This window comes from Pseudomonas sp. IT-P171 (assembly GCF_949767765.1).
GTDB lineage: Bacteria > Pseudomonadota > Gammaproteobacteria > Pseudomonadales > Pseudomonadaceae > Aquipseudomonas > Aquipseudomonas fluorescens_B.
Map to the genome: position 1 here is coordinate 114,675 of NZ_CATKQN010000008.1, position 42,986 is coordinate 157,660.

The 42,986-nt window shown below is 58.3% G+C and carries 39 protein-coding genes, 3 tRNA genes and 1 other RNA gene (1 of these 43 only partly in view); 13 read left to right on the top strand and 30 right to left on the bottom strand.

Annotation, left to right across the window (positions count from 1 at the left end):
• On the top strand, positions 1–62 hold the 3' portion of the coding sequence (nadC, locus tag ACM6I5_RS07015) for a carboxylating nicotinate-nucleotide diphosphorylase (protein WP_052909685.1). Its footprint begins 787 nt before the window's first position; only the last 62 of its 849 coding nucleotides appear in the window; the start codon falls outside the window, past its left edge; the stop codon is at positions 60–62.
• Positions 63–113: 51 nt separating this feature from the next.
• On the opposite strand, the gene ACM6I5_RS07020 is transcribed toward nadC, so the two are convergent.
• The 17 genes from ACM6I5_RS07020 to rlmE form a co-directional block, all read right to left on the bottom strand.
• The gene (locus ACM6I5_RS07020; RefSeq protein ID WP_031318375.1) at positions 114–419 is read right to left on the bottom strand and encodes a DUF6388 family protein; all 306 of its coding nucleotides are present in this window, start codon (positions 417–419) and stop codon (positions 114–116) included.
• A gap of 134 nt (positions 420–553) precedes the next feature.
• Positions 554–629, bottom strand: a tRNA-Thr gene (locus ACM6I5_RS07025).
• Positions 630–768: 139 nt separating this feature from the next.
• Entirely contained in the window at positions 769–2,874 is a 2,106-nt protein-coding gene (gene pnp, locus ACM6I5_RS07030) for a polyribonucleotide nucleotidyltransferase (RefSeq protein ID WP_414883459.1), read from the bottom strand.
• A 195-nt stretch (positions 2,875–3,069) separates the two neighbouring features.
• Positions 3,070–3,339: a 30S ribosomal protein S15 gene (rpsO, locus tag ACM6I5_RS07035; RefSeq protein ID WP_003176135.1), complete on the bottom strand. Its 270-nt coding sequence runs from the start codon at positions 3,337–3,339 to the stop codon at positions 3,070–3,072.
• Positions 3,340–3,457: 118 nt separating this feature from the next.
• Complete coding sequence (gene truB, locus ACM6I5_RS07040) at positions 3,458–4,375, bottom strand: tRNA pseudouridine(55) synthase TruB (RefSeq protein ID WP_017336477.1); 918 nt, start codon at positions 4,373–4,375, stop codon at positions 3,458–3,460.
• 3 nt (positions 4,376–4,378) lie between these two features.
• The gene (gene rbfA / locus ACM6I5_RS07045; protein WP_017336476.1) at positions 4,379–4,780 is read right to left on the bottom strand and encodes a 30S ribosome-binding factor RbfA; all 402 of its coding nucleotides are present in this window, start codon (positions 4,778–4,780) and stop codon (positions 4,379–4,381) included.
• Between the two features lie 159 nt (positions 4,781–4,939).
• Positions 4,940–7,468, bottom strand: coding sequence for a translation initiation factor IF-2 (gene infB / locus ACM6I5_RS07050; protein WP_017336475.1), 2,529 nt, complete (start codon positions 7,466–7,468; stop codon positions 4,940–4,942).
• Positions 7,469–7,495: 27 nt separating this feature from the next.
• On the bottom strand, positions 7,496–8,977 hold the full coding sequence (nusA, locus tag ACM6I5_RS07055) for a transcription termination factor NusA (RefSeq protein ID WP_007900474.1): 1,482 nt from the start codon (positions 8,975–8,977) through the stop codon (positions 7,496–7,498).
• A 47-nt stretch (positions 8,978–9,024) separates the two neighbouring features.
• On the bottom strand, positions 9,025–9,483 hold the full coding sequence (rimP, locus tag ACM6I5_RS07060) for a ribosome maturation factor RimP (RefSeq protein ID WP_010463487.1): 459 nt from the start codon (positions 9,481–9,483) through the stop codon (positions 9,025–9,027).
• 138 nt (positions 9,484–9,621) lie between these two features.
• A tRNA-Met gene (locus ACM6I5_RS07065) sits at positions 9,622–9,698 on the bottom strand.
• Positions 9,699–9,794: 96 nt separating this feature from the next.
• Positions 9,795–9,880, bottom strand: a tRNA-Leu gene (locus ACM6I5_RS07070).
• 22 nt (positions 9,881–9,902) lie between these two features.
• Entirely contained in the window at positions 9,903–10,286 is a 384-nt protein-coding gene (secG, locus tag ACM6I5_RS07075; RefSeq protein WP_017336473.1) for a preprotein translocase subunit SecG, read from the bottom strand.
• 4 nt (positions 10,287–10,290) lie between these two features.
• Positions 10,291–11,046, bottom strand: a complete 756-nt coding sequence (gene tpiA, locus ACM6I5_RS07080) for a triose-phosphate isomerase (RefSeq protein ID WP_017336472.1) — start codon at positions 11,044–11,046, stop codon at positions 10,291–10,293.
• Between the two features lie 66 nt (positions 11,047–11,112).
• The gene (gene glmM / locus ACM6I5_RS07085; RefSeq protein WP_017336471.1) at positions 11,113–12,450 is read right to left on the bottom strand and encodes a phosphoglucosamine mutase; all 1,338 of its coding nucleotides are present in this window, start codon (positions 12,448–12,450) and stop codon (positions 11,113–11,115) included.
• Positions 12,451–12,466: 16 nt separating this feature from the next.
• Positions 12,467–13,318 carry a dihydropteroate synthase gene (gene folP, locus ACM6I5_RS07090; protein ID WP_017336470.1) on the bottom strand — a complete coding sequence of 284 codons (852 nt, stop codon included), beginning with the start codon at positions 13,316–13,318 and terminating at the stop codon, positions 12,467–12,469.
• An 8-nt stretch (positions 13,319–13,326) separates the two neighbouring features.
• Entirely contained in the window at positions 13,327–15,237 is a 1,911-nt protein-coding gene (ftsH, locus tag ACM6I5_RS07095) for an ATP-dependent zinc metalloprotease FtsH (protein WP_017336469.1), read from the bottom strand.
• A gap of 202 nt (positions 15,238–15,439) precedes the next feature.
• A complete protein-coding gene (gene rlmE / locus ACM6I5_RS07100) occupies positions 15,440–16,069 on the bottom strand; it encodes a 23S rRNA (uridine(2552)-2'-O)-methyltransferase RlmE (RefSeq protein WP_007900501.1) in 630 nt (209 codons plus the stop codon).
• 101 nt (positions 16,070–16,170) lie between these two features.
• Between rlmE and ACM6I5_RS07105 the strand changes: the two genes are divergently transcribed.
• Positions 16,171–16,479 carry a YhbY family RNA-binding protein gene (locus tag ACM6I5_RS07105; RefSeq protein ID WP_017336468.1) on the top strand — a complete coding sequence of 103 codons (309 nt, stop codon included), beginning with the start codon at positions 16,171–16,173 and terminating at the stop codon, positions 16,477–16,479.
• Positions 16,480–16,488: 9 nt separating this feature from the next.
• Here ACM6I5_RS07105 and ACM6I5_RS07110 read toward each other — a convergent pair whose 3' ends face one another.
• From ACM6I5_RS07110 to grpE, 8 genes are all read right to left on the bottom strand, one after another.
• The gene (locus ACM6I5_RS07110; protein WP_414883460.1) at positions 16,489–16,893 is read right to left on the bottom strand and encodes an MFS transporter; all 405 of its coding nucleotides are present in this window, start codon (positions 16,891–16,893) and stop codon (positions 16,489–16,491) included.
• Positions 16,894–16,921: 28 nt separating this feature from the next.
• Entirely contained in the window at positions 16,922–17,398 is a 477-nt protein-coding gene (greA, locus tag ACM6I5_RS07115) for a transcription elongation factor GreA (protein WP_010463507.1), read from the bottom strand.
• Positions 17,395–20,616 carry a carbamoyl-phosphate synthase large subunit gene (gene carB / locus ACM6I5_RS07120; protein WP_017336466.1) on the bottom strand — a complete coding sequence of 1,074 codons (3,222 nt, stop codon included), beginning with the start codon at positions 20,614–20,616 and terminating at the stop codon, positions 17,395–17,397. Before carB ends, greA begins: the two co-directional genes overlap by 4 nt.
• A 117-nt stretch (positions 20,617–20,733) precedes the next feature.
• Positions 20,734–21,870, bottom strand: coding sequence for a glutamine-hydrolyzing carbamoyl-phosphate synthase small subunit (gene carA, locus ACM6I5_RS07125; RefSeq protein ID WP_017336465.1), 1,137 nt, complete (start codon positions 21,868–21,870; stop codon positions 20,734–20,736).
• Between the two features lie 259 nt (positions 21,871–22,129).
• A complete protein-coding gene (gene dapB, locus ACM6I5_RS07130; protein WP_017336464.1) occupies positions 22,130–22,936 on the bottom strand; it encodes a 4-hydroxy-tetrahydrodipicolinate reductase in 807 nt (268 codons plus the stop codon).
• Positions 22,937–22,945: 9 nt separating this feature from the next.
• Positions 22,946–24,070, bottom strand: a complete 1,125-nt coding sequence (gene dnaJ / locus ACM6I5_RS07135) for a molecular chaperone DnaJ (protein ID WP_017336463.1) — start codon at positions 24,068–24,070, stop codon at positions 22,946–22,948.
• A gap of 298 nt (positions 24,071–24,368) precedes the next feature.
• Entirely contained in the window at positions 24,369–26,285 is a 1,917-nt protein-coding gene (gene dnaK / locus ACM6I5_RS07140; protein ID WP_017336462.1) for a molecular chaperone DnaK, read from the bottom strand.
• A 102-nt stretch (positions 26,286–26,387) separates the two neighbouring features.
• The gene (grpE, locus tag ACM6I5_RS07145; protein ID WP_017336461.1) at positions 26,388–26,954 is read right to left on the bottom strand and encodes a nucleotide exchange factor GrpE; all 567 of its coding nucleotides are present in this window, start codon (positions 26,952–26,954) and stop codon (positions 26,388–26,390) included.
• A gap of 241 nt (positions 26,955–27,195) precedes the next feature.
• Between grpE and recN the strand changes: the two genes are divergently transcribed.
• Entirely contained in the window at positions 27,196–28,869 is a 1,674-nt protein-coding gene (gene recN, locus ACM6I5_RS07150; protein WP_017336460.1) for a DNA repair protein RecN, read from the top strand.
• 75 nt (positions 28,870–28,944) lie between these two features.
• Here the strand turns inward: recN and fur are convergent, their stop codons facing one another.
• Entirely contained in the window at positions 28,945–29,349 is a 405-nt protein-coding gene (gene fur, locus ACM6I5_RS07155) for a ferric iron uptake transcriptional regulator (RefSeq protein ID WP_003197684.1), read from the bottom strand.
• Between the two features lie 97 nt (positions 29,350–29,446).
• On the opposite strand from fur, the gene ACM6I5_RS07160 reads away from it, so the two are divergent.
• Positions 29,447–29,974 (top strand): outer membrane protein assembly factor BamE, encoded by a 528-nt coding sequence (locus tag ACM6I5_RS07160; RefSeq protein ID WP_017336459.1) that lies wholly within the window; start codon positions 29,447–29,449, stop codon positions 29,972–29,974.
• 60 nt (positions 29,975–30,034) lie between these two features.
• Here ACM6I5_RS07160 and ACM6I5_RS07165 read toward each other — a convergent pair whose 3' ends face one another.
• From ACM6I5_RS07165 to ACM6I5_RS07175, 3 genes are read right to left on the bottom strand one after another with little or no spacing between them, the layout of a single operon-like run.
• Positions 30,035–30,349 (bottom strand): RnfH family protein, encoded by a 315-nt coding sequence (locus tag ACM6I5_RS07165; protein WP_414883462.1) that lies wholly within the window; start codon positions 30,347–30,349, stop codon positions 30,035–30,037.
• Positions 30,342–30,776, bottom strand: coding sequence for a type II toxin-antitoxin system RatA family toxin (locus ACM6I5_RS07170; RefSeq protein ID WP_017336457.1), 435 nt, complete (start codon positions 30,774–30,776; stop codon positions 30,342–30,344). The genes ACM6I5_RS07165 and ACM6I5_RS07170 overlap by 8 nt, the downstream gene beginning before the upstream one ends.
• Before the next feature lie 7 nt (positions 30,777–30,783).
• On the bottom strand, positions 30,784–32,187 hold the full coding sequence (locus ACM6I5_RS07175; RefSeq protein WP_017336456.1) for a sodium-dependent transporter: 1,404 nt from the start codon (positions 32,185–32,187) through the stop codon (positions 30,784–30,786).
• A gap of 118 nt (positions 32,188–32,305) precedes the next feature.
• On the opposite strand from ACM6I5_RS07175, the gene smpB reads away from it, so the two are divergent.
• The gene (smpB, locus tag ACM6I5_RS07180; protein WP_008029800.1) at positions 32,306–32,788 is read left to right on the top strand and encodes an SsrA-binding protein SmpB; all 483 of its coding nucleotides are present in this window, start codon (positions 32,306–32,308) and stop codon (positions 32,786–32,788) included.
• Positions 32,789–32,938: 150 nt separating this feature from the next.
• Here smpB and ACM6I5_RS07185 read toward each other — a convergent pair whose 3' ends face one another.
• Positions 32,939–33,706 carry a GntR family transcriptional regulator gene (locus ACM6I5_RS07185; RefSeq protein WP_017336455.1) on the bottom strand — a complete coding sequence of 256 codons (768 nt, stop codon included), beginning with the start codon at positions 33,704–33,706 and terminating at the stop codon, positions 32,939–32,941.
• Between the two features lie 261 nt (positions 33,707–33,967).
• On the opposite strand from ACM6I5_RS07185, the gene ACM6I5_RS07190 reads away from it, so the two are divergent.
• From ACM6I5_RS07190 to ssrA, 8 genes are all read left to right on the top strand, one after another.
• A complete protein-coding gene (locus tag ACM6I5_RS07190) occupies positions 33,968–35,662 on the top strand; it encodes a lactate permease LctP family transporter (protein WP_017336454.1) in 1,695 nt (564 codons plus the stop codon).
• 151 nt (positions 35,663–35,813) lie between these two features.
• Positions 35,814–36,638 carry a (Fe-S)-binding protein gene (locus tag ACM6I5_RS07195; protein WP_017336453.1) on the top strand — a complete coding sequence of 275 codons (825 nt, stop codon included), beginning with the start codon at positions 35,814–35,816 and terminating at the stop codon, positions 36,636–36,638.
• The gene (locus ACM6I5_RS07200) at positions 36,635–38,092 is read left to right on the top strand and encodes a LutB/LldF family L-lactate oxidation iron-sulfur protein (RefSeq protein ID WP_017336452.1); all 1,458 of its coding nucleotides are present in this window, start codon (positions 36,635–36,637) and stop codon (positions 38,090–38,092) included. Before ACM6I5_RS07195 ends, ACM6I5_RS07200 begins: the two co-directional genes overlap by 4 nt.
• Complete coding sequence (locus ACM6I5_RS07205; RefSeq protein WP_414883464.1) at positions 38,089–38,760, top strand: LutC/YkgG family protein; 672 nt, start codon at positions 38,089–38,091, stop codon at positions 38,758–38,760. Before ACM6I5_RS07200 ends, ACM6I5_RS07205 begins: the two co-directional genes overlap by 4 nt.
• Positions 38,757–41,567: an FAD-binding and (Fe-S)-binding domain-containing protein gene (locus ACM6I5_RS07210; RefSeq protein ID WP_414883465.1), complete on the top strand. Its 2,811-nt coding sequence runs from the start codon at positions 38,757–38,759 to the stop codon at positions 41,565–41,567. Before ACM6I5_RS07205 ends, ACM6I5_RS07210 begins: the two co-directional genes overlap by 4 nt.
• 130 nt (positions 41,568–41,697) lie before the next feature.
• Entirely contained in the window at positions 41,698–41,973 is a 276-nt protein-coding gene (locus tag ACM6I5_RS07215) for a hypothetical protein (RefSeq protein ID WP_414879334.1), read from the top strand.
• Between the two features lie 245 nt (positions 41,974–42,218).
• Entirely contained in the window at positions 42,219–42,497 is a 279-nt protein-coding gene (locus ACM6I5_RS07220) for a hypothetical protein (protein ID WP_414879333.1), read from the top strand.
• A gap of 93 nt (positions 42,498–42,590) precedes the next feature.
• Positions 42,591–42,984: a transfer-messenger RNA gene (gene ssrA / locus ACM6I5_RS07225) on the top strand.
• The last annotated feature ends 2 nt before the right edge of the window (positions 42,985–42,986 follow it).

The window sequence follows — 42,986 nt, forward strand, 5'->3', positions numbered from 1 at the left end:
CGATTGGTGCGATGACCAAGGACGTGAAGGCTGTCGATCTGTCGATGCGTTTGAGCCTCTGATCACGCCTGGTTGAATGAAAAACGCCAGCCTCATTGAGGCTGGCGTTTTTGTCAGACCACCAGATTGTTCATCTCGCAGTACTCTTCCCACTCGACGCCCAATACCTCGGCCGCCTCTTTGTGCAGCGCCAGGCGCGACGCCTCGAACTCTTCCGGGCTCGAGGTGTACTTGAGCGTCAGTTCCCACGGCTGCAAGCCCTGGGCTTCCGCCTCATCCTCGAACGCCCACTGGATCTGGTCTTTCTGATCGTCGGCGGGCAGGTCCTTGATCTCATCGGAGAGCTGGGGCGAATCAAGCAAGTACTTCTTCAGTGCTTCTTCGTGCCTGGCTTCCTGGGTCAATTCTTTAACGGTCATGTCGTTCTCGCTGATCGGGGGAATGGAAGATGGATCTGGATCATCAAGGATCTCTCTGACGCAAAAAACCGTGTGAAGCCCGGCTTGTCTGGCCTTCAGAACCATTCGTGGATCATTTGAAAACAAAGTGTCGCTGGTGCCCGAGACAGGAATTGAACCTGCGACCTTCGCGTTACGAGTGCGCTGCTCTACCAACTGAGCTACACGGGCGGTGGGCTAAACCTAGCACTGACTTTAGGGTCAGGCAACTTCCCAAATTGCCTCAATTTCATGCGGACAAAAAAATGCCCCGCCGTTTTCACGGCGGGGCATTTTTTATAACGTTGAAGCGGTCAGGCGTGGGGAGTGATTAAACGCCCGAAGCCTTGGCTGCTGCGACGTCTTTGATGGACAGCTTGATACGGCCGCGGTTGTCCACGTCCAGTACCAGTACTTCCACTTCCTGGCCTTCTTTCAGGATGTCAGTCACTTTCTCGACGCGAGCATCGCTCAGCATCGAGATGTGAACCAGACCGTCCTTGCCTGGCAGGATGTTGACGAATGCGCCGAAGTCGACGATACGCTCAACCTTACCGACGTAGATCTTGCCGATTTCAGCTTCTGCGGTGATGCCCAGAACGCGCTGACGTGCTGCTTCAGCCGCTTCCTTGGTTTCGCCGAAGATCTTGATCGAGCCGTCGTCTTCGATGTCGATCGAAGCCTTGGTCTCTTCACAGATCGCACGAATGGTCGCGCCGCCTTTACCGATGACATCACGGATTTTGTCGGTGTCGATTTTCATCGCGATCATGGTCGGAGCGTTTTCCGACAGCTCGTTACGCGACTGGCCAATGATCTGGTTCATCTGACCGAGGATGTTCAGGCGCGCTTCCAGGGCTTGGCCCAGAGCGATTTCCATGATTTCTTCGGTGATGCCTTTGATCTTGATGTCCATCTGCAGCGCGGTCACACCTTTGGCGGTACCGGCTACTTTGAAGTCCATGTCGCCCAGGTGGTCTTCGTCACCCAGGATGTCGGTCAGGACGGCGAACTTCTCGCCTTCTTTAACCAGACCCATGGCGATACCCGCAACCGGTGCCTTCATCGGAACACCGGCGTCCATCAGGGCCAGGGAAGCGCCGCAGACCGAAGCCATGGAGCTCGAACCGTTGGACTCGGTGATTTCCGACACCACACGGATGGTGTACGGGAACACGTCGGCAGCAGGCAGCATGGCCTGAACCGAACGGCGGGCCAGACGGCCGTGGCCGATTTCGCGACGACCGGCGCCACCCATGCGACCACACTCGCCTACCGAGAACGGAGGGAAGTTGTAGTGCAGCATGAAAGGGTCTTTTTTCTCGCCTTCCAGGGTGTCCAGCAGCTGTGCGTCACGGGCGGTGCCCAGTGTTGCAACAACCAGAGCCTGGGTTTCGCCACGGGTGAACAGTGCCGAACCGTGGGTCTTTGGCAGAACACCGACTTCAATGTTCAAAGGACGTACGGTCTTGGTGTCGCGGCCGTCGATACGTGGCTTGCCGTTAACGATGTTTTCGCGAACGGTGCGGTATTCGATTTCACCGAAAGCAGCTTTGACTTCAGCGGAAGTCGGCTGACCTTCTTCACCGGACAGCTTGGCAACCACCTGGTCTTTCAGCTCGCCCAGACGTGCATAACGGTCGGCTTTGACAGTGATGGTGTAAGCCTGGGAGATCGCTTCGCCGAACTCGGCACGGATCGCGCCCAGCAGCGCAGTGGCTTCTGGCTGTGGAGCCCAGGTCCAGGTCGGCTTCGCAGCTTCGGCAGCCAGTTCCTTGACAGCGTTGATCACAACCTGGAACTCGTCGTGAGCAAACAGTACCGCGCCCAGCATCTGGTCTTCGGTCAGCTCTTTGGCTTCCGATTCAACCATCAGAACGGCTTCCGAAGTACCGGCAACGACCATGTCCAGGCTCGATGCTTTCAGTTGTTCGTAAGTCGGGTTCAGCAGGTAGCCGGTGCTTTCGTGGAACGCAACGCGGGCAGCGCCGATCGGGCCATCGAAAGGAATGCCGGAGATAGCCAGCGCAGCCGAGGTACCGATCATCGCAGCGATGTCCGGATCGGTCTTCTTGCTGGTGGAAACGACGGTGCAGACAACCTGCACTTCGTTCATGAAGCCTTCCGGGAACAGCGGACGGATCGGACGGTCGATCAGTCGGGAAGTCAGGGTTTCTTTCTCGGAAGGACGGCCTTCGCGCTTGAAGAAACCGCCAGGGATCTTACCGGCAGCGTAAGTCTTTTCCTGGTAGTGAACGGACAGAGGGAAGAAGCCCTTGCCTGGATCGGCTTGCTTGGCACCGACTACAGTCACCAACACGCTGACGTCGTCGTCAACGGTGACCAATACTGCGCCGGAGGCCTGACGGGCGATACGGCCAGTCTCGAGGGTAACGGTCGACTGACCGAACTGGAATTTTTTGATTACCGGGTTCACGGTGTCCTACCTTCTTTTGTGGCTCTTGGGGAACTTGTCTTCTTGCGAAATTCTTGGGCAATGTCGGGAATCGGCCCAACGCCTGTCCAGGGTAAAACGTGTATCCAGATAAAACTTGAGGCTGGGAGCCTGCCCTACGCCAGCGGGAAACCCACTGACGTACGACAGACAACCAACCTCTAGCGCAATCGCTTATTAGCGACGCAGACCCAGGCGACCGATCAGAGCCTGGTAACGGCCCAGATCCTTGCCTTTCAGGTAGTCCAGCAGCTTACGGCGCTGGTTTACCATGCGGATCAGACCACGACGGGAGTGGTGATCTTTACCGTTGGCCTTGAAGTGACCTTGCAGTTTGTTGATGTTGTGGGTCAGCAGTGCAACTTGCACTTCTGGCGAACCAGTGTCACCAACAGCTTGCTGGTAGTCAGCTACGATTTGAGCTTTTTCTTGAACGTCGAGAGCCATGTGGCAATCCTTTTATCAGGAAACTGTTTCAGAAAAACAGCTTCAACAGGCCAGGGACAAATCCCTGTATCTAAAAATGAGGAAGTGACCGTGCCTGTTAACAGCCACCCTCGTCCGGTCATTCTGACCGAATCAGTCGACGCGGCGCGATGCGCCCGTCTTCGCTCACTTCACCGATACCGATGAAGCGACCGTTGTGATCCTGTACCCGTACCATGCCGAACTTCGGTGCATCCGGGGCTCGTACCGGTTGGCCGTTGAGCCAGTAGAACGAGCTATGCTCCGAGAATTGCAACAGAGGCCAATCCAGCAGGCCACTGTCCGATGGCATCAGGAAGCGGTCGACCGCTTCGTTGCCGCCTTCGGCATGTACCGCTTCCAGCTCTTCAAGCGTGACTGTCTGCGCCAGTGTGAAAGGCCCGGCCTGGGTACGTCGCAGTTCTGCAACGTAAGCGCCACAACCGAGTTGCTCACCAATATCCTCCACCAGGGTGCGGATATAGGTGCCTTTGCTGCAATCCACCGCAAGCCGCGCAGTATCACCTTCAAAGGCCAGCAATTCCAAGCGCGCAATAGTAACAGAACGCGGTTCGCGCTCCACTACTTCGCCTGCACGTGCCAGCTTGTACAGCGGCTGGCCATCACGCTTGAGCGCCGAGTACATCGGCGGTATCTGACTGATTTGACCACGAAATTTCGGCAGTACCGCTTCGACATCGGATCGACCAACGGTCACCGGACGCTCCTGCAAAACTTCACCTTCGGCATCTGCCGTGGTGGTGGTCTTGCCCAGTTGCGCCAGGGTTTCGTAACCCTTGTCGGAATCGAGCAGGTACTGCGAGAACTTGGTGGCCTCACCGAAGCACAACGGCAACACGCCGGTGGCCAGCGGATCGAGACTGCCGGTGTGCCCGGCCTTCTCGGCGTTCAGCAACCAGCGGACCTTCTGCAACGCCGCGTTGGAGGTGAACCCCAGCGGTTTGTCGAGCAGGATGATGCCGCTGACGTTACGACGGATACGTTTGACCTGAGCCACCGATTACTCCTTGGTGTCTTCGGCGTCTGCCGCAACCGGGTGCTGATTGTCTTCAGCCACCGCACGCTCGATCAGGGCCGACAGGTGCGCGCCACGCACGACGCTTTCGTCGTAGTGGAAGTGCAGCTGCGGAACGCTGCGCAACTTCATTTCGCGGGCCAGCTGCATGCGCAGGAAACCGGCGGCGGAGTTGAGCACCTTGATGCTTTGCGCGATGTCTTCGGCGTTGTCCTGGCCCATCACGGTGATGAAAATCTTGGCGTGACCGACGTCACGGCTGACTTCAACAGCGGTAATGGTGACCAGGCCGACGCGCGGGTCTTTGACTTCACGACGGATCAGCTGTGCCAGCTCACGCTGCATCTGATCGCCGATACGTTGGGTACGGCTGTATTCTTTTGCCATGTCTTGTTACCTGTTACTGCCCCACGGTGAAACCCGAAGGGTCTGAAAGCGGCAAACGCCCGGCCTGACAAAAGCCAGACCGGGCGTTGCGTTTAGAGTCCTGACGCTATGTCGCGCATTTGCATGCGGCGGCTTGGCGTGGCCCTTGAAGTGCGCGAGTTAGAGGCTGCGAGCAACCTGAACCTTCTCGAAGACTTCGATCTTGTCACCGACTTTGACGTCGTTGTAGCTCTTCACGCCGATACCGCATTCCATGCCGGCACGTACTTCGGAAGCGTCATCCTTGAAGCGGCGCAGGGATTCCAGCTCGCCTTCGAAGATAACGATGTCTTCACGCAGTACACGGATTGGACGGTTACGGTGAACAACACCTTCGATAACCATGCAACCAGCGATCGCGCCAAACTTCGGCGAACGGAACACGTCACGGACTTCAGCGGTACCCAGGATGTTCTCGCGAACATCGCTGCCCAGCATACCGGTGAGGGCTTTCTTGACGTCTTCGATGATGTCGTAGATCACGTTGTAGTAACGCATATCCAGACCTTCCTGCTCGACGATCTTGCGAGCACCGGCATCGGCACGCACGTTGAAGCCGAACAGTACAGCGTTGGAGGCCAGTGCCAGGTTGGCGTCGGACTCGGTGATACCACCGACACCGCCACCGACAACACGCACTTGCACTTCGTCGTTACCCAGGCCGTTCAAGGCACCGTTCAACGCTTCCAGCGAACCACGGACGTCGGATTTGAGGACGATGTTGAGCGTCTTCTTCTCTTCCTGACCCATGTTCTCGAAGATGTTTTCAAGCTTGCCGGCGTGAGCACGGGCCAGTTTGACTTCGCGGAACTTGCCTTGACGGAACAAAGCCACTTCACGGGCTTTCTTCTCGTCGGCAACCACGCTCATCTCGTCGCCAGCGTCCGGGGTACCGTCCAGGCCGAGAATCTCGACAGGGATGGAAGGACCGGCTTCCTTGATTGGCTTGCCGTTCTCGTCGAGCATGGCACGTACACGGCCATAGTTCGAACCGACCAGGACCATGTCGCCTTGGCGCAGGGTACCGTCTTGAACCAGAACGGTTGCAACCGGGCCACGACCTTTGTCGAGACGCGATTCAACCACAACGCCACGGCCCGGAGCCGACGGAGTTGCTTTCAGTTCCAGAACTTCGGCTTGCAGCAGAACAGCTTCGAGCAACTCGTCCACGCCAGTACCGACTTTCGCCGAAACCGATACGAACGGGGTGTCGCCGCCCCACTCTTCCGAGGTCACGCCGTGAACCGACAGTTCGCTGCGGATACGATCGAGATCGGCGCCCGGCTTGTCGATTTTGTTCACAGCTACAACCAGCGGAACACCGGCAGCCTTCGCGTGCTGAACAGCTTCAACGGTCTGCGGCATTACGCCGTCGTCCGCTGCAACCACCAGGATCACGATGTCGGTCGCCTTGGCACCACGAGCACGCATTGCGGTAAACGCGGCGTGACCCGGGGTGTCGAGGAAGGTGACCATGCCGCGTTCGGTTTCAACGTGGTACGCACCGATGTGCTGGGTAATACCGCCGGCTTCGCCTGCAGCTACCTTGGCACGACGGATGTAGTCGAGCAGCGAGGTCTTACCGTGGTCAACGTGGCCCATTACGGTCACGACCGGTGCACGGGAGAACGCTTCACCTTCAAACTTCAGGGACTCGGCCAGGGAATCTTCCAGGGCGGTGTCGCTGACCAGGGTCACTTTGTGGCCCAGCTCTTCGGCAACCAGCTGGGCAGTTTCCTGGTCCAGTACCTGGTTGATGGTCGCTGGAGTACCCAGTTTGAACATGAACTTGATGATTTCAGCCGCCTTGACCGACATCTGCTGGGCGAGATCGCCAACAGTGATGGTCTCGCCGATCTTCACTTCGCGCACTACAGGGCCGGTTGGGCTCTGGAAACCGTGAGCGTTGCGTTTCTTCAGCTTGGCCTTGCCGCGACCACCACGACGGAAGCCATCGCTTTCTTCGTCGGTAGTACGTGGCGCAACACGTGGAGCAGGCGCTTTCTCTTTGACCGAAGCACGATGTGGAGCGTTTTTGCGCTCGCCATCGCCACTGCCACGACGATTGTTATCGTCGGCACGTGGTTTGTCCGGACGGCGCTGTTCGTTCTGCTTGTTGCGAACGTCAGCAGACGGAGCTGGCGCAGCTGCAACAACCGGTGCGCTTTCACGTACGGGTTCGGCAACTGCAACCGGCGCTGCAACGGCGTCGTTGGAAGCGGTTTGCGCAGCAGCAGGCTGACGACGCGCTTCTTCTTCGGCACGACGCTTGGCTTCTTCTTCAGCCTTCTGACGAGCAGCATTTTCTACTGCGCGACGTTCTTCCAGTTCGCGTTTGCGCTCGGCTTCGATTTCTTCCGGGCTGCGCTGTACGAAAACTTTCTTTTTACGGACTTCAACACTGATGCTTTTGCTGCCAGCAACACGCAGGGTGCTGGTGGTTTTACGCTGCAGTGTGATCTTGCGTGGTTCTTCCACTTTCGCCTTGTGGCTGCTTTTCAAGTGAGTCAGCAAAGATTGCTTCTCACTGTCAGTCACATGTTCTTCGGCGGCGGTGTGCGGCAGACCTGCCTCACGCATCTGCTGCAACAGGCGCTCTACCGGTGTTTTGACCTCATCGGCCAGTTGTTTCACCGTGACTTGCGTCATGCACTTCTCTCCTCAGGCCGCGCCTAATTACTCGAACCAGTGGGCTCGGGCGGCCATGATCAACTTGCCGGCACGATCATCGTCAATGCCGTCGATGTCGAGCAGGTCGTCAATAGACTGCTCGGCCAGGTCTTCGCGGGTAATTACGCCGCGCACCGCCAGTTCCATCGCCAAATCCTTGTCCATACCCTCAAGCGAGAGCAGGTCTTCGGCCGGATGGGCGTCTGCCAGCTTTTCCTCAGTAGCGATGGCTTTGGTCAACAAACGATCCTTGGCACGAGCGCGAAGCTCGTTGACGGTTTCTTCGTCAAAGCCGTCGATGTTGAGCATTTCTTCCAACGGTACGTAGGCAATCTCTTCCAGGCTGGTGAAGCCTTCATCTACCAGCACCTGTGCCAGGTCTTCGTCGACTTCCAGCTCGTCGATGAAGTTGCGCAGGATGTCGCCGGTTTCTGCTTGCTGCTTAGCCTGGATGTCCGATTCGGTCATCACGTTCAGGGTCCAGCCAGTCAATTGGCTGGCCAGACGCACGTTCTGACCACCACGACCGATGGCCTGAGCCAGATTGTCTGCGCCAACGGCGATGTCCATTGCATGGGCATCTTCGTCAACGATAATTGCCGCCACTTCAGCCGGCGACATTGCATTGATCACGAACTGAGCCGGGTTGTCGTCCCACAGGACGATGTCGACACGCTCACCACCCAACTCACCCGACACTGCCTGGACGCGCGAACCGCGCATACCGATGCAAGCGCCTTGCGGGTCGATGCGTTTGTCCTTGGAGCGGACCGCGATCTTGGCGCGCGAACCCGGGTCACGGGAAGCTGCCATTACTTCGATCAGGCCTTCAGCGATTTCCGGCACTTCGATGCGGAACAACTCGATCAGCATTTCCGGCGCGGTACGCGACAGGATCAGCTGCGGGCCGCGGTTCTCGGTGCGGATTTCCTTGAGCAGCGCACGCAGGCGCACACCCACCCGGAAGGTTTCGCGAGAGATGATGTCTTCACGAGCCAGCAACGCTTCGGCGTTGTTGCCCAGGTCGACGATCACGTTGTCGCGGGTCACTTTCTTCACGGTGCCGGAGATGATTTCCCCCAGGCGCTCGCGATAGGCGTCAACGACTTGAGCACGCTCGGCTTCGCGAACTTTCTGCACAATGACTTGCTTGGCAGTCTGTGCCGCGATACGGCCGAACTCGATGGATTCGATTTTTTCTTCGACTACATCGCCAACCTTGGCGCCAGGATGCGTTTCGGCAACCTTGCTCGGCCAGGTTTCGATGGCCGGATCGTCCAGGTCTGCTTCTTCGACAACCGTCCAGCGACGGAATGTCTCGTAAGCACCGGTGTGGCGATTGATTTCCACACGCAGATCGACTTCGTCCTCAAACCGCTTTTTGGTAGCGGTGGCCAGAGCCAGCTCCAGCGCTTCAAAAATTACGTTTGCCGGTACGCCCTTTTCATTGGATACCGACTCAACAACCAGCAGTACTTCTTTGCTCATCGTACGCCTCGCCTTTCGCAAGCCATTGGATCCGCGGGATCCGCGTCTCAGTCAAAACTGGGAATAATGTTGGCCTTGTCGATCATATCGATCGGCAACAGGAATTCATGGTCTTCTACCTGCACCACGACGTCCTGCTCTTCTACACCGCGCAGAAGGCCCTGAAAGTTGCGTCGCCCTTCAAAAGGCGAGCGCAGCTTGATCTTCACTTGTTCACCGGCAAATTTTGCAAACTGCTCAATAGTGAACAGTGGGCGTTCCATGCCAGGCGAGGAAACTTCAAGGGTGTATTCAACGGCGATTGGATCTTCAACATCCAGGACACCGCTGATCTGACGGCTGACGATGGCGCAATCGTCCACCAACACGCCGCCTTCTTTATCAATATAAACGCGCAACATTGAGTGGCGACCTTGAGCCGAGAACTCAATACCCCAGCATTCATAGCCTAGGGCCACGACCACCGGGGCCAGCAAGGCCTGCAACTCTTCTAGCTTGCTCGACACCTGAACCCCCTCGTGCATGTATGTGCATGCTATGCAAAATAAAAAAATGGGCGAAACGCCCATCCTTGAAACGCCGTCGAACAGCGGCGTAGAAAGTGTCCAGCTAACAAAAAGCCCCTTAAAAGGGGCTCCTTAAACTGGTTGCGGGGGCCGGATTTGAACCGACGACCTTCGGGTTATGAGCCCGACGAGCTACCAGACTGCTCCACCCCGCGACAAAGCTGGGGCGGAAGTATACGACCGATCCCTGACAGGGTCAATGTAACCTTCCACCTACAAGAAAGCCCGCAACAGCGGGCTCTCCTGATAATTGGTACCGAGAAGGGGACTCGAACCCCTACACCCTATGGGCACAACCACCTCAAGGTTGCGTGTCTACCAATTCCACCACCTCGGCAATACTACGTTTGAAACCCTTCTTACTTTTGCTCTTGAGCTGGAGGCACGTCAGTCGCTGGAGTAGCCGACTTTTGCTCTTGAAGCACCGGAACATCATCAGAAGCCGGTTGTTGCTTTGGAACTTCCAACACTGCCGGGTTTGGCAAACCTACTTGAGTCAGCTGGTGAGCCTTCTCTTTAGCAAAGTAACCTAACCCCAAGCTGGTTATGAAGAAACCGGCGGCAAGTATAGCAGTAAACTTACTAAGAAAGGTAGAGGAACCTTGGCTTCCGAACACAGTATTTGAAGCACCTGCTCCGAAAGACGCGCCAGCATCCGCACCTTTACCCTGCTGCAGCAATACCAGAGCAACTACGCCCAATGCACCCAGCAGATGAAAAACGACTACGACTGTTTCCAGCATTTTTTCAGTTTCCCGCGGCGCGAATAATCGCACCGAACTCATCTGCATTCAGGGAAGCTCCACCAATGAGCCCCCCATCGATATCCGGCATGCCGAACAGTTCGACCGCATTGGCCGCCTTCACGCTGCCGCCGTATAGAAGCCGCACACCTTGTGCGACCTCAGAATTCTCTGCCGCCAACTGAGCGCGAATGGCTGCGTGCACATCCTGCGCCTGTTGCGGCGAAGCAGTCAGCCCGGTGCCAATGGCCCAGACCGGCTCGTAAGCGATTACTGCCTTTGCAAAAACACCGACACCCAGCTTCTCGATGACGCTGCCGAGCTGATGCCCGACAACTTCAAGCGTTTTACCGGCTTCGCGCTGCTCGAGGGTTTCCCCTATGCACAACACCGGAATCAAGCCACATTCCTGTGCCGCTGCGAACTTGCGAATCAGTGTTTCATCATTCTCGCCGATGACCTGGCGGCGTTCGGAATGCCCGACAAGCACCAGGGAACAACCTTCATCAGCCAACTGACTCGGCGCAACTTCACCGGTCAACGCACCTTGCTTGGATTCCACCGCAGCGTTCTGCGCGCCGACCTTGATCGACTTGCCTTCCAGACCATCAATCACTTGATTGACATGCAAGAAAGACGGGAATACCGCAACATCAACACCGCTCGGCAAGGCCAAATTACGCAAGCCTTTGATCAGCTCAGCGACGCTGGCGCGGGTACCGTGCATCTTCCAGTTACCAGCTACCATAGGGCGACGCATGCTGTACCTCGTCGGTCAAAGTGGGCGCAGATGTTACCCAACACAATCATGGCTGGCAAGCCGAATTCAGGCAGAAACTTCAGTAACCAGTTTTGCCAGCTCTTCGGCGTAGCCGCGAACCTGTGTTTCGTCTTCGCCTTCGACCATGACTCGCACCAACGGCTCCGTGCCGGACTTGCGCAACAGCACGCGCCCACGACCCGCCATGGCTTTGGTCACACGCTCGCCGGCCTCTTTCACTGACGGATGATCCAGCGGGCTCGCACCACCGCCGAACCGCACGTTGATCAGCACCTGAGGGCACTTGCGCAGCGCCTGCCGGGCCTGACCCAGCCCTTCGGAGCGCGTCTGCAATGCCATCAGCACCTGCAACGCTGCAATAATCGCATCACCGGTGGTGGTGTGATTGAAGCAAACGATATGACCCGAGTTCTCACCACCCACCAGCCAGTTGCGCTCCAGCAAATCCGCGATCACATAACGGTCACCGACATTCGCACGCACAAATGGAATCGACAGATCCGCGAGGGCCAGCTCCAGCCCCAGGTTACTCATCAATGTCCCGACCACACCGCCTTTCAACAGGTCACGCTCATGCAGGTCGCGGGCAATGATGAACAAAAGCTCGTCACCATCGACGACGGCGCCCGTGTGATCGACCATCAGGACCCGATCGCCATCACCGTCGAAAGCAATCCCGAGATCGGCATGCTCAGCCAGTACGGCAGCCTGCAGCGGGCCCATATGGGTCGAGCCGCAGTTGTCATTGATATTCAGGCCGTTCGGCTGTGCGGAAAGCACAACAACGTCGGCGCCCAACTCGCGGAACACACTCGGCGCCACTTTGTAGGTCGCACCGTGAGCGCAATCGATCACGATCTTCAGGCCCGAAAAGCTGGTGCCGGTCGGCACGCTGCTCTTGCAGAATTCGATATAACGACCCGAAGCGTCGTTGATTCGCGACACTTTGCCGATCTTGCTCGATTCAACAACGGTCATCGGGGTGTCGAGCAACTCTTCGATCATGTGCTCGACTTCATCCGGGAGCTTGGTGCCCTTTCCGGAGAAAAACTTGATGCCATTATCATCGTGAGGATTGTGCGAGGCACTGATCACGATCCCGGCTTCGGCATGGAACGTACGCGTCAGATAAGCGATGGCCGGGGTCGGCATCGGGCCCAGGAGCATCACGTCGGCACCCGCCGAAGTCAGCCCGGCCTCGAGCGCCGATTCGAACATGTACCCGGAGATCCGGGTGTCCTTGCCCACCAGCACCTTGCAGGCGCCCATTTTGCGGAACGCCATGCCTGCAGCCCAGCCGAGCTTGAGCATGAATTCAGGAGTAATCGGATATTCGCCGACCCGACCACGAATCCCGTCGGTGCCAAAGTATTTCTTAGTCATAAGTACTCCATCATTCTTATTCGGCTGATTCCACTGCAGCGATCATTCGCACCACATCGACGGTTTCGGCCACATCATGGACGCGCAATATACGCGCCCCCTTGAATGAAGCCAGCGCCGCGAGCGCCAAACCGCCATGCAGTCGCTCTCCAACCGGGCGATTCAAGGCCTGACCTATCATGCTCTTGCGCGAAACCCCGACCAACAAGGGGCGCCCGAAGATATGCAGGGCTTCCATATGTTTGAACAAACTTAGATTGTGCTGCAAGTTTTTGGCGAAGCCGAAACCCGGATCCAGGATGATCCGTTCAGCCGGAATTCCGACCAATGCACACTGCGCCATGCGCTCGGCGAGAAACTCGCTCACTTCCTTGGTCACGTCCTGATAATGCGGATTGTCCTGCATGTCGCCCGGCTCGCCCAGCATATGCATCAGACAAACCGGCAAACCGGTGTCCGCGGCCGCGTCAAGGGCGCCTTCACGGCGCAATGCGCGAACGTCATTGATCAAACCTGCCCCAAGCCGCGCGGTTTCACGCATGACGGCTGGCGTGGAGGTATCGACCGAGATGATCACATCCAGCTCGCGATTGATGCGCTCAACGATCGGCGCTACGCGCTCCAGCTCTTCCAGGGGGGAAACCGCCCTGGCACCGGGCCGGGTCGATTCGCCGCCGACATCAATCAGCGTCGCGCCAGCCAACACCATGGCCTCAGCGTGACGCAAGGCCGCGTCGAGCTGGCTGTATTGGCCGCCGTCAGAGAATGAATCGGGAGTGACATTGAGAATGCCCATGACATGCGTCTGGGCCAAATCAAGAACCCGGTTGCCGCATGGCAACCGGGTCGAGGACTGAACAGAAGTCATTTCAAACCTTAAACGTCAGCAGCCGGACCGCCGATCGGTGTTTCCGGACGCGGATCCTGTACTGCCGGAGGTGTTCCGGAAGTACCGGTGCCGCCCGACCAGTCGCGAGGTTCGCGAGGCGTACGACCTGCCATGATGTCGTCGATCTGATCAGCATCGATCGTTTCGTACTTCATCAGGGCATCAGCCATGGCGTCGAGCTTGTCACGGTTATCCGTGAGGATCTGCTTGGCCGTGCCGTAGCACTGATCAATGATGCTGCGCACTTCGGAGTCGATCAGCTTGGCTGTCTCACCGGAGAAACTTGCACTCTGACCACCGCCGCCGCGACCGAGGAACACTTCACCCTCTTCTTCGGCATACATCAACGGACCGAGTTTTTCCGAAAGCCCCCACTTGGTCACCATGTTCCGTGCAATCTGGCTGGCACGCATGATGTCGTTGGACGCACCGGTGGTCACACCGTCGAAGCCCAGGGTCATTTCTTCAGCGATACGGCCGCCGTACAGCGAGCAGATCTGACTGATCAATGCACGCTTGGACAGGCTGTAGCGATCTTCTTCCGGCAGGAACATGGTCACACCCAGTGCACGACCGCGCGGGATGATCGACACTTTGTAGACCGGATCATGCTCTGGCACGACGCGACCCACGATGGCGTGGCCTGCTTCGTGATAAGCGGTGTTCTGCTTCTCTTTCTCGGACATGACCATGGATTTGCGCTCGGCGCCCATCATGATCTTGTCTTTGGCCAGTTCGAACTCTTTCATTTCGACGATGCGCTTGCCTGTACGGGCAGCGAACAACGACGCCTCGTTCACCAGGTTGGCCAGGTCGGCACCGGAGAAGCCAGGTGTACCACGAGCAATTACCGCCGGAGCAACGTCGTCACCCATCGGCACTTTGCGCATGTGGACCTTGAGGATCTGCTCGCGACCGCGGATATCCGGCAGACCCACCACGACCTGACGGTCGAAACGGCCCGGACGCAACAACGCAGGGTCCAGTACGTCCGGACGGTTGGTTGCGGCAATGACGATAATGCCGTCATTCATTTCGAAGCCGTCCATCTCTACCAGCAACTGGTTGAGCGTCTGCTCGCGCTCGTCGTGACCACCGCCCATACCGGCACCACGGTGGCGACCGACGGCGTCGATTTCATCGATGAAGATGATGCATGGAGCGTGCTTCTTGGCCTGCTCGAACATGTCGCGAACACGGCTCGCACCGACACCGACAAACATTTCGACGAAGTCGGAACCGGAAATGGTGAAGAACGGGACTTTGGCTTCGCCGGCAATCGCCTTGGCCAGCAAGGTTTTACCGGTACCTGGAGGACCGACCATCAGCACGCCGCGTGGAATGCGACCGCCCAGACGCTGGAACTTGCCCGGATCACGAAGGAACTCGACCAGTTCGCCGACTTCCTCTTTGGCTTCGTCGCAACCGGCAACGTCAGCCAGGGTGGTTTTCACCTGGTCTTCGGATAACAGGCGCGCCTTGCTCTTGCCGAAGCTCATCGGCCCGCCCTTGCCTCCGGCGCCGCCCTGCATCTGCCGCATGAAGAACATGAACACGGCAATAATCACCAGGATCGGGAAGCTCGCGACCAGGAGTTGTGTCCAGATGCTTTGCTGTTCAGGCTGTTTACCTTCGACTACCACGTGGTTATCCACGAGATCGCCGATCAGACCATTGTCCTGGATAGCGGGACGGATGGTCTTGAAGCTGTCGCCATCGTTGCGCTTACCGGTAATCACATAGCCATCAACGGCTACGCGCTCGACCTTGCCATCCTTGACCTGCTGGATGAAGTCGGAATAGTTGAGGGTCTGCGGCTCGTTAGGGCTGGAGAAGTTGTTCATCACCGTCACCAGGACAGCCGCGATGATCAACCACAGGATCAGATTCTTTGCCATATCGTTCAATTAACTACCCTCTGAAGCAAGCTCCGCTAATGGCGCGCGCTTCGCATGATATTCACCGGCCTAACTTACTACATTACCTACGGCTCTGGCAGGCGCCGTCTGTAACCCTTTGTGAAACACTTTCTACACAGTATTCGCTAAAGCTCACGGGGCGAAATACGAAAATCCTATCGACCCGCAAAAAAACCTCGATTTACTCACTACGGCCGCGGTAGCCCCAAGCCAGCATGTATTGCTCGCGGGAACTGCCACGGGAAGAGTCCGGCTTGATCATCTGGACCTTGTCGAATTTCTGACGAGCGTCCTTCACGTAAGCATCAAACCCTTCACCCTGAAACACCTTGATCACGAAATTACCACCCGGCTTGAGTATCCGAGCCGCCAGATCAAGAGCCAGCTCACATAGGAACATGGCTTTGGGCATGTCCACCTCAGGCGTACCACTCATATTGGGGGCCATATCGGAAATCACAAGGTCCACCTGCGAATTACCCACGGCTTCAAGAATCTGAGCGAGCACTTCGTCCTGGGTGAAGTCACCCTGGATGAAAGTCACGTCCGGAATGCTGTCCATTTCCAGGATGTCCGAGGCGATCAGTCGCCCCTGACCACCGATCAGCCGACTAGTGACCTGCGACCAGCCGCCGGGCGCCGCCCCCAGGTCGACAACGCTCATACCCGGACGGATCAGCTTGTATTTCTCCTGGACCTCCAGAAGCTTGTAACTCGCACGCGAGCGGTAACCATCCTTCTGCGCCTGCTTCACATAGGGATCATTGACATGTCTTTTCAGCCAACCAAGGCTTGTCTTGGAACGCGCCATTGGGCACCTCGATGATAAGGGTCGTGATTAATTGGGCGGATCCACGAACCCTCGGGTAAAATGGCCGCCATTTTACAGAATCCAGACTAAAGGGTCAGATTATGCCGCTCACTCAAGAGCAGAAGAAACAGTACAAATCCATCGGCCACCATCTGAAACCGGTTTTGATCGTGGCTGACAACGGTTTGACTGAAGGTGTGTTAGCCGAACTTGAACGCGCCCTGGCGGATCACGAGCTGATCAAAATCAAGCTCAACATCCTCGATCGTGAATCGCGCCTGGCGTCCATTGCAGAGCTCTGCAAGGCCGGCAAAGCGGATCTGGTTCAGGTCATCGGCAAGATGGCACTGATTTACCGCAAGAACTTCAGCGTCAACAAGCAGCTGTCGAACGTTCATCGCTTCAAGTGATGGCAAGGGTCAAGGGTGTGCTTCGCGCACCCTGCCACTCCATCCGGGCACCGGTTGCAGTACCAGCACCAGCCCGGAAAAACCCAGAACCAGATAACTGAACACCTGCCAACGCACGGCATCCGGCCAGCCGACACGCACCGCGACATACATCGCGCACGCATACAACGCCATCAGCAGCAACTGCCCGCGAATATCGCGCCATAGACTGGCAAAGCCCTCGGCCTGAACCAGCACCAAAGCCTGAAAAATTACACACGCTGCGGCGAATCCCACCATCAGCGAGTTCAGCATGCCTGCAATTTCGTCGATCAGCAGCGGCGCCAGACCAATATGGCCGAACACCGGCAACAGACCGATATGCAACAGCCACAGGCCGCCGACCCACAACATCTGAGTCAGCTGCCATAGCAACGCGCCCGCTCGAAGCGGGCGCCTGCGTTCAGATGTGGCGGACTTCGACAATCTCGTACTCGATAACGCCACCCGGCGTTTTCACCGCGACCACATCACCCTCTTCCTTGGCAATCAAGGCGCGGGCCAATGGCGAACCTACCGAAATCTTGCCGAGTTTGAAGTCAGCCTCATCCTCACCCACGATGTGGTAAGTGACGCTTTCATCAGTCTCGACGTTGGCGATTTCAACGGTGGTGCCGAAAATCACTTTGCCGGTGTGAGGAATGGTCGTGACGTCGATGATGACCTGATTCTGAATCCGGCCTTCGATGTCACGAATCCGCGCCTCGACCATACCTTGCTGCTCGCGAGCAGCGTGGTATTCGGCGTTTTCCTTCAAGTCACCCAACTCGCGAGCCGTACCGATGTCCTGGCTGAGCTTCGGACGGACGACCTTGGTCAGGTGAGCGTGTTCTTCTTCCAGGGCTTTTGCGCCCTGGACGGTCATTGGGTATTTGATCATGCCTTCAATCCTGCGTGTAGATCCTGCAAGCGGCGCACGGTCTTCTCGGGACCGAACTTCAGCGCTTCGCAGATAGCTTCGCCAGCAGCAATGGTAGTGGTGCAGTAGATCTTGTGCTGCAAGGCATTACGACGAATGGAATAGGAATCGGCGATCGACTGGCGACCTTCGGTGGTGTTGATGATCAGGGTGACTTCGTCGTTCTTGATCATGTCGACCACGTGTGGACGGCCTTCGGTCACCTTGTTCACACGACGCACTTTCAGGCCTGCGGCTTCGATCAGCTTGGCAGTACCGGCAGTGGCGACCACTTCGAAGCCCAAGTTGATCAGATCACGGGCCACGCCTGCAACCAGTGGCTTGTCATCGTCACGCACGCTGATGAACGCGGTACCGCCAGTCGGCAGCACTTCGCTGGCACCCATCTGAGCTTTGGCAAAGGCTTCGCCGAAGGTATCGCCCACACCCATCACTTCACCGGTGGACTTCATCTCTGGGCCCAGGATCGGGTCCACGCCAGGGAATTTGGCGAATGGGAACACTGCCTCTTTCACGCTGTAGAAGTTCGGAATGATTTCTTTGGTGAAGCCGATTTCCTTCAGGGTTTTACCGGCCATTACGCGAGCCGCGATCATCGCCAGGGACACACCGATGCACTTGGAGACGAACGGTACGGTACGGGAAGCGCGCGGATTGACTTCGATGACGTAGATGTCTTCGCCTTGCAGCGCCAACTGAACGTTCATCAGGCCGACTACGCCCAGTTCCAGGGCCATTTTCTTGACCTGTTCGCGCATCTCGTCCTGGATGTGGGCAGGCAGCGAGTACGGCGGCAGGGAGCAAGCGGAGTCACCGGAGTGAACGCCAGCCTGCTCGATGTGCTGCATGATTGCGCCGATCACTACGTCGGTGCCGTCGCAGACCGCATCCACGTCCATTTCGATGGCGCAGTTGAGGAAGTGGTCGAGCAGCACCGGGCTGTCGTTCGACACTTTCACCGCGTCACGCAGGTAGCGCTTGAGCTCTTCTTCTTCGTAGACGATTTCCATCGCACGACCGCCCAGTACGTAGGACGGGCGCACCACCAGCGGGTAGCCGATCTTGGCGGCGGCACGAATCGCTTCGTCTTCGCTGCGCACAGTGGCGTTTGGCGGCTGACGCAGGTTAAGACGCTCGACCATCTGCTGGAAGCGCTCACGGTCTTCGGCACGGTCGATGGCGTCAGGGCTGGTGCCGATGATCGGCACGCCGGCTTCTTCCAGGGCGCGAGCCAGTTTCAGCGGGGTCTGGCCGCCGTACTGGACGATCACACCTTTCGGCTTCTCGACGCGGCAGATTTCCAGCACGTCTTCCAGGGTCACCGGCTCGAAGTACAGGCGATCGGAGGTGTCGTAGTCGGTGGAAACGGTTTCCGGGTTGCAGTTGACCATGATGGTCTCGTAACCGTCTTCGCGCAGAGCCAACGCCGCGTGCACGCAGCAGTAGTCGAACTCGATGCCCTGGCCGATACGGTTTGGACCGCCGCCGAGGATCATGATCTTGTCGCGGCCCGACGGCGCGGCTTCGCACTCTTCCTCGTAAGTCGAGTACATGTAGGCGGTGTCAGTGGCGAACTCGGCCGCGCAGGTGTCAACGCGCTTGTAGACCGGGAAGATTTCCAGCTTGTGACGGTGACGACGCAGTGCCTTCTCGGTCACGCCCAGCAGCTTGGCCAGACGCATGTCGGAGAAACCCTTGCGCTTGAGCTTGTACATCAGGTCGCGGTCGATGCTGGCCAGACCCAGGGTCTTGACCTTCTCTTCGTCCTTGATCAGATCTTCGATCTGCACCAGGAACCACGGGTCGATCATGTTCATACCGAAGATGTCTTCGACCGACAGACCGGCGCGGAACGCGTCCGCCACGTACCAGATACGCTCGGCACCCGGCACGGTCAGTTCGCGCTTGAGGATGCTCATGCTTTCCGGATTGCTCAGGTCAAGCTTCTCGTCCAGGCCGCAAACGCCCACTTCGAGACCGCGCAAAGCTTTCTGCAGGGATTCCTGGAAAGTCCGGCCGATGGCCATGACTTCACCCACCGACTTCATTTGAGTGGTCAGGCGCGCGTCGGCTTTCGGGAATTTCTCGAACGCGAAGCGTGGCAGCTTGGTCACGACATAGTCGATGGACGGCTCGAAGGATGCAGGCGTAGCACCGCCGGTGATTTCGTTCTGCAGTTCGTCCAGGGTGTAGCCGATCGCCAGCTTGGCTGCGATACGCGCAATCGGGAAACCAGTGGCTTTCGAGGCCAGTGCCGAAGAGCGGGATACACGCGGGTTCATCTCGATGACCACCATGCGGCCAGTGTCCGGGCAGATGCCGAACTGGACGTTGGAGCCGCCGGTTTCCACGCCGATCTCGCGCAGTACCGCCAGGGAGGCGTTACGCATGATCTGGTATTCCTTGTCCGTCAGGGTCTGTGCCGGAGCAACGGTGATCGAGTCACCGGTGTGCACGCCCATCGGGTCAAAGTTTTCGATGGAGCAGACGATGATGCAGTTGTCCTTCTTATCGCGGACAACCTCCATCTCGTACTCTTTCCAGCCGATCAGGGATTCGTCAATCAGCAGCTCTTTGGTCGGCGACAGGTCCAGGCCGCGGGCGCAGATTTCTTCAAACTCTTCACGGTTGTAAGCGATACCGCCACCCGTGCCACCCATGGTGAAGGACGGACGGATGATGCACGGGAAGCCAAGCTTCTCGAGCACTGCGTTGGCTTCTTCCATACTGTGGGCGATACCCGAGCGCGGGCAGTCCAGACCGATGGATTTCATTGCCTTGTCAAAGCGCGAACGGTCTTCAGCCTTGTCGATGGTGTCAGCGTTGGCACCAATCATCTCTACGCCGAACTTCTCCAGAACGCCTTCGCGCTCCAGGTCCAGTGCGCAGTTCAGCGCGGTCTGGCCGCCCATGGTTGGCAGCAGCGCGTCCGGACGCTCTTTCTCGATGATCTTGGCAACGGTCTGCCATTTGATCGGCTCGATGTAGGTGGCGTCGGCCATGTCCGGGTCGGTCATGATGGTCGCTGGGTTGGAGTTCACCAGGATGACGCGGTAACCCTCTTCGCGCAGGGCTTTGCAGGCCTGGGCGCCGGAGTAGTCGAATTCGCAGGCCTGGCCGATAACGATCGGGCCAGCGCCGAGAATCAGGATGCTTTTAATGTCTGTACGTTTTGGCATGGGTTTGTCACTCAAATCCGCAGGTCAGTCGGCAAGCCGTCTTGTTCAATCTGTGAAGCCTGGAGGGGTCGCCGGTGTCGGGACCGCCCCCAGGCCTTGCTGCATCAAGGCCAGCGATCAGCGTCGCTTGGCCATTTCGTTGATGAAGCGATCGAACAGAGGCGCTACGTCGTTCGGGCCAGGGCTGGCTTCCGGGTGACCCTGGAAGCTGAAGGCGCTCTTGTCGGTACGCTCGATCCCTTGCAGGGTGCCGTCGAACAGCGACTTGTGAATCGCGCGGACGTTGGCGGGCAGGGTCGCTTCGTCTACCGCAAAACCGTGGTTCTGGCTGGTAATCATCACCACGCCGGTGTCCAGGTCCTGGACCGGGTGATTGGCGCCGTGGTGGCCATGACCCATTTTCAAGGTCTTGGCGCCGGAAGCCAGGGCCAGCAGCTGGTGACCGAGGCAGATACCGAACACCGGGATTTCGGTTTCCAGTACGTCCTTGATCGCCTGGATCGCGTAGTCGCAAGGCTCCGGATCACCAGGACCGTTGGACAGGAACACGCCGTCCGGCTTCATCGCCAGAACATCAGCGGCAGGTGTTTGCGCCGGCACCACGGTGACGCGGCAACCGCGCGCGACCAGCATGCGCAGGATGTTCAGCTTGACGCCGTAGTCGTAGGCAACCACGTGGTATGGCAGCTCGGAGGCATCGATGGTCGCGTGGCTGTCGGTTTTCAGGTCCCAGACAGTCGAGCGCCACTCGTAGGTTTCCTTGGTGCTGACGACTTTCGCCAGGTCCATGCCCTTGAGGCCAGGGAAGCCCTGGGCAGCGGCGATGGCCGCTTCTTCGGAAATGTTGTCACCGGCCATGATGCAGCCGTTCTGTGCGCCTTTTTCACGCAGGATGCGTGTCAGACGGCGGGTGTCGATACCGGCGATGGCCACAACGTTGTTGGCTTTCAGGTAGTCGGACAGGGACATCGTGTTACGCCAGTTGCTCGCAACCAGTGGCAGGTCACGGATAACCAGGCCAGCGGACCAGACGCGGTCGGACTCGGCGTCTTCCGGCGTGGTGCCGGTGTTGCCGATGTGCGGGTAAGTCAGGGTAACGATCTGTTGGGCGTAGGAAGGATCGGTAAGGATTTCCTGATAGCCGGTCATTGCGGTGTTAAACACCACCTCACCAACGGTTTGACCGTCGGCTCCAATGGCTTCGCCGCGAAAAATGCTGCCATCAGCAAGGGCGAGTATGGCTGGCTTAGTCAAGAAGACCTCCCGTAAATAAAGCCTGAAAGGGCGATCGCAGGTTGTAAAAAAGCGGAGTGACGTATGGACACGTCACCCCGCTTCTTCACTGAATTATTCTGCGCGCTTTTAGTGGACACACTAAAGCTGTAGCTTACAGAAAAAGGCTTTTTTGGTCTACCGCCAATGAGCCTTAAAGGCCGGAGAATGCGACAGGACGTCGCTTGGCGTAATAAAACCGGGCCCCATCGTTGAGCCGGAACCCGGTTTCGGGTGCATCTTAACGCAGGTCGAGCACGTCTTGCATGTCGTAAAGGCCAGGCTCACGACCGTCCAGCCACAACGCCGCACGCACCGCACCCTTGGCGAAAGTCATGCGACTCGACGCCTTGTGTGTGATTTCGAGGCGCTCGCCCTCACAAGCGAACAGCACCGTGTGATCACCGACCACATCACCGCCACGCACCGTCGCAAAACCGATCGTTTCCCGTTCACGCGCACCAGTGTGGCCTTCACGCCCGTAGACCGCGACCTTCTGCAAATCGCGATCCAGTGCGCTGGCAATCACTTCACCCATGCGCAGGGCCGTGCCTGAAGGCGCGTCGATCTTGTGCCGATGATGAGCCTCGATGATTTCGATATCCGCCTCATCACCCAGCACGCGAGCAGCCATGTCGAGCAGCTTCAGCGACAGATTCACGCCGACACTGAAGTTGGCCGCGAACACGACAGGAATGTCCTTGCCCGCCTCGACCAGCAATTGCTTCTGCGCAGCATCGAGCCCCGTTGTGCCGATCACCATGGCCTTGCCTGCCTTGCGGCAGAAAGCCAGGTTTTTCAGCATGACTTCCGGCAGCGTGAAATCGATCAACACATCGAACTCATCCGCGACCGCCTCGACATGACCGGACAACGGCACACCGATACGCCCCAACGAAGCCAGCTCACCGGCATCCACACCAATCAGAGTGCTGCCGGGGCGAACGATGGCGGCCGTCAGACCTGTCTGCGGCGCGCGTTGCTGCACGGCTTCGACCAGGATTTTGCCCATGCGGCCAGCAGCGCCCATCACAGCTATACGTCGCATGCTCACTCCTTACAGATCGCCGAAGAAGCGCTTCACGCCTTCGAACCAACCGGTGGTTTTCGGCGAATGGCTGTTGTCGTCCGCCAGCGAACTGCGGAACTCTTCCAGCAATTCGCGCTGACGACGACCCAGATTAACCGGAGTCTCTACCGCCACACGGCACATCAGGTCACCGGCACCGCCACCACGCACGGGCGCAACGCCTTTGCCGCGCACACGGAATTGTTTGCCGGTCTGAGTCCCTTCAGGGATTTTCAGTTTGACCCGACCATCGAGGGTCGGAATCTCCAGCTCGCCACCCAGCGCCGCGTCGACGAAGCTGATCGGTACTTCGCAGAACAGGTGCTTGCCATCGCGCTGGAAGATCGCGTGCTCGCGCACATTGATCACCACGTACAGGTCGCCAGTCGGACCGCCCTGGGCACCCGCCTCGCCTTCGCCGGACAGACGAATGCGGTCACCGGTGTCGACACCGGCCGGCACTTTCACGGAAAGGGTCTTGTACTCTTCGACGCGACCGTCACCGTTGCAGGAGGTGCATGGATCGGAAATGATCTTGCCCTGACCATGGCAGCGCGGGCAGGTCTGCTGCACCGAGAAGAAACCTTGCTGCATGCGGACCTGACCGATACCGCCGCACGTCGGGCAGGTAACCGGCGAGGAGCCTTTCTTGGCACCGGAGCCATCGCATGGCTTGCAGTTGACCAGTGTCGGAACGCGGATGTTAACGGTAGTACCGCGCACCGCCTCTTCCAGATTCAGCTCCAGGGTGTAGCGCAAGTCGCTGCCGCGCTGAGCGCCGCCACGAGCACCGCCGCGACCGCCACCGAAGAAGTCACTGAAGACATCGCCAAAGATGTCGGAGAAGTTCTGACCGCCAAACCCGGCACCGCCGCCACCCATGCTTGGGTCAACACCGGCATGACCATACTGGTCGTACGCCGCGCGCTTGCTGGAATCGGACAGCACTTCGTAGGCCTCGTTGGCCTCTTTGAACATTTCTTCCGACGCTTTGTCATCGGGATTACGGTCCGGGTGGTGCTTCATCGCCAGGCGACGGTAGGCCTTTTTCAGGTCCCCTTCGCTTGAGCCTCGTTCAACACCCAATACTTCGTAATAGTCACGCTTTGCCATAAGTCTTTGCACTCTTAAGGACGTTCGGCAAACCCCTCCTGAGCCTCGCCAAACTCGTTGAGCCCCAATACAGGCCCGGACCCAACTCACGTCAATTCAACGATCCTGGTCTTTGATTTCATTGCAGTACTTTCGGCCCGAAAAGCAGGAGCATCTTCGGCCATACCGCCAACACACAAACGCTGTCGCATGCTGTAAAAATTCGTGTACTCCAGACACGCCAACGCGGGAGCAAGCTCCCGCGCGGCGACATCCTACCAGTCACCGCCGCAAGGCAGTCAACCGGACGACCACTGACTTACTTGTGGTCTTTGACTTCTTCGAACTCGGCATCGACAACGTCGTCAGCCTTCTCAGCCGATTCGCCTTGCGGTGCAGCGCCTTCAGCAGGCTGGGCCTGTTCGGCGTACATCTTCTGCGCCACTGGAGCGGAGACTTTCGACAGCTCTTCAACCTTGGCTTCGATGGCAGCCTTGTCGTCGCCTTTAACGGCGGCTTCCAGGGCAACCACGGCAGCTTCGATTGCAGTCTTCTCTTCAGCCGTCACTTTATCGCCAGCGTCTGCGACCATTTTGCGAGTCGAGTGAACCAGCGCGTCGCCCTGGTTGCGGGCTGCTGCCAGCGCTTCGAACTTGCTGTCTTCCTCGGCGTTGGCTTCAGCATCGCGAATCATCTGCTGAATCTCTTCCTCGGACAGACCGGAGTTGGCCTTGATCACAATCGACTGAGTCTTGCCGGTAGCCTTGTCTTTCGCGCCGACATGCAGGATGCCGTTGGCGTCGATATCGAAGGTCACTTCAATCTGTGGCACGCCACGTGGTGCTGGTGGAATCTCGGCCAGGTCGAACTTGCCCAAGGACTTGTTCTGAGCAGCTTGCTTACGCTCACCTTGCAGCACGTGAATGGTCACGGCGCCCTGGTTGTCGTCGGCAGTCGAGAACACTTGCGATTTCTTGGTAGGAATCGTGGTGTTTTTCTCGATCAGCGCGGTCATCACGCCACCCATGGTTTCGATACCCAGGGTCAGCGGGCTGACGTCGAGCAGCAGAACGTCTTTCACGTCACCGGCCAATACGGCGCCCTGGATAGCAGCACCCATGGCAACGGCTTCGTCCGGGTTCACGTCTTTACGTGCTTCTTTACCGAAGAACTCGGTCACCAACTTCTGAACCAGTGGCATACGGGTCTGACCGCCCACCAGGATCACGTCGTTGATAGCGCCAACGTCAATGCCGGAGTCTTTCAGAGCGATGCGGCAAGGTTCGATGGTGCGCTGAACCAGGTCTTCTACCAGCGCTTCAAGCTTGGCGCGGGAGATTTTCACGTTCAAGTGCTTAGGACCGGTGGCATCTGCAGTGATGTACGGCAGGTTCACGTCGGTCGACATGCTCGAAGACAGTTCGATCTTGGCTTTTTCAGCAGCTTCTTTCAGGCGCTGCATGGCCAGCGGGTCACCTTTGAGGTTCATGCCGCTTTCTTTCTTGAATTCGTCGACGAGGTAGTCGATCAGACGAATGTCAAAGTCTTCACCGCCCAGGAACGTGTCACCGTTGGTGGCCAATACTTCGAACTGGTGCTCACCATCGACTTCAGCGATTTCGATCACGGAAACGTCGAAAGTACCGCCGCCCAAGTCGTAAACGATCACGGTGTGATCGCCTTTCGCTTTGTCCATACCGTAAGCCAGTGCGGCTGCGGTCGGTTCGTTGATGATACGTTTAACGTCCAGGCCCGCGATGCGGCCGGCGTCTTTGGTCGCCTGACGCTGGCTGTCGTTGAAGTAGGCCGGAACGGTGATCACCGCTTCGGTCACAGGCTCGCCGAGGTAGTCTTCGGCGGTCTTCTTCATTTTCTTCAGAATTTCAGCCGAGATTTGTGGCGGCGACATTTTCTGGCCGTTCACTTCTACCCACGCATCGCCGTTGTCAGCCTTGGCGATTTTGTAAGGGACCATCTTGATGTCTTTCTGCACGACTTCTTCGTCGAACTTACGACCGATCAGACGCTTCACCGCATACAGGGTGTTGTGCGGATTGGTCACTGCCTGACGCTTGGCCGACTGGCCCACGAGGATTTCGCCGTCGTTGGCGTAAGCGATGATCGACGGCGTGGTACGCGCGCCTTCGGCGTTTTCGATTACTTTGGCTACGCCGTTTTCAAGCACGGAGACGCAGGAGTTGGTAGTCCCCAGGTCGATACCGATAATTTTGCCCATGTTCACTCTCCCGAAACTTTGGATTTGGTTGCCGCAGCAGTGGTGGCTAACTGCGGTAATACTTAAACGCTTGACTTCTAAATGGGGGCCTTGCGGCTAATTTCAAGCCTGCTCGTCAATCGATGGCGAAACAGGTGCCGGGGCCTTGCTGACCACGACCATGGCCGGGCGCAGCAGACGTCCATTGAGCTGATAACCCTTCTGGAACACCTTGAGCACACTGTTCGGCTCGACGTCAGCGCTTTCCTGCATGGCCATTGCCTGGTGAAGAACGGCATTGAACGGTTCGCCATGCGGATCGATCGCTTCCAGCTGATAACGCTTCAGGGTGTCCTGGAACATTTTCAGGGTCAGCTCGATGCCTTCGCGCATAGGGCGGATGCTTTCGTCGTCCGGGTTGGACAACTCCAGGCCACGCTCCAGGCTGTCGATGATCGGCAGCAAATCGCCTGCAAATTTTTCCAGGGCGAATTTGTGCGCTTTTTCTACATCCTGCTCAGCGCGACGGCGGACGTTCTGCAGATCGGCGGCAACACGCAAAGCCTGATCCTGCGCGCCTGCCAGTTGCTCTTCGAGCACTTGTACACGAGCCGCGAGGTCTTCACCCGAAGCCGCGGAGCCCTGGTTGGCATCTTGATTTTGCGTATCCACTGTCTGTTCGTCAGCCATAGATTTCTCCTTTCAATATCGTCCGCGAGCTCAACTCGCGCTTCTGCCCAGCTATATGGGGCCGCAAAAATCAGCTTCAAGGGGTTTGCTGTGATTAACCCTACAAAAAACAGCTGCATTGTCATTCCTCGATGCACTGACGATTTCGTCGGATCAAGCAAATCAAGCTAAGCGAGGGCATTGTCAGGCGCAAATAAAACACTGTATAAATAACCAGACCTAAAGCCTGGGAGCGGCCTTTATGCTGGTGCACCTGTCCGTACACAACTACGCCATCGTCGAACATCTCGATCTCGAACTCGATCGCGGGATGAGCGTGATCACAGGGGAAACCGGCGCCGGCAAGTCGATCATGCTCGACGCCCTCGGCCTGACCCTCGGTGATCGTGCCGACAGTGGCGTCGTCCGCCCCGGCGCCGACAAGGCCGACATCCTGGCCACCTTCGACCTGGTCGACATTCCGGAAGCCAGTGCCTGGCTGGCCGAGCGCGACCTCGAAAGCGATGGCCCGTGCATCCTTCGCCGGGTGATCACCGCCGAAGGACGCTCGCGCGGCTATATCAATGGCACGCCCTGCCCCCTCGGGGATCTCAAGTCCCTGGGCGAGCTACTGATTGATATCCACAGCCAGCACGAACACCAATCCCTGCTCAAGACCGACACTCACCGCCGCCTGCTCGACGAGTACGCCGGCGCCACCGACCTTGCCCGCCAGGTTCAGCTCGCCGCCCAGCGCTGGCGCCAGACGCGCCAGGAACTGGAACGCCTGTCCAACTCCGGTGATGAGCAGCGCGCCCGCCATCAATTGCTGAGCTATCAACTCGAAGAACTGGAAAACCTCGGCCTCGGCGAAAGCGAACTGGAGCAGTTGGAGCAGGAACACAAAAACCTGACCAATGCCGAGACCTTGCTGGGCATCTGCCGACAAGTGGTCGAGCAATGCAGCGAAAGTGATTCCGGCAATGTCCTGAACGCCCTGACCGCCAGCCTTAATCGCCTGTCGAGCGTGAACAACTCGATTGGCGCGCTGGGCGAAGCCAGCAGCCTGCTGACCAGTGCGCAGATCCAGGTTGAAGAAGCCGTGGGCGAGCTGAACCGCTTCCTCGATAACTTCGATGCCGATCCGGCGCGCCTGCAATACCTGGAAGAACGCCTCGATGCGATCTACACCATGGCCCGCAAGCACCGCATCCAGCCCACCGAGGTGGCCGAGATGCAGCAGCGATTGCTGGATGAAATCGAAACGTTGAATGCGAACGACGAATCCATCGAACGACTGAGTGACGAGCTGGCGTCCTATGCCCGCCACTATCAGGAGAAGGCGCGGGAATTGAGCGATTTGCGCCACCAGGCCTCAAGCAGCCTGGCCAGCGCCGTGGAGCAGGAAATCCAGCGACTGGGCATGCCTGGCGGTCGCTTCACCATCGAGCTGCGGCCCAACAGCAGCGATGAGTTGCTGCCTAACGGGCTCGAACAGGTAGAACTGCTGGTCAGTGCCAACCCCGGCCAGCCCTTGAAAGCCCTGGCAAAAGTAGCCTCGGGCGGTGAGTTATCGCGGATCAGCCTCGCGATTCAGGTGATCACCGCGCAGACTTCACGCGTACCAACCCTCGTATTCGACGAAGTGGACGTGGGTATCGGCGGACCGACCGCTGAGATTGTCGGCCAACTGTTGCGTCGTCTTGGCGAGCGCGGGCAGGTGTTGACGGTGACTCACTTGCCACAAGTGGCGGCGCAGGGACATCAGCATCTATTTGTGCACAAGGTCCGTGGCGAGGATGCGACCCACACGGCCGTCTCCAAACTCAGCAAGAATGATCGTGTCGAAGAAGTCGCCCGGATGCTGGGGGGTATCGACCTGACCAAGGAATCTTTGGCACACGCGAAAAAAATGGTCGTTACCGCAAAAATCTAGGAACGGCAGAAAGCACGAAGGCGACCCTGGGGTCGCCTTCGCTCGTTTCGCGAACCTGAAGTTCGCGCGACATGCTTACTTTTTCTTGCGCACGTACAGCACAAGATTGTGATCAACCATCTCAAAGCCATACTTGTCGACAATGGCTTTCTGCAGACGCTCGATTTCTTCGTCGAAGAATTCGATCACTTCACTGGTCTCGACGTTGACCATATGGTCGTGATGCTTGCCGTCGTCCAGCTCGAAGACCGCATGGCCTCCGTCGAAGTTGTGCCGCACCACAAGGCCAGCTGCCTCGAACTGGGTCAGTACACGGTAAACCGTGGCCAGACCGACGTCCTCACCAGCCTCCATCAGCGCCTTGTAAACATCCTCGGCACTCATGTGGCGTTGCTCGGCGGAATCGAGCATTTGAAGAATCTTGACCCGTGGCAGGGTCACTTTGAGGCCGGCTTTGCGTAGTTCGCTATTTTCAACCATGGTCAGCTTTCTCGCGATGCTGCTTCGCAGCTTCTCTTAATGCGGGTATGATCGGCGTTTACGTTGTCCCAGCCAAGATAGTGGAAGTCGCCCACCGATGCAAAACACCAAGCTCTTGCTAACCAGTTTCACCTTTGTGGGACTGCTCGCACTCGCCGGTTGTTCATTCCCCGGGGTTTACAAAATCGACATCCAGCAGGGCAATGTCGTCACGCAGGACATGATAGACCAGTTACGCCCGGGAATGACCCGTCGGCAAGTACGGTTTATCATGGGCAACCCTCTGCTGACCGACACGTTCCATGCCGATCGCTGGGATTATCTGTACAGCCTGCAACCGGGTGGCGGTGAACGCCAACAGGAACGCATCAGCGTTATCTTCAACCCAAATGACCAACTTGTCAGCCTCTCTGGCGATTTCATGCCAGGCGTGAGCCGGGACGAAGCCATTCTCGGCAAGGACAGTGGCACTAACGTGACCGCACCTGCAGAAAACGCCGAGAAGCCGAAACCGGAAAAACCGGTCAAGCCGGGTTCGTTGCTGGATCAGATCCAGAAGGACGTGGACGGCGTAGAAACCGTTCCTGTCCCGACGCCAGAACCGCTGGACACCTCGCCGCAATAATTTGCGACGCAATAAAAAACCCGGAATGTCCGGGTTTTTTATTGCCTGGCGTTTGGCGCATCACTGATTCCGTGCTTTCGCCTCGGCAGCCTTGGCGGCGCGAAGCCGGCGAACCTCTTTCGGATCAGCCAGCAGCGGCCGATAAATCTCGATGCGATCCCCCGCCTGAAGCTGACGAGTGTCGGGATCCGCGACCACCTTGCCGAAGATCCCCACCGGGCATTCAGCCAGGTCCAGCCCAGGGAACTCGCGATCCACTCCCGACGCCAGCAAAGCCGCGCGCACCGTCGCCCCCGCTGGCACTGTCACACTCAGAAGCACTTGACGATCAACGGCGGCATACACCACCTCAACCTCGATCACGGCCTCAACCATGCATTTGCTTGGCGCGCTGGCAGAACGCATCCACCAGCGTATTGGCTGCCTGATTGAACAAGGGCCCAAGCGTTGCGCGGACAATCGGCCCGGCGTAGTCGAACGAAAGGTCCAGGCTGATCTTGCAGGCCTTGTCGGTCAATGCCTTGAACACCCAGATGCCGTGCAACTGAGTGAACGGCCCTTCCTCGAGATTCATTTCGATCGATTGCCCGTGCACCAGTGTGTTGCGCGTCACGAAATGCTGGCTGAGTCCACCCTTGGCCACACCTACACTCGCGCGCATATGCTCCTCAGAGCTTTCCAGGACTTCGGCCGACGAGCACCACGGCAGAAACTCCGGGTAACGCGCCACGTCATTGACCAGGTCATACAGCGCTTGCGCCGGATACGGCAGCAGGGCCGAACGTTGAATGTGTGTCGTCATGTCAGCGTCACTTCCACAGCTGGGCGGCAAACACTACGAGAATGCCGATGGGCGCTACATAGCGCATCAAAAACAGGGCCAGAGTGAACAGCCTGGGACTGCGGATCGACAACTCGTCGCGCACCGCTTCACGCCCCATCACCCAGCCCGCAAACACCACGAAACACAAACCACCGAGAGGCAGCATGATCCGCGAGGTAAAGAAATCGATCACACCAAAGAAATCCAGGCCGCCGGTCGCACCCCATTGATAGAGATGGAACATCCCGCCTTCGTTCACGAAAAATTTGGCTTGCTTCCAGATATTGAAGGAAAACACCGTGCCCAGACCGACGAACCAGCACGTGAACGCCAGCCAGAATGTCACCCAGGCGCGACTGACTTTAGTACGCTCAACCAGGTAAGCCACCATCGGCTCCAGCAACGAAATCGCCGAACTCCAGGCCGCAATCGCTACCAGCACGAAGAACACTACGCCCATCAACTGGCCAAAGGCTATGTTACCAAAGGCAAATGGCAGGCTCACGAACATCAGGCCAGGGCCTTCACTCGGATTCAGGCCGGCAGCAAACACTATTGGGAACAACGCCAGGCCAGCCACGAGAGAAACAAAGGTATCGAGCAGCGCTACTCCGACGACAGTGCCTGAAATCGACGAATCCTTTGGCATGTAAGCGCCGTAGATCATGATCGAACCCACGCCCACGCTCAGGGAGAAGAACGCATGCCCCATGGCGGGCAGTAAACCGTCGAGGACTTTTTCCGGTTGGAAGTCGAACATGAAATGCACGCCCTCCATGAAATGGCCGGTGGTCATGCTGTAGCCCAGCAACACCAGAATCATTACAAAGAGCAACGGCATCATGATGCGCAGGCTGCGCTCAAGCCCGGCGACGACGCCTTTGGCAATCACAATGGCTGACAGCAGCATAAAAATCGTGTGCCAAAGTGTCAGTCGCCATGGATCGGCGATCACTTTGCCAAAGTAAGCGCCAACCTGATCAGGCGCTGCCCCCTGAAAATCGCCGCGCCCCATGTCGATGATGTAATCCAGCGACCAGCCGCCGACGACGCTATAGAAAGACAGGATCAACAGCGCCGTGATCATCCCGGCGAACGCGCCCCAGGACCACTTGCCCGAATGCCCCGCCTCCAGCGCCAGCACCTTCAAGGCGTTGGCCGGACTTTGCCGGGCGCGCCGGCCGATCAGGGTTTCCGCCAGCATGACCGGCACGCCGATCAGTGCGATACAGGCGAGGAACATCAAAACAAACGCACCGCCGCCGTAGACCCCGACCATATACGGGAACTTCCAGATGCTACCCAGGCCCACGGCCGAACCGGTCGCGGCGAGTATGAAGACCCAACGGCTAGCCCAACTGCCGTGGACAGAAACCTTGTCTGTCGACATCGTTACCACGTCCAAGCATTGAAAAAAGAGGGCGCATTGTCCGGGATTCAATCAACCTGCTCAAGCACGCTGCGTCACCGTAGCCGACTCGCTTGCAACTCCCTATAATGCCGCCCCTATGGCTAAACAGAAGAAACACCCAACAGGGACCATCGCGCAAAATAAAAAGGCGCGACACGATTACTTCATCGAACATCGGTTCGAGGCTGGTCTGGTCCTGGCCGGCTGGGAAGTAAAAAGTCTGCGGGCAAGCAAGCTACAGCTGGTTGACAGTTATGTACTGCTCAAGGATGGCGAAGCCTGGCTGCTCGGCAGCCACATTACGCCCCTGACGACCGCCAGCACCCACGTCATCGCTGATCCGACGCGCACCCGAAAATTGTTGCTCAACCGCCGCGAGCTGGAAAAGCTGGCCGCCGCCGTGCAGCAAAAGGGTTACGCCTGCGTGTGCCTGTCCTGGTACTGGAGCAAGCACATGGTCAAGTGCGAGATCGCGCTGGGCAAGGGCAAGAAGGAATACGACAAGCGTGATACCGAACGCGAACGCGACGCCGGTCGCGAGTTGCAGCGTGCGGTGCGCAACAAGGGCAAGGAAGAGTAGCTCTCCGACCCCGGCGCGTTTTGTGGCGAGGGAGCTTGCTCCCGCTCGGCTGCGAAGCAGTCGCAAACCGGTAAATACAATCTTGTATTGACTGGTTTGAGGGCCGCTTCGCGCCCCAGCGGGAGCAAGCGCTCTCGCCACAGACGCTCTCTACATTCCCTTGCGCCGCTCCGCCCGGGCCATGCGCTGCACTTCCTGACGCACCTCTTCCAGTACTTCCTGCACATACAAAATGTGTCGACTGGAAACTTCCCGCGCCTGTTCCGCCCTTCCTTCGATAATCGCCACGTACAACTCGCGGTGCTGCGTGATCAGCATGTCGCGGGTTTCAGTGCGCTGTTTGTACATACCACCGATGTTGGTCACCACGTTGCGCTTGAGCAAATCGAACAGTCCACGAATCGTGTGGAGCAACACTGCGTTGTGACTGGCCTCGGCAATCGCCAGGTGAAATTTCGCATCCGCCGCGCCCTCTTCCGCCCGGCTCACTTCATCGTGGCGCGTGTAGCAATCCTGCAATTCATTAAAGGCCGCGGTCAGTCGCTCGCGGTCGACATCCGTGGCGCGCAGCGCTGCGTAATAGGCGCAGGACGCTTCCAGGGTGTGGCGAAACTCCAGCAAATCACGCTGGGCCTCGGGGTTGCTTTCCAGCAGATGAAGAAGTGGATCACTGAACGTCGTGCCCAGTGATTCCACCACATAATTTCCGCCACCCTGGCGACTGACCAGCAAGCCCTTGGCCGCCAGCTTCTGAATCGCTTCGCGCAACGAAGGGCGTGACACACCGAACTGCTCGGCCAGCGCGCGTTCTGCCGGCAAGCGCTCACCTGCCTTCAGCGTGCCCTCGAGGATCATCCCCTCGAGCCGCTCGACAATATCGTCAGACAAACGGCGCTGACGAATTTGATCAAACCCCATAACTCAAATCTCCGCGATCCCGACGGCTCGCCGGGCTCTCTATTCTGGCCTATCGGCGCTGTGCCAGCACCCACCCGACGGCATTTGTTCGAGCGCATCACTCGGAAACCACAGCGCGTGTTCGACAAAAGTTTTAGGGCGGCAAATTGACACACCGCCTACAAGGCTTTTACCCTAGCGAACAGCGATTGTAAATTGGTATTACCAATTAACCAAGAACGCTGACAGTGCATGACCAACAACAATTAGGGGCCACCCCATATGCAAACCTGGCAACAGCTCTATACCCCGCTCGGCAGCCTCGGCTTTTCCGCGCTCGCGGCCGTCATTCCCATCGTGTTTTTCTTTCTGGCGTTGGCCGTGTTCCGGCTCAAAGGGCACGTGGCGGGCAGCATCACGCTGGCCTTGTCCATCGCCGTGGCCATTTTCGCTTTCCAGATGCCGGTCGACATGGCATTCGCCGCCGCCGGGTATGGCTTCGCCTACGGCTTGTGGCCGATTGCGTGGATCATCGTGGCAGCGGTTTTCCTCTACAAGCTGACGGTCAAGAGCGGTCAGTTCGAGGTGATTCGCAGCTCCGTCCTGTCGATCACCGACGACCAGCGCTTGCAGGTGTTGCTGATCGGTTTCTGCTTCGGTGCGTTCCTTGAAGGTGCAGCCGGTTTCGGCGCACCGGTAGCGATTACTGCCGCACTGCTTGTAGGACTGGGCTTCAATCCGCTGTACGCCGCAGGCCTGTGCCTGATCGCCAACACCGCGCCGGTGGCGTTTGGTGCCCTGGGGATTCCAATCATCGTCGCCGGGCAAGTGACTGGTATCGATGCATTCAAGATCGGCGCCATGACCGGCCGCCAATTGCCGCTGCTGTCGCTGTTCGTGCCGTTCTGGCTGGTGTTCATGATGGATGGCCTGCGCGGCGTGCGGGAAACCTGGCCGGCAGCGCTGGTGGCCGGCTTGAGCTTTGCCATCACCCAATACTTCACGTCGAACTTCATCGGCCCTGAGTTGCCGGACATCACCTCGGCCCTGGCCAGCCTGATCTCCCTGACGCTGTTCCTGAAAGTCTGGCAGCCAAAACGCGCTGCAGGCCAACACATCGCAGGCGCGGTCTCGGCCTCCGTTGTGACTGCCAGCGCCGGCGGTTTCGGCCAGCCGCGCACAACCGTGGCTTCGCCTTACAGCCTGGGTGAAATTTTCAAGGCCTGGTCGCCGTTCCTGATCCTCACCGTATTGGTCACCATCTGGACCCTGAAGCCGTTCAAGGCGATGTTTGCCGCCGGCGGTTCGATGTACGGCTGGGTGTTCAACTTCGCGATCCCGCACCTCGATCAAATGGTGATCAAGGTCGCCCCGATCGTGACCGCGCCAACCGCCATTCCGGCCGTGTTCAAACTTGATCCGATTTCCGCGACCGGCACGGCGATTTTCTTCTCCGCGCTGATCTCGATGCTGGTGCTGAAGATCAATCTCAAAACTGGTCTGACCACTTTTAGAGAGACGTTCTACGAGCTGCGCTGGCCGATTCTGTCCATCGGTATGGTGCTGGCGTTTGCTTTCGTCACCAACTACTCGGGCATGTCCTCGACCATGGCACTGGTACTGGCAGGCACCGGCGCGGCGTTCCCGTTCTTCTCGCCGTTCCTCGGCTGGCTGGGCGTGTTCCTCACCGGTTCCGATACCTCGTCCAACGCGCTGTTCAGTTCGTTGCAGGCGACTACCGCACACCAGATCGGCGTCAACGACACCTTGCTGGTCGCGGCAAACACCAGCGGCGGCGTCACCGGCAAGATGATCTCGCCACAATCGATCGCCGTGGCCTGCGCCGCGACCGGGCTGGTGGGCAAGGAGTCGGATCTGTTCCGCTTCACCCTCAAGCACAGTCTGTTCTTTGCAACAATCGTCGGCTTGATCACGTTGGCTCAGGCCTACTGGTTCACCGGCATGCTGGTGCACTAAGTACTACGAGAAAAAACGCAAAAACCGACGCCGGACCACGATTCCGGCGTCAGCTATTCACAACCCGGTCTGTAAGGCTGCTGAAAGCATCACTCACTATATTCAGCAGCCTCAGCGGACGGATAACCGGGCCCACCCGGAGACACGCCTGATGAGCGAGCTTTTTTACAACGCCGTGCCGAACGCAACACGCGTCGCCCCGCCACTGCCCGAGCCTCGGCAATACCCCGGCGAAAAACCGTCACGGGTCTACCTGTTCGGGACCTGCGTGGTGGATTTGTTCTACCCGGAAGCCGGAATGGACGCGATTCACCTGTTGGAACGCGAAGGCATCCGTGTCGAGTACCCGCAGGGGCAAAGCTGTTGCGGGCAACCGGCCTACACCTCTGGTTACACCGACCAGGCCCGGGCCGTTGCACGCTCGCAATTGGCGCTGTTCGCTGGCGATTATCCAGTGGTAGTGCCGTCGGGATCGTGTGCCGGCATGTTGCGCGAACACTACGCCGACTTGTTCAAGGACGAGCCGCAAACACTGAAACAGGTTCAGGCCCTGGCAGCCCGGACTTACGAGTTGGCCGAGTTTCTGTTGTTCGTCTGCAAGGTGCAGCTCAAGGACAGTGGCGAACCGGTAAAAGTGGCGCTGCACACCTCGTGCTCGGCACGTCGTGAGATGAACACCCACTTGCACGGCCGCGAGTTGTTGGCGCAGCTGGGCAATGTGGAACGTGTCGACCATAGCCATGAAAGTGAATGCTGTGGCTTTGGTGGGACTTTCAGCGTCCGTATGCCGGACATTTCCGGCGCGATGGTGGCTGACAAGACCCGGTCGTTGAAGGAATCCGGGGCGCACAAGGTACTCAGTGCCGACTGCGGTTGCCTGATGAACATCAACGGCTCGCTGGAGAAACAGAAGGAAGCGTTACGCGGTCAGCATCTGGCCAGCTTCCTCTGGCAGCGAACCGGAGGCGGCCAATGAACGCTTCCGCGATTATTCCTACGGTTGCCGTAGAAGAAGATTTCCGCACCCGCGCTCACACCGCGCTGGGTGACAAGCAGTTGCGAAACAACTTTCGCACTGCGATGGATTCACTGATGACAAAACGGGCAGCGTCCTTCAGCGATGCCCACGAAAGAGAACATTTGCGAGCACTGGGCAATGCGGTCCGCGCCCGTGCGTTATCGAAGTTGCCCGACCTGCTCGAGCAACTTGAACGGAACCTGACCCGCAACGGTGTGACAGTGCACTGGGCGGAAACGGTGGACGAAGCCAATGGCATCGTCCTCTCGATCATCCGCGCTCACGAGGGGCGGCAAGTGATCAAGGGCAAATCGATGGTCAGCGAAGAAATGGAAATGAACCATTTCCTCGCTGATCGGGGCATTGAATGCCTGGAATCGGACATGGGCGAGTACATCGTCCAGCTCGACCACGAGAAGCCTTCACACATTATTATGCCGGCGATCCACAAGAATGCCGGTCAGGTCGCGTCCTTGTTCCACGACAAACTTGGCGTGGAGTACACCAAGGACGTTGACCAACTCATTCAGATCGGTCGCAAAGTCTTGCGACAGAAATTCTTCGAAGCGGACATCGGCGTCTCCGGCGTCAACTTCGCCGTGGCCGAAACCGGCACCCTGCTGCTGGTGGAAAACGAAGGCAACGGGCGCATGACGACTACGGTGCCGCCGGTGCACATCGCTGTCACCGGCATCGAAAAAGTCGTGGAAAACCTGCGCGACGTGGTGCCCCTGTTGTCGCTGCTGACCCGCTCAGCGCTCGGCCAGCCCATCACCACCTACGTCAACATGATCTCCGGCCCGCGCAAGGCCCATGAACTCGACGGCCCGCAGGAAGTGCATCTGGTGCTGCTGGACAACGGTCGCAGCCAGGCCTTTGCCGACAGTGAATTGCGCCAGACCCTGAACTGCATTCGCTGCGGCGCCTGTATGAATCATTGCCCGGTCTACACTCGAATCGGCGGCCACGCCTATGGGGAGGTTTACCCTGGGCCGATCGGAAAAATCATCACCCCGCACATGGTCGGCCTGGCGAATGTCCCGGACCATCCGAGCGCATCGTCGTTGTGCGGTGCTTGCGGTGAAGTGTGCCCGGTAAAAATTCCTATCCCCGCTTTGCTGCGTCGCCTACGGGAAGAGAACGTCAAAGCCCCGGACAGTCCGCATCAAGTCATGCGCGGCCAGGGCAGCAAATATTCGCGCAAGGAACGCTTTATCTGGAATGCCTGGGCAAAGCTCAACAGCTCGCCGACGCTGTACCGGCTGTTCGGCTTTTTCGCTACACGACTGCGCGCCCTCGCACCGAGCAACGTTGGCCCGTGGACGCAAAACCACAGCGCCCCGAAACCCGCTGCCCGCTCACTGCACGACATGGCCCGCGAGCATCTGGCCAAACAGGGAGACCGCCGATGAGCGCCAAACAGAATATCCTCGCCAAGTTACGCAATAGTCTGACCGGCACCACGCCCGTGCCGGACGAATTCGACGTCGAACTGGTGACAGCGCCCTACACCTACGCGCCCGAGCAACGCATTCCGCAATTGCGCAAACTGATGGAAGCGGTCCACACGGAAATCCATCTGACCTCCGGCGAAGGCTGGCCCGCCCTGCTCGCACAATTGCTTCGAGATCGCCAATTGCCGAGCCTGCTGATCGCGCCGACGACGCCTCACGGTCAACGTGTCGCTCAGCACTGGGAGAAAAATCCGGGGCTCCCAACGCTCAAGTCCTACGACCGTCCGGTCGAAGAATGGAAAGCCGAGCTGTTCAACGACACGCCCGCCAGCCTGACCGGAACCCTCGGTGCTATCGCGGCCACAGGCAGTCTGATTGTCTGGCCGACACGCGAAGAACCGCGCTTGATGAGCCTGGTGCCGCCGGTGCATTTTGCCCTGCTCAAGGCCAGTGAAATCCGCGATAACTTCTATCAGGTACAGCAGGAATTCAACTGGGCGCAAGGCATGCCGACCAACGCACTGCTGGTCTCCGGCCCGTCGAAGACCGCCGACATCGAGCAGGTCCTGGCCTACGGCGCTCACGGTCCGAAAGACCTGGTGGTTTTGATTCTGGAGGACCAATGAGTCTACCGGCGGCTTTCCTGCGAGATGCACAGAAACTCATCCCTGAAGACCGACGTTTCGACGATCCACTGTCGACATTGGCCTTCGGCACCGACGCCAGTTTCTACCGGTTGATTCCGAAACTGGTGATCCGTGTCGAATCCGAAGACGAAGTGGTGGCGCTGCTCGGACTGGCGCAACGGGATCGAGTCCCGGTGACCTTCCGCGCCGCCGGCACCAGCCTGTCCGGCCAGGCCATCAGCGATTCAGTGCTGATCGTGCTGGGGGATAACTGGAACGGTCGGGAGATCCGCGGCCAGGGCACGCAAATCCGCCTGCAACCGGGCGTGATCGGCGCGCAGGCCAATGCCTGGCTGGCACCGTTCGGGCGCAAGATCGGCCCGGACCCGGCGTCGATCAATGCCTGCAAAATCGGAGGCATTGTCGCCAACAATGCCAGCGGCATGTGCTGCGGCACGGCGCAAAACACCTATCACACGCTGGCCGGTATTCGCCTGGTGCTCGCCGACGGCAGCCGCCTCGATACCGAAGATGCGGCGAGTCTCACGGCATTTCGCCAGAGCCACGCAGCACTGCTTGATCGTCTGGCGGCGCTGGGCCGCGAGACCCGCGCCAATTCCGAATTGGCCGCAAAAATCCGCCACAAATATCGCCTGAAAAATACTACCGGCCTGTCACTCAACGCCCTGGTGGATTTCGACGAGCCTGTGGATATCTTGAGCCACTTGCTGGTGGGTTCCGAAGGCACCCTCGGGTTCATCAGCGCCGTGACTTACGACACCGTGATCGACCACCCGAACAAGGCCTCGGCGCTGATCGTGTTCCCGGATGTGGAAACCTGCTGCAATGCCGTGACCGTGCTGAAAAGCCAACCAGTGTCGGCCGTGGAACTGCTGGACCGCCGCAGTCTGCGATCGGTGCAGAACAAACCCGGCATGCCGGCTTTCGTACAGCACCTGTCGAACAATGCCTGCGCCCTGCTGATCGAATCCCGCGCCGCGTCGTCCACTTTGCTGCACGAGCAACTGACGCAAATCATGGCGTCGCTGGCCTCATTCCCGGTGGAGAAGCAGGTCGACTTCACCGAAGACCCCGTGGAAAACGCTCGTCTGTGGGCGATTCGCAAGGACACCTTTCCCGCCGTCGGTGCGGTGCGCAAAACCGGCACCACGGTGATCATCGAAGACGTGACCTTCCCGGTGGAACAACTGGCCATCGGCGTGAACCGTCTGATCGAGCTGTTCGACAAACATCACTACGACGAAGCGATTCTTTTCGGACACGCCCTGGAAGGCAATCTGCACTTTGTGTTCACCCAGGGCTTCAACAACCCGGAAGAAGTCGCACGCTATCAGGCGTTCATGGATGACGTCGCGCAATTGGTCGCCGTGGAATTCGGCGGTTCGCTGAAGGCCGAGCACGGCACCGGCCGCAATATGGCGCCCTTCGTCGAACTGGAATGGGGCAGCGATGCCTACCAGTTGATGTGGCAGCTCAAGCGCCTGCTCGACCCGAATGGCATTCTCAATCCCGACGTAGTGCTCAGCGACGATCCGCAGATCCACCTGAAAAACCTGAAACCGCTGCCGGCCGCCGACGAGATTGTGGACAAGTGCATCGAGTGCGGTTTCTGCGAACCGGTTTGCCCGTCGAAGGGCCTGACCCTGAGCCCGCGCCAGCGCATCGTGATCTGGCGGGACATTCAGGCCAAAAAACGCGCCGGCGTGGACACCACTGAACTCGAAGCCGCTTATGAATACCAGGGCATCGACACCTGCGCCGCCACCGGTTTGTGCGCCCAGCGTTGTCCTGTAGGAATCAACACCGGCGAGCTGGTGAAAAAGCTCCGCAGCCGTAACGCAACGCATACGAAAACTGCTAATTGGCTTGAAGGCAATTTCGCCACCGCGTTGCAAGGCGCGCGTTTCACCCTGCATGTGGCTAACGGTGCGCGGATGCTGCTGGGGGCGCCACGCCTGGCGAAACTTTCGGCGACGCTGACGAAGCTGTCCAAAGGTCAGGTCCCGCAATGGACCAACGCCATGCCGCAGCCGGAAAAGGCCATTCGCTTCAGCCCGACCGTAACGGATGCGCGTCCGCGAGTGGTGTACCTGGCCGCTTGCGTCTCGCGGGTGATGGGGCCTGCGGCGGGTGATAAAGAACAAATGTCGCTGTACGACAAAACCCGTGGCCTGCTGGAAAAAGCCGGTTACCAGGTCGTCTTTCCGGACAATCAGGACAGCCTCTGCTGCGGTCAGCCGTTCGCCTCCAAGGGTTACGCCGAGCAAGCCGAACACAAACGCCAGGAACTGATCGGCGCGTTGCTGCACGCCAGCCGTGGCGGGCTCGACCCGATCTACTGCGACACCAGCCCTTGCACGCTGCGCCTGGTTCAGGACTTGGGTGATGTTCGACTGGACCTGTACGATCCGGTGCGTTTCATCCGTACGCATTTGATGGACCGGCTTGAATTCACGCCACAGGAAGCGCCCATCGCCGTGCACGTCACGTGCAGCACTCAACACTTGGGAGAGAGCCAGGCGCTGATTGATCTGGCGCGTAAATGCAGCAAGAACGTGGTCATTCCCGAGGGCATTCACTGCTGTGGATTTGCCGGCGACAAGGGCTTTACCACGCCGGAGCTGAACGCCCATTCACTGCGCACGCTCAAGGATGCGGTGCAACAGTGCAGCGAAGGGATTTCCACCAGCCGCACCTGTGAGATCGGTCTGACGCAACACGGGGGAATTGACTACCACGGGCTGGTCTATCTGGTGGACCGAGTCACTAGGGCGAGGGCCCTCTGAAGAAAAATAGAACCCTGACGCACGGTCGTAGTCCACTGGTTAAGCCCTGCCATTGCCGGGCCTTACCCAAACTTGGCAGCCCGTCCTGATGGCCAGCAAATGCCTGGCACCTCAGTTCAAGGAGATACTCATGAAACGTTCTGTACTGTTAGGTCTGTTCGTTACTGTCTCGCTGATGGCGTCCCCGTCGTTTGCCGCGGAAGACCTCTGCGCGGTCAACTTGAAAACCATCGAAAATGCCAAGACACAGATTCCTCCGGATATGACTGAACAGGTCATGGACAGCGTCAAGAAAGCCAAAGCTGATCATGCAAAAGGCACCAAGGAAGGGACTGATGATTGCGTCGCCGAGACCACCAAAACCATTCAGTCCATTCAGAAGACCAGTGACGGCGGCAAACCCTAGCCCCATCCTGCAGCTCCCAGCGTCACCCCAATGAACACACCAAAACCCGCCAAGTGCGGGTTTTGGTGCAACTGGGGTCTGGTTCTATCAAAAAGTTTTTCCATAGCCTTTTTTGCAAGAACCGAATTCCTGCGCAACGCCGTAGTCTTTTAAGTAGGCCTGATCAATCGTGGCTTATTTTCCGACCTCGGCCGAGCCGCACGCTCATACGGCAGCACCGAGACCATCAGTTCAAGGAGATATCCATGAAACGTACCGCACTCGCTGGTCTGTTCATTTCTGCTGCTATGTTGGCCTCCCCCGTCTTTGCTGCGGACAACAACCTCTGCACGAGCAAGCTTCAAGAGCTCAAAAGCAAAGTGAACTCACTGCCGGCGAGCTCCAGCAACACCGCGATGGAGATCAAAAGACTGATGTCCAGCGCCGAAGCGTCCCAGGCTTCCGGGGACGACAAAAAATGCGTCACCGAGGCCACCCAGGCATCGGCACTCGCTGACAAACTGCGCAATGAACCCAATCCATAATCGCTGGTGGCCAACGCGGGTTGGCCTTCTGAGCCGCGTTGGCGTACACTGCACAGGCTTGTTGCTCACTTGGATTCACGGAGCAGCAGGCTCGGGGCCGTTTAGGATTCGACGCCGGTTGCGAAACTTTAGGTGCATGCCGAGTTGGTAACAGAACTCGTAAATCCACTGTTGCAACTTTCTATAGTTGCCAATGACGAAACCTACGGGGAATACGCTCTCGCTGCGTAAGCAGCCTTAGCCCTTCCCTTCTGGTACCTTCGGGTCCAGCAATCATCAGGGGATGTCTGTAAACCCAAAGTGATTGTCATATAGAACAGAATCGCCGTGCAGTACGTTGTGGACGAAGCGGCTAAAACTTACACAACTCGCCCAAAGCACCCTGCCCGTCGGGTCGCTGAGGGTTAACTTAATAGACACGGCTACGCATGTAGTACCGACAGCGGAGTACTGGCGGACGGGGGTTCAAATCCCCCCGGCTCCACCACT

Bases quoted from the DNA above. Each gene is read 5' to 3' on its own strand.
- ACM6I5_RS07020 (WP_031318375.1), bottom strand. From the start codon at position 419: ATGACCGTTAAAGAATTGACCCAGGAAGCCAGGCACGAAGAAGCACTG.
- rpsO (WP_003176135.1), bottom strand. From the start codon at position 3,339: ATGGCTCTCGACGTTCAAGAAAAAGCTCAAATCGTAGCTGACTACCAG.
- rbfA (WP_017336476.1), bottom strand. From the start codon at position 4,780: ATGGCAAAAGAATACAGCCGTACCCAACGTATCGGCGATCAGATGCAG.
- infB (WP_017336475.1), bottom strand. From the start codon at position 7,468: ATGACGCAAGTCACGGTGAAACAACTGGCCGATGAGGTCAAAACACCG.
- nusA (WP_007900474.1), bottom strand. From the start codon at position 8,977: ATGAGCAAAGAAGTACTGCTGGTTGTTGAGTCGGTATCCAATGAAAAG.
- secG (WP_017336473.1), bottom strand. From the start codon at position 10,286: ATGCTGGAAACAGTCGTAGTCGTTTTTCATCTGCTGGGTGCATTGGGC.
- tpiA (WP_017336472.1), bottom strand. From the start codon at position 11,046: ATGCGTCGCCCTATGGTAGCTGGTAACTGGAAGATGCACGGTACCCGC.
- glmM (WP_017336471.1), bottom strand. From the start codon at position 12,450: ATGACTAAGAAATACTTTGGCACCGACGGGATTCGTGGTCGGGTCGGC.
- folP (WP_017336470.1), bottom strand. From the start codon at position 13,318: ATGACTTCTGTTCAGTCCTCGACCCGGTTGCCATGCGGCAACCGGGTT.
- ftsH (WP_017336469.1), bottom strand. From the start codon at position 15,237: ATGGCAAAGAATCTGATCCTGTGGTTGATCATCGCGGCTGTCCTGGTG.
- rlmE (WP_007900501.1), bottom strand. From the start codon at position 16,069: ATGGCGCGTTCCAAGACAAGCCTTGGTTGGCTGAAAAGACATGTCAAT.
- ACM6I5_RS07105 (WP_017336468.1), top strand. From the start codon at position 16,171: ATGCCGCTCACTCAAGAGCAGAAGAAACAGTACAAATCCATCGGCCAC.
- greA (WP_010463507.1), bottom strand. From the start codon at position 17,398: ATGATCAAATACCCAATGACCGTCCAGGGCGCAAAAGCCCTGGAAGAA.
- carB (WP_017336466.1), bottom strand. From the start codon at position 20,616: ATGCCAAAACGTACAGACATTAAAAGCATCCTGATTCTCGGCGCTGGC.
- dapB (WP_017336464.1), bottom strand. From the start codon at position 22,936: ATGCGACGTATAGCTGTGATGGGCGCTGCTGGCCGCATGGGCAAAATC.
- dnaJ (WP_017336463.1), bottom strand. From the start codon at position 24,070: ATGGCAAAGCGTGACTATTACGAAGTATTGGGTGTTGAACGAGGCTCA.
- dnaK (WP_017336462.1), bottom strand. From the start codon at position 26,285: ATGGGCAAAATTATCGGTATCGACCTGGGGACTACCAACTCCTGCGTC.
- grpE (WP_017336461.1), bottom strand. From the start codon at position 26,954: ATGGCTGACGAACAGACAGTGGATACGCAAAATCAAGATGCCAACCAG.
- recN (WP_017336460.1), top strand. From the start codon at position 27,196: ATGCTGGTGCACCTGTCCGTACACAACTACGCCATCGTCGAACATCTC.
- fur (WP_003197684.1), bottom strand. From the start codon at position 29,349: ATGGTTGAAAATAGCGAACTACGCAAAGCCGGCCTCAAAGTGACCCTG.
- ACM6I5_RS07160 (WP_017336459.1), top strand. From the start codon at position 29,447: ATGCAAAACACCAAGCTCTTGCTAACCAGTTTCACCTTTGTGGGACTG.
- ACM6I5_RS07165 (WP_414883462.1), bottom strand. From the start codon at position 30,349: ATGGTTGAGGCCGTGATCGAGGTTGAGGTGGTGTATGCCGCCGTTGAT.
- ACM6I5_RS07170 (WP_017336457.1), bottom strand. From the start codon at position 30,776: ATGACGACACACATTCAACGTTCGGCCCTGCTGCCGTATCCGGCGCAA.
- ACM6I5_RS07175 (WP_017336456.1), bottom strand. From the start codon at position 32,187: ATGTCGACAGACAAGGTTTCTGTCCACGGCAGTTGGGCTAGCCGTTGG.
- smpB (WP_008029800.1), top strand. From the start codon at position 32,306: ATGGCTAAACAGAAGAAACACCCAACAGGGACCATCGCGCAAAATAAA.
- ACM6I5_RS07185 (WP_017336455.1), bottom strand. From the start codon at position 33,706: ATGGGGTTTGATCAAATTCGTCAGCGCCGTTTGTCTGACGATATTGTC.
- ACM6I5_RS07190 (WP_017336454.1), top strand. From the start codon at position 33,968: ATGCAAACCTGGCAACAGCTCTATACCCCGCTCGGCAGCCTCGGCTTT.
- ACM6I5_RS07195 (WP_017336453.1), top strand. From the start codon at position 35,814: ATGAGCGAGCTTTTTTACAACGCCGTGCCGAACGCAACACGCGTCGCC.
- ACM6I5_RS07200 (WP_017336452.1), top strand. From the start codon at position 36,635: ATGAACGCTTCCGCGATTATTCCTACGGTTGCCGTAGAAGAAGATTTC.
- ACM6I5_RS07205 (WP_414883464.1), top strand. From the start codon at position 38,089: ATGAGCGCCAAACAGAATATCCTCGCCAAGTTACGCAATAGTCTGACC.
- ACM6I5_RS07210 (WP_414883465.1), top strand. From the start codon at position 38,757: ATGAGTCTACCGGCGGCTTTCCTGCGAGATGCACAGAAACTCATCCCT.
- ACM6I5_RS07215 (WP_414879334.1), top strand. From the start codon at position 41,698: ATGAAACGTTCTGTACTGTTAGGTCTGTTCGTTACTGTCTCGCTGATG.
- ACM6I5_RS07220 (WP_414879333.1), top strand. From the start codon at position 42,219: ATGAAACGTACCGCACTCGCTGGTCTGTTCATTTCTGCTGCTATGTTG.